General features: G+C 62.0%; 60 protein-coding genes and 1 pseudogene (2 of these 61 cut by a window edge). 33 read left to right on the top strand and 28 right to left on the bottom strand.

Annotated elements, in window-relative coordinates; translation table 11 throughout:
- The 3 genes from IVB05_RS22840 to IVB05_RS22830 form a co-directional block, all read right to left on the bottom strand.
- Positions 1-355, bottom strand: partial view of a hypothetical protein gene (locus tag IVB05_RS22840; RefSeq protein ID WP_247778164.1) — the beginning only. It extends 656 nt beyond the left edge of the window; only the first 355 of its 1,011 coding nucleotides appear in the window; the start codon lies at positions 353-355; the stop codon falls past the left edge of the window.
- A 250-nt stretch (positions 356-605) separates the two neighbouring features.
- On the bottom strand, positions 606-788 hold the full coding sequence (locus IVB05_RS22835; RefSeq protein ID WP_247522192.1) for a hypothetical protein: 183 nt from the start codon (positions 786-788) through the stop codon (positions 606-608).
- 9 nt (positions 789-797) lie between these two features.
- Positions 798-1,031, bottom strand: coding sequence for a hypothetical protein (locus tag IVB05_RS22830; protein ID WP_247778163.1), 234 nt, complete (start codon positions 1,029-1,031; stop codon positions 798-800).
- A 325-nt stretch (positions 1,032-1,356) separates the two neighbouring features.
- Here IVB05_RS22830 and IVB05_RS22825 point away from each other — a divergent pair, with 325 nt between their 5' ends.
- The 4 genes from IVB05_RS22825 (at position 1,357) to IVB05_RS22810 (ending at position 3,322) form a co-directional block, all read left to right on the top strand.
- Positions 1,357-1,698, top strand: a complete 342-nt coding sequence (locus IVB05_RS22825) for a hypothetical protein (protein WP_247778162.1) — start codon at positions 1,357-1,359, stop codon at positions 1,696-1,698.
- A 164-nt stretch (positions 1,699-1,862) separates the two neighbouring features.
- Complete coding sequence (locus tag IVB05_RS22820) at positions 1,863-2,453, top strand: NAD(P)H-dependent oxidoreductase (RefSeq protein WP_247778161.1); 591 nt, start codon at positions 1,863-1,865, stop codon at positions 2,451-2,453.
- 211 nt (positions 2,454-2,664) lie between these two features.
- Complete coding sequence (locus IVB05_RS22815; RefSeq protein WP_247786853.1) at positions 2,665-3,012, top strand: hypothetical protein; 348 nt, start codon at positions 2,665-2,667, stop codon at positions 3,010-3,012.
- 127 nt (positions 3,013-3,139) lie between these two features.
- Positions 3,140-3,322, top strand: a complete 183-nt coding sequence (locus IVB05_RS22810) for a hypothetical protein (RefSeq protein WP_214491290.1) — start codon at positions 3,140-3,142, stop codon at positions 3,320-3,322.
- Between the two features lie 87 nt (positions 3,323-3,409).
- Here the strand turns inward: IVB05_RS22810 and IVB05_RS22805 are convergent, their stop codons facing one another.
- Positions 3,410-4,315 carry a 2-dehydropantoate 2-reductase gene (locus IVB05_RS22805; RefSeq protein WP_247778160.1) on the bottom strand — a complete coding sequence of 302 codons (906 nt, stop codon included), beginning with the start codon at positions 4,313-4,315 and terminating at the stop codon, positions 3,410-3,412.
- Positions 4,316-4,472: 157 nt separating this feature from the next.
- Here IVB05_RS22805 and IVB05_RS22800 point away from each other — a divergent pair, with 157 nt between their 5' ends.
- The 5 genes from IVB05_RS22800 to IVB05_RS22780 all read left to right on the top strand — a co-directional run bounded on the left by IVB05_RS22800 (position 4,473) and on the right by IVB05_RS22780 (position 8,186).
- Positions 4,473-4,748: a hypothetical protein gene (locus tag IVB05_RS22800; protein WP_247778159.1), complete on the top strand. Its 276-nt coding sequence runs from the start codon at positions 4,473-4,475 to the stop codon at positions 4,746-4,748.
- A 134-nt stretch (positions 4,749-4,882) separates the two neighbouring features.
- Positions 4,883-6,289 carry an adenylate/guanylate cyclase domain-containing protein gene (locus tag IVB05_RS22795; protein ID WP_247778158.1) on the top strand — a complete coding sequence of 469 codons (1,407 nt, stop codon included), beginning with the start codon at positions 4,883-4,885 and terminating at the stop codon, positions 6,287-6,289.
- Between the two features lie 185 nt (positions 6,290-6,474).
- Complete coding sequence (locus IVB05_RS22790; protein ID WP_247778157.1) at positions 6,475-7,065, top strand: septal ring lytic transglycosylase RlpA family protein; 591 nt, start codon at positions 6,475-6,477, stop codon at positions 7,063-7,065.
- A 234-nt stretch (positions 7,066-7,299) separates the two neighbouring features.
- Entirely contained in the window at positions 7,300-7,665 is a 366-nt protein-coding gene (locus tag IVB05_RS22785; RefSeq protein ID WP_247786851.1) for an MbcA/ParS/Xre antitoxin family protein, read from the top strand.
- Entirely contained in the window at positions 7,662-8,186 is a 525-nt protein-coding gene (locus IVB05_RS22780) for an RES domain-containing protein (RefSeq protein ID WP_247778156.1), read from the top strand. Before IVB05_RS22785 ends, IVB05_RS22780 begins: the two co-directional genes overlap by 4 nt.
- A 133-nt stretch (positions 8,187-8,319) precedes the next feature.
- On the opposite strand, the gene hisC is transcribed toward IVB05_RS22780, so the two are convergent.
- Together hisC and pdxY are read right to left on the bottom strand one after the other, a co-directional pair.
- Entirely contained in the window at positions 8,320-9,399 is a 1,080-nt protein-coding gene (gene hisC / locus IVB05_RS22775) for a histidinol-phosphate transaminase (RefSeq protein WP_247778155.1), read from the bottom strand.
- Between the two features lie 96 nt (positions 9,400-9,495).
- Positions 9,496-10,344, bottom strand: a complete 849-nt coding sequence (gene pdxY, locus IVB05_RS22770; protein ID WP_247778154.1) for a pyridoxal kinase PdxY — start codon at positions 10,342-10,344, stop codon at positions 9,496-9,498.
- A 110-nt stretch (positions 10,345-10,454) separates the two neighbouring features.
- Between pdxY and IVB05_RS22765 the strand changes: the two genes are divergently transcribed.
- Both IVB05_RS22765 and IVB05_RS22760 read left to right on the top strand, forming a co-directional pair.
- A complete protein-coding gene (locus tag IVB05_RS22765; protein ID WP_247522202.1) occupies positions 10,455-10,724 on the top strand; it encodes a DUF2312 domain-containing protein in 270 nt (89 codons plus the stop codon).
- Positions 10,725-11,136: 412 nt separating this feature from the next.
- Complete coding sequence (locus IVB05_RS22760) at positions 11,137-11,403, top strand: hypothetical protein (RefSeq protein ID WP_247778153.1); 267 nt, start codon at positions 11,137-11,139, stop codon at positions 11,401-11,403.
- Between the two features lie 290 nt (positions 11,404-11,693).
- Here the strand turns inward: IVB05_RS22760 and IVB05_RS22755 are convergent, their stop codons facing one another.
- A complete protein-coding gene (locus IVB05_RS22755; RefSeq protein ID WP_247778152.1) occupies positions 11,694-11,867 on the bottom strand; it encodes a hypothetical protein in 174 nt (57 codons plus the stop codon).
- Between the two features lie 177 nt (positions 11,868-12,044).
- Between IVB05_RS22755 and IVB05_RS22750 the strand changes: the two genes are divergently transcribed.
- On the top strand, positions 12,045-12,323 hold the full coding sequence (locus IVB05_RS22750; RefSeq protein WP_256473448.1) for a DMT family transporter: 279 nt from the start codon (positions 12,045-12,047) through the stop codon (positions 12,321-12,323).
- A 32-nt stretch (positions 12,324-12,355) separates the two neighbouring features.
- Here IVB05_RS22750 and IVB05_RS22745 read toward each other — a convergent pair whose 3' ends face one another.
- Entirely contained in the window at positions 12,356-12,700 is a 345-nt protein-coding gene (locus IVB05_RS22745; protein ID WP_247778150.1) for a tRNA-binding protein, read from the bottom strand.
- A gap of 178 nt (positions 12,701-12,878) precedes the next feature.
- Between IVB05_RS22745 and IVB05_RS22740 the strand changes: the two genes are divergently transcribed.
- From IVB05_RS22740 to IVB05_RS22720, 5 genes are all read left to right on the top strand, one after another.
- Positions 12,879-13,523, top strand: a complete 645-nt coding sequence (locus IVB05_RS22740) for an FMN-binding negative transcriptional regulator (RefSeq protein WP_247778149.1) — start codon at positions 12,879-12,881, stop codon at positions 13,521-13,523.
- A 220-nt stretch (positions 13,524-13,743) separates the two neighbouring features.
- On the top strand, positions 13,744-14,457 hold the full coding sequence (locus tag IVB05_RS22735; RefSeq protein ID WP_247778148.1) for an ROK family protein: 714 nt from the start codon (positions 13,744-13,746) through the stop codon (positions 14,455-14,457).
- 229 nt (positions 14,458-14,686) lie between these two features.
- On the top strand, positions 14,687-15,073 hold the full coding sequence (locus IVB05_RS22730; protein ID WP_247778147.1) for a cupin domain-containing protein: 387 nt from the start codon (positions 14,687-14,689) through the stop codon (positions 15,071-15,073).
- Positions 15,074-15,357: 284 nt separating this feature from the next.
- Complete coding sequence (locus IVB05_RS22725; RefSeq protein ID WP_247778146.1) at positions 15,358-16,356, top strand: tripartite tricarboxylate transporter substrate-binding protein; 999 nt, start codon at positions 15,358-15,360, stop codon at positions 16,354-16,356.
- 24 nt (positions 16,357-16,380) lie between these two features.
- Positions 16,381-17,325, top strand: coding sequence for an oxygenase MpaB family protein (locus IVB05_RS22720; protein ID WP_247786849.1), 945 nt, complete (start codon positions 16,381-16,383; stop codon positions 17,323-17,325).
- Between the two features lie 2 nt (positions 17,326-17,327).
- Here the strand turns inward: IVB05_RS22720 and IVB05_RS22715 are convergent, their stop codons facing one another.
- Both IVB05_RS22715 and IVB05_RS22710 read right to left on the bottom strand, forming a co-directional pair.
- Entirely contained in the window at positions 17,328-17,960 is a 633-nt protein-coding gene (locus IVB05_RS22715; RefSeq protein ID WP_247778145.1) for a BA14K family protein, read from the bottom strand.
- Between the two features lie 885 nt (positions 17,961-18,845).
- Complete coding sequence (locus tag IVB05_RS22710; RefSeq protein WP_247778144.1) at positions 18,846-19,784, bottom strand: TAXI family TRAP transporter solute-binding subunit; 939 nt, start codon at positions 19,782-19,784, stop codon at positions 18,846-18,848.
- A gap of 428 nt (positions 19,785-20,212) precedes the next feature.
- On the opposite strand from IVB05_RS22710, the gene IVB05_RS22705 reads away from it, so the two are divergent.
- The 3 genes from IVB05_RS22705 to IVB05_RS22695 all read left to right on the top strand — a co-directional run bounded on the left by IVB05_RS22705 (position 20,213) and on the right by IVB05_RS22695 (position 22,863).
- A complete protein-coding gene (locus tag IVB05_RS22705) occupies positions 20,213-21,256 on the top strand; it encodes an SH3 domain-containing protein (RefSeq protein WP_247778143.1) in 1,044 nt (347 codons plus the stop codon).
- 281 nt (positions 21,257-21,537) lie between these two features.
- On the top strand, positions 21,538-21,834 hold the full coding sequence (locus tag IVB05_RS22700; RefSeq protein ID WP_247778142.1) for a cytosolic protein: 297 nt from the start codon (positions 21,538-21,540) through the stop codon (positions 21,832-21,834).
- Between the two features lie 462 nt (positions 21,835-22,296).
- Positions 22,297-22,863, top strand: coding sequence for a hypothetical protein (locus tag IVB05_RS22695; RefSeq protein ID WP_247778141.1), 567 nt, complete (start codon positions 22,297-22,299; stop codon positions 22,861-22,863).
- Positions 22,864-23,152: 289 nt separating this feature from the next.
- Here the strand turns inward: IVB05_RS22695 and IVB05_RS22690 are convergent, their stop codons facing one another.
- Together IVB05_RS22690 and IVB05_RS22685 are read right to left on the bottom strand one after the other, a co-directional pair.
- Positions 23,153-23,455, bottom strand: a complete 303-nt coding sequence (locus IVB05_RS22690) for a hypothetical protein (protein WP_247778140.1) — start codon at positions 23,453-23,455, stop codon at positions 23,153-23,155.
- 186 nt (positions 23,456-23,641) lie between these two features.
- The gene (locus IVB05_RS22685; protein WP_247778139.1) at positions 23,642-24,628 is read right to left on the bottom strand and encodes a hypothetical protein; all 987 of its coding nucleotides are present in this window, start codon (positions 24,626-24,628) and stop codon (positions 23,642-23,644) included.
- 139 nt (positions 24,629-24,767) lie between these two features.
- Here IVB05_RS22685 and IVB05_RS22680 point away from each other — a divergent pair.
- Positions 24,768-24,866 (top strand): annotated as a pseudogene (locus tag IVB05_RS22680) (FMN-binding negative transcriptional regulator); the annotation flags it as partial.
- Between the two features lie 106 nt (positions 24,867-24,972).
- Here IVB05_RS22680 and IVB05_RS22675 read toward each other — a convergent pair.
- Positions 24,973-25,677 carry a hypothetical protein gene (locus tag IVB05_RS22675; RefSeq protein ID WP_247778138.1) on the bottom strand — a complete coding sequence of 235 codons (705 nt, stop codon included), beginning with the start codon at positions 25,675-25,677 and terminating at the stop codon, positions 24,973-24,975.
- A gap of 27 nt (positions 25,678-25,704) precedes the next feature.
- Positions 25,705-29,439: a vitamin B12-dependent ribonucleotide reductase gene (locus IVB05_RS22670; protein ID WP_247778137.1), complete on the bottom strand. Its 3,735-nt coding sequence runs from the start codon at positions 29,437-29,439 to the stop codon at positions 25,705-25,707.
- Between the two features lie 738 nt (positions 29,440-30,177).
- On the opposite strand from IVB05_RS22670, the gene IVB05_RS22665 reads away from it, so the two are divergent.
- Positions 30,178-31,077: a DMT family transporter gene (locus IVB05_RS22665; RefSeq protein ID WP_247778136.1), complete on the top strand. Its 900-nt coding sequence runs from the start codon at positions 30,178-30,180 to the stop codon at positions 31,075-31,077.
- 41 nt (positions 31,078-31,118) lie between these two features.
- On the opposite strand, the gene IVB05_RS22660 is transcribed toward IVB05_RS22665, so the two are convergent.
- On the bottom strand, positions 31,119-31,820 hold the full coding sequence (locus IVB05_RS22660; RefSeq protein WP_247778135.1) for a metalloregulator ArsR/SmtB family transcription factor: 702 nt from the start codon (positions 31,818-31,820) through the stop codon (positions 31,119-31,121).
- A 9-nt stretch (positions 31,821-31,829) separates the two neighbouring features.
- Here IVB05_RS22660 and IVB05_RS22655 point away from each other — a divergent pair, with 9 nt between their 5' ends.
- Positions 31,830-33,260 carry an MFS transporter gene (locus IVB05_RS22655; RefSeq protein WP_346771771.1) on the top strand — a complete coding sequence of 477 codons (1,431 nt, stop codon included), beginning with the start codon at positions 31,830-31,832 and terminating at the stop codon, positions 33,258-33,260.
- Between the two features lie 233 nt (positions 33,261-33,493).
- Positions 33,494-34,558, top strand: coding sequence for a 2-dehydropantoate 2-reductase (locus IVB05_RS22650; protein ID WP_247778134.1), 1,065 nt, complete (start codon positions 33,494-33,496; stop codon positions 34,556-34,558).
- 109 nt (positions 34,559-34,667) lie between these two features.
- On the opposite strand, the gene IVB05_RS22645 is transcribed toward IVB05_RS22650, so the two are convergent.
- The 5 genes from IVB05_RS22645 to IVB05_RS22625 all read right to left on the bottom strand — a co-directional run bounded on the left by IVB05_RS22645 (position 34,668) and on the right by IVB05_RS22625 (position 38,751).
- The gene (locus IVB05_RS22645) at positions 34,668-34,961 is read right to left on the bottom strand and encodes a type II toxin-antitoxin system RelE/ParE family toxin (protein WP_247778133.1); all 294 of its coding nucleotides are present in this window, start codon (positions 34,959-34,961) and stop codon (positions 34,668-34,670) included.
- Positions 34,958-35,389 (bottom strand): hypothetical protein, encoded by a 432-nt coding sequence (locus tag IVB05_RS43780; RefSeq protein ID WP_346771770.1) that lies wholly within the window; start codon positions 35,387-35,389, stop codon positions 34,958-34,960. The genes IVB05_RS22645 and IVB05_RS43780 overlap by 4 nt, the downstream gene beginning before the upstream one ends.
- 260 nt (positions 35,390-35,649) lie before the next feature.
- Positions 35,650-35,982, bottom strand: a complete 333-nt coding sequence (locus IVB05_RS22635; RefSeq protein WP_247778132.1) for an HNH endonuclease signature motif containing protein — start codon at positions 35,980-35,982, stop codon at positions 35,650-35,652.
- A 111-nt stretch (positions 35,983-36,093) separates the two neighbouring features.
- Positions 36,094-38,328 (bottom strand): ATP-binding protein, encoded by a 2,235-nt coding sequence (locus IVB05_RS22630; RefSeq protein ID WP_247778131.1) that lies wholly within the window; start codon positions 38,326-38,328, stop codon positions 36,094-36,096.
- Between the two features lie 18 nt (positions 38,329-38,346).
- A complete protein-coding gene (locus tag IVB05_RS22625; RefSeq protein WP_247778130.1) occupies positions 38,347-38,751 on the bottom strand; it encodes a response regulator in 405 nt (134 codons plus the stop codon).
- A gap of 180 nt (positions 38,752-38,931) precedes the next feature.
- On the opposite strand from IVB05_RS22625, the gene IVB05_RS22620 reads away from it, so the two are divergent.
- Positions 38,932-39,822, top strand: coding sequence for a DMT family transporter (locus tag IVB05_RS22620; protein WP_247778129.1), 891 nt, complete (start codon positions 38,932-38,934; stop codon positions 39,820-39,822).
- A 60-nt stretch (positions 39,823-39,882) separates the two neighbouring features.
- Here IVB05_RS22620 and IVB05_RS22615 read toward each other — a convergent pair whose 3' ends face one another.
- Positions 39,883-40,569, bottom strand: a complete 687-nt coding sequence (locus IVB05_RS22615; protein WP_247778128.1) for a BA14K family protein — start codon at positions 40,567-40,569, stop codon at positions 39,883-39,885.
- A gap of 279 nt (positions 40,570-40,848) precedes the next feature.
- Between IVB05_RS22615 and IVB05_RS22610 the strand changes: the two genes are divergently transcribed.
- The 3 genes from IVB05_RS22610 to IVB05_RS22600 all read left to right on the top strand — a co-directional run bounded on the left by IVB05_RS22610 (position 40,849) and on the right by IVB05_RS22600 (position 42,560).
- Positions 40,849-41,259 (top strand): NADH:ubiquinone oxidoreductase subunit NDUFA12, encoded by a 411-nt coding sequence (locus IVB05_RS22610; RefSeq protein ID WP_247778127.1) that lies wholly within the window; start codon positions 40,849-40,851, stop codon positions 41,257-41,259.
- A gap of 86 nt (positions 41,260-41,345) precedes the next feature.
- Positions 41,346-41,786, top strand: a complete 441-nt coding sequence (locus IVB05_RS22605) for a MarR family winged helix-turn-helix transcriptional regulator (RefSeq protein ID WP_247778126.1) — start codon at positions 41,346-41,348, stop codon at positions 41,784-41,786.
- A 69-nt stretch (positions 41,787-41,855) separates the two neighbouring features.
- Positions 41,856-42,560 (top strand): hypothetical protein, encoded by a 705-nt coding sequence (locus tag IVB05_RS22600; RefSeq protein ID WP_247778125.1) that lies wholly within the window; start codon positions 41,856-41,858, stop codon positions 42,558-42,560.
- A gap of 441 nt (positions 42,561-43,001) precedes the next feature.
- On the opposite strand, the gene IVB05_RS22595 is transcribed toward IVB05_RS22600, so the two are convergent.
- The gene (locus IVB05_RS22595) at positions 43,002-43,706 is read right to left on the bottom strand and encodes a DJ-1/PfpI family protein (RefSeq protein WP_247778124.1); all 705 of its coding nucleotides are present in this window, start codon (positions 43,704-43,706) and stop codon (positions 43,002-43,004) included.
- Between the two features lie 129 nt (positions 43,707-43,835).
- On the opposite strand from IVB05_RS22595, the gene IVB05_RS22590 reads away from it, so the two are divergent.
- Positions 43,836-44,774, top strand: a complete 939-nt coding sequence (locus tag IVB05_RS22590) for a GlxA family transcriptional regulator (protein ID WP_247778123.1) — start codon at positions 43,836-43,838, stop codon at positions 44,772-44,774.
- Between the two features lie 17 nt (positions 44,775-44,791).
- On the opposite strand, the gene IVB05_RS22585 is transcribed toward IVB05_RS22590, so the two are convergent.
- The 6 genes from IVB05_RS22585 to IVB05_RS22560 form a co-directional block, all read right to left on the bottom strand.
- Complete coding sequence (locus tag IVB05_RS22585; protein ID WP_247778122.1) at positions 44,792-45,304, bottom strand: hypothetical protein; 513 nt, start codon at positions 45,302-45,304, stop codon at positions 44,792-44,794.
- 129 nt (positions 45,305-45,433) lie between these two features.
- Positions 45,434-46,270, bottom strand: a complete 837-nt coding sequence (locus IVB05_RS22580) for an endonuclease/exonuclease/phosphatase family protein (protein ID WP_247778121.1) — start codon at positions 46,268-46,270, stop codon at positions 45,434-45,436.
- Positions 46,271-46,356: 86 nt separating this feature from the next.
- Positions 46,357-47,238 (bottom strand): hypothetical protein, encoded by an 882-nt coding sequence (locus IVB05_RS22575; RefSeq protein ID WP_247778120.1) that lies wholly within the window; start codon positions 47,236-47,238, stop codon positions 46,357-46,359.
- A gap of 291 nt (positions 47,239-47,529) precedes the next feature.
- Positions 47,530-48,750 (bottom strand): citrate transporter, encoded by a 1,221-nt coding sequence (locus IVB05_RS22570; protein ID WP_247778119.1) that lies wholly within the window; start codon positions 48,748-48,750, stop codon positions 47,530-47,532.
- 60 nt (positions 48,751-48,810) lie between these two features.
- Complete coding sequence (locus IVB05_RS22565; RefSeq protein ID WP_247778118.1) at positions 48,811-49,758, bottom strand: alpha/beta hydrolase; 948 nt, start codon at positions 49,756-49,758, stop codon at positions 48,811-48,813.
- Positions 49,759-49,789: 31 nt separating this feature from the next.
- Positions 49,790-50,569, bottom strand: coding sequence for an SDR family oxidoreductase (locus IVB05_RS22560; protein WP_247778117.1), 780 nt, complete (start codon positions 50,567-50,569; stop codon positions 49,790-49,792).
- A 533-nt stretch (positions 50,570-51,102) separates the two neighbouring features.
- Between IVB05_RS22560 and IVB05_RS22555 the strand changes: the two genes are divergently transcribed.
- The 4 genes from IVB05_RS22555 to IVB05_RS43775 all read left to right on the top strand — a co-directional run.
- Positions 51,103-51,684: an ABC-three component system protein gene (locus IVB05_RS22555; protein WP_247778116.1), complete on the top strand. Its 582-nt coding sequence runs from the start codon at positions 51,103-51,105 to the stop codon at positions 51,682-51,684.
- Entirely contained in the window at positions 51,681-52,202 is a 522-nt protein-coding gene (locus tag IVB05_RS22550) for an ABC-three component system middle component 5 (RefSeq protein ID WP_247778115.1), read from the top strand. The genes IVB05_RS22555 and IVB05_RS22550 overlap by 4 nt, the downstream gene beginning before the upstream one ends.
- Positions 52,189-53,481, top strand: coding sequence for an AAA family ATPase (locus IVB05_RS22545; protein ID WP_247778114.1), 1,293 nt, complete (start codon positions 52,189-52,191; stop codon positions 53,479-53,481). The genes IVB05_RS22550 and IVB05_RS22545 overlap by 14 nt, the downstream gene beginning before the upstream one ends.
- Positions 53,482-53,668: 187 nt before the next feature.
- On the top strand, positions 53,669-53,747 hold the 5' portion of the coding sequence (locus IVB05_RS43775; protein WP_346771769.1) for a hypothetical protein. Its footprint extends 371 nt past the window's final position; the window shows 79 of its 450 coding nt (coding positions 1-79); it begins with the start codon at positions 53,669-53,671; the stop codon falls past the right edge of the window.

Below are 53,747 nucleotides of genomic sequence, written 5' to 3'. Positions count from 1 at the left end.
CGCACAGGCCGAGCAGCGCCATGACCACGCGCTTCACCCATTTGGACATCGGCCGTTCGCCGGGAGGCTTGAGACCATCCACCTTGATCTCGCTTGGCCTGACACTCTCAAGCTGGATATCGCGCGCGTCCGGGGCCCGAAACGTCGGTTCGACCTGCGGAATCGGCGCGCCGGCCGAAATCGGCGGCGTAACTTGAATTTGCGGCTTCGCCGCGATTTGGACTTGCGGCGCCGCCGGAGGGGCGGCCGGATCGTGCGCCAGCGGTGGCGCTTTTTCGGCATGCGCGTGCAGCAGCGATTCGATCGCAAAGACGTCGTGCGGATCGGTGTCTTTCAGCGTTGGCGTGGATTGCATTGGCGGTCCCTTGCTCAGTCCAATGTCACCCGCATCGGGCGGCGAGCCATGCTTGCGGCGTGGAAAACCCTCTGCCCAGAAAGCCTTGTCCAAGCCACCACACGGCCAGCGAGGTTTGACCAAAGCAAGGCGATCTCGTGGAGAGGTTGGGGCCGTGGGTTCCGGTGCTGGAACCGGAGCGCAAGGAATGCGCGAAGGAAGGGATTTTCCGGATCTGGCGCCGACCGCGTCGGCGGCTCGGTCGGCGGTCTTAGACGGCTGCGCCTGCGACGTCAGCGCGATGCCTGGCGCGCCATTTCGGGCCGGGGCCGCGCATGTAGTGGCGCTCGGGACGATAGGGGTCGCGGGCGCGCTCGATCAGGCGGTGGCAGCGCGCCACGATCGCATCGAGGCGGCGGAGCAGCGGCATGAAGGGCGGTCGTGCCGGCAGCATGGCAACCTCTCAGTGCGGTTTGCCGAGGACGAAGGCGAACGGCAGAACGAAGATCTCTTCGTCGAAATCGTCACTGACATGCACGACCCAGTCGCGCCAGTCTTCCGCGTCGCGGCCCATGATCAGCGACCGGACGATGCCGGCCGCGCGCTCGCGCGCCTCGGCGAGGTCGCTGACCGCTTCGCCGGATCGATCGATCCGGACTTCCCGGGAATTCGAGCAGTGGAAATAAACCTGGGCCATGTTGGCCTCCTGCGCTTAGGCGAAGCTACTCTTATTGGTACGAAGCTAGCCCCAGAAGGTTTTGCCCATCCGTGATGCACCTCACAGTCGGTCATTAAGATTTTATTAATGCTGTAGTGGTCAAACTTTAGGCATGGAATCGCAGCGGAACCGGACCTCCCGAGCCGGCAGTTGCAAGAGAAGGCCGGTGGCGTAACGCCCGCCGGCCTTTTCTCTTGCCGGTAAGAGGCAATCGTCTCTGAAAATCACGGCGCTGTGAATCGACCTCTGGAACCAGCATCTCGCTTTGCCCGTTCGTTCTTCATATGCAAATGGAGAATGAGCGATGATGAAACTGACAATGCTTGGCGCGGCCGCGATCCTTGCGACGGCGCTTGCGACGCCTGCGATGTCGCAGGAAGCGACCCAGGAACCCGGCATGATCGGGTTCAACTATCCGAACTCCAACTATCTGCGCGGCGGATATGGCGTTCGTCTGCCGAGCCGGTACGACTACAGCTACTACGGACCTTACTACGGACCTCGCGTGTACTACGGACCTCGCGTCCATTACGGTCCCGGGCCCGTTGGGCTTGCGGCTGGCGTAGCGGTCGGAACGGCGGCTGCGATCGCGGGCGCGCCGTACGTTGATTCCTACGCCTATTATGACGGGCCCGGCTATTGGTAGAGCCGGACGCGCAACTGTAACGAAGCGGCCGCAAGGCCGCTTTTTTGTTGCGGCGATTTCAGTGTGTAGCCCGATGTTCAGCGCGGGCCGGCAGGCTCGGGCCTTGCATGGGAATTGCCCGCATGGTTCGAGTGCATCATCCAATGCCTTAAGGTGCAGGTGTCATGGGCAACCGCATTCTCGTCTTTTACGGCTCTTACCGTTCCGATCGCATGGGCATCCGGCTGGCGCAATTCGTCGTCGAGGGGCTTGCCGCCCGCGGCGACGATGTCGAACTGATCGACGCCAAGGCGATCGGCCTGCCGATGCTGGACCGGATGTACAAGGAATATCCGAAAGGCGGCGCGCCGGCCGCGCTCGAAAAACTGGCCGAGCAGATCCGCACCGCTGACGGCTTTGTGTTCGTGACCGGCGAATATAATTGGGGCATGCAGCCGGGGCTGAAAAACCTCACCGACCATTTTCTCGAAGAATGGTTCTGGCGCCCGGCTGCGATTGCGAGCTATTCGGCCGGCCGCATCTCCGGCGCGCGCGCCGCGCTCGCATGGCACGGCACGCTTTCGGAAATGGGCATGGTGGTGATTTCGAGCTCGATCGCCGTAGGCCCGATCGCGCAGACGCTGACCGAAGACGGCAAGCCGACCGGCGAGGGCGGCAAGGCGCTGTCACACGCGTTCCCGCGCTTTGCGGACGATCTCGTGTGGTGGATGGAGGCGGCAAGGGCGCAGCGGGAAAAGAAGAAACCGCCGTATTGAGGTGATGCCTGCGTAGGATGGATATCGCTGCGCTCCACCCATCCTACGAACTGCGCCATGCCGCGATTAGAGCGCAATGATGGCGGAAGCGCACCCACTTTTCGCCACGCCTCGACAGCAGATTGCGCTTCGCCTGCCATCTTCCGCCTTCTTCCCCGAGTTGCCTGAGGCAGCTCATCCGCTCCGTGTACCGGAAAAATTGATGTCGCCAATGAAAGCGCGCTGCGGTCTGCTTGTTGTTACCGTCATGGCCGCGCTGGGCGGATCGGTGGCTGTCGCGCAGAATCTCGATCAGGGCAAACCGGCGCCAAAACTGTTCGCCGAAAGTTGCGCATCCTGTCACCGCAGCCCGCGCGGCCTCGCCAAGGGCCGCTTTCACCTCACGCTCTATCTGTTTCTGCAAAAACACTATTCCAGCGGCTCGAGCTCGGCCTGGGCGCTGACGTCCTATCTGGAATCCATCGACAGCGGAAAGCGCGTCGCGGCGAGGCCTGCGACCAAGACCGGCGCGTCGCGGTCACGCTTGTTGCGGCCGCCGGCGCCGGTGCCGGCGCGCTAGGCGCGCGCTCTGCGCGATCAGTCACGACTTGCTCACGGCTGCGCTACGAAATCTCCTCAACCCGGCCATCTTTTCGACCTTTGCCGGCCTAGCATCTTGGGCGTGTGTGTGGCGGGGAGTAACGACGATGGTGGTGGCAGAGCTCAAGACCAAGGTGGAGAAGTACGAGACGAAAGCCTCGCGCTGCGAACAGCAGGCGCGGGAAGCAACCGACAAGGCCGAGCAGAGCTTTTACGAAGTGTTGGCCGGCTACTACGGCAGCCTGGCAACGGATTTTCGCAAGATCCTCGAGAAGCGAGTGATCGCGTAGGCGGCGCTCGCTTGTAGCCCGGATGAGCGTTAGCGAAATCCGGGGCGGTGTTGGCGTGGTCCCGGATGTCGCTAACGCTCATCCGGGCTACCGCCGTGACAACTCCTTGCCCCGTTCCGCCAGCTTCACCATCACCTGCAGGGCGTGATTGGTCGGCGTGGCAATGCCGAGTTCGGCGCCCTTGCGCACCACATAGCCGTTGAGAAAGTCGATCTCGCTGGGCTTGCCGCGCGCAAGATCCTGCGCGGTGGACGACATCTGGTTCGGCATGATGGCCGGGATGTTCAGGATATGCGCGAGGAGATCGTCGCCGATCGATACGCCGCAGGCGCGGGCGACCGCTGTCGCCTCCTGCACCGCGCGCGTGACGACATTCCGGGTGCCTTCGACTTCCAGCATCGGGCCGTAGGAAATGCCGGCCACGGCGGAAAGCGCGTTGAAGGCGCAGTTGATGATCAGCTTGCTCCACAGCGTCTTGTCGATGTCGTCGGCGATCGTGATGCCGATGCCGGCGGCCTGAAGCGTTTGCGCCAGCGCCTCGCTCGTGGCGGAGGCGCCGATGGCGAGGTCGCCGCCGCCGTGATGCCTGACATGGCCGGGCCCGGCCATCTCGCTGCCGACATAGACCACCACGGGAATGACGGCGTGGCCGGTGACGGCGGCAAGACGCGGCGCATTGTCGACGCCGTTCTGCAGGCTGAGGACGGATGTTTCCGGCAGCAAGCGTCCGGCGAGCGACCGGCCGGCTTGCTCGGTATCGGCCGACTTCACGCAAACCAGCACCAGGTCGGGCGAGGCGAGGGCGCTTGCGTCGGTCGCGGCTTTGGCGGGCAGATGGCCGTTGAAAGTCTTGGTGTCCAGCAGCAGGCCATGGGCGTTGATGGCGTCGACATGCGGCTGCCTGCCGACGAACGTCACGTCATGTCCGGCCCGCAGCAGCAGTCCTCCATAGTAGCATCCGACCGCTCCAGCACCGACGACCGCGACTTGCATGCTTTTCTCCTGTTCGGCAGGCCCTGCTGCTAACCGGTTGGGCTCTCACCATTAATTGAGTGCGGGGAACTGCATTGTTGCAATGCAATATCGTGATATCGCATTGCAACAAAAAGGGTGTAGTCTGTTGCTTCGAATCCTACCCCGGAGAATTGAAGTGCAGAAGACTTACCTATCCATCGCAGCCGCCGCCGTACTCTCGATTGTGGGCGCCACTGCCGGTTTTGCGGCGGAGCTGCCGGCCTATGAAACGAAGGGGCTGCCGATATCGGCGGCGCAGGTCAGCGTGCTGGGCGCCGCTGAGGTCACGGAGCAGTCGCCGGCGCTGACCTCCGCAGCCACTGCGCATCAGCTGAGCGTCCTGACGCCGCGGACGACACGGACGGCCGAGACGGCCACGCCAGCCCCGACGACCGGTCGCGCCATTCGCTGACGACATCTCCAACGCCGCTTGAGCAAGAAGCCCGCGACATCGTCGCGGGCTTTTTGTCTTGCTGGCTTATCCGGGCCGCGCGCGGGATGGGTTAGCGGGTGTTCGCGCTGCCTTCTTTCAGGTAGCATTGTCGCATGAGCGAAACCGGGACGTCGTTTGCGGCTCTGCGTCAGTCGTCCGACGAAGCCGTTGTGGATATGCTCGAGCGCATGGTGCGGGATGCTCCGGATCATGCCTTGAACAAGATGAACGCGCTTGATCTCGCAGGCACGGCGGGCATCGACGAAGATCGGGTCATCGCAGCCCTCCTGAATGCGGTGGGGCTCGGCATGTTCGAGATGACATGGAACGTGATGTGCCCGAGCTGTGCCGGGGTTCTTTCCGCCAACAAAAGCCTGAAGACCCTGGATCGGGCGCAGTATCATTGCGCGTTCTGCGCCGCGGGCTACGAGACGACGCTCGATAATCTGGTCGAGGTGACTTTTACGGTAAGCCCGCGCGTGCGGAAGATCGCGGCCCATAGTCCCGACCAACTGTCCGCGGCCGAATATTATCGCCAGATCTTCTGGAGTTCGGCGATCGATCTTCCGGACGATCTGGAGAAGCTGCTGGACGAGGTCACGCTCGAAATCGTCGACTTGCCGGCAGGAGAAAGGGCCATCCTTTCCCTGCAGGTGCCGCAGGGCACGCTGATCATGTTCGATCCCGTGACGCATGCGGCCCAATTCCTGGAGGTCAGCGGCGAAGAGACCAGCGAGCGCCAGAACCTGTCCGTGATCTTCAACAAGATCCAGGTTCCCGTCGACAACGTTACCCTGCGCCCCGGGCCACTGCGCCTGGCGTTGGACAACCGCACCGACGGTCGCGTGTTGCCGGCGGTATGGGTGGCGAACCCGACGCTGGATGACCTCCTGAAGCGACGAAAATCGGTTCTCACGGCAACGCGTCTCCTCACCAATCAGACTTTTCGCGATATCTACCGGACCGACACGCTCGCCATCGGTCAGCGCCTCAAGATCCTGAGCCTGACTTTCCTGTTCAGCGATCTCAAGGATTCCACCGAGCTCTACGAGCGCGTCGGTGACCTCACAGCCTTCGATCTCGTCAACGAGCATTTCAGGCTGCTGCAGGAGATCATCGTGTCCGAAAGGGGGGCGGTGGTGAAGACCATCGGCGATGCCATCATGGCGACCTTCGAGACGCCCGACCGCGCCATTGCCGCTGCAATCCGCATGCGCGAGGCGATGAGCGATCTTGGCGCCGAGCGTCAGCACCAGAGCCTGCGGCTGAAGATGGGCATCCACGAAGGCTCATGCCTCGCGGTCACGCTCAATGGCCAGCAGGACTATTTTGGCCAGACGGTCAATATCGCGTCGCGGGTCCAGGGCCTTGCGGCCTCACGCTCGATCGTGGTGACGGAGCAGGTGGTGGAGAACGCCCATGCCCGGGCCCTGCTCGAGAGCAACGGGCTGAAGCCGGCGACGAGACGCGTGGCGTTGAGCGGCATCGCGGACAAGGTGTCGGTCTACGAGATTTCCTGACATAGCTCGCTGGTAGTGGCTACAGGATCCAGCAAATCCTGTGACGCAATCACCACACTCGAACGGAATTGCGCTGTGGAAATCGTGGCTGTTCGCGTCCGGCCACGCTTCCGCCCGGATTCGGTCCCGCCATTGCCGCGTGTTGGTTTTCGGCTTGGGCTGGGGCGCGAGCGGGGGATTGCAACATGTCTTCCATTGGCTGCATCAGTACTTCGTGCGTCGACGTCAGGGCAGGCCATACTCAACTTGAAGCGCCGTTAATCCCGGCCGCGTGTGCCGGGAAGTTCATACGGCTGCTTGCTGTCACGCTCGCAGCCGCATCGCTTGCGGCCTGCGCGCAGTCCTCGGTCGTCACCCAGAAATCCGAACTTCGCGCCAGCCGGCAGGCGTCGGTGGACCACGATCGAACGACATCGTCCATGATGAAGAGGCGCGTGGTGGCGTTGAGAAAGCACACCCCGTTCGCGTCGCGCGGGGATGCAGGCGGCGTCAAAACGGCCTCGCATGGGGTTGCCAGCTTCTACACCGAGGGAACCAAGACCGCGAGCGGCGAAAAGTTCAACACGCTCGACATGACCGCCGCCCATCCAACGTTGCCCTTCGGCACCAAGTTGCGCGTGACAAACGTCGCGAGCGGCCAGTCGGTGACGGTGCGGGTCAATGACCGCGGTCCCTATGTTCAGGGGCGTGTTGTCGACGTCTCCTATTCCGCGGCCGACGCGCTGGGAATGGTGGGGAAGGGTGTCGCCAAGGTCAAACTCGACGTCGTGCAGTAGCTGACGAGGCGCGCGGGGGCTTGGCCGGGCTCGGGTAGCCTGGCCAGCGAAAGGTGGACAAAACCAGGAATCCGTGCCATATAGAATGCCATATATTTATGGCGTCAGGTAGCTGCCATGACTGCATCAAAACACCCAACGCGCGGCGGCAAAACCGTACGCGGGATTGCCGCGCGAGCCAAATCGCTGCACAAGGGCAGCGCCGCTGCAGCTCGCAAGTCAGATAAGCCCGTGATGCTGAGCAAGCCTCTCGTCTCCCAATTCTTCGATCCCAAGGGCTTCGTGATCGTCGATCGAGTCGCGGAACGCTTTGGCATGTCCAAGCAGCAGTTCGCCGAAACCATCGGCGTCAAGCCCGAGACGGTGTATCGCGTGACACGTGTTTCGGCCCCGAAAACGCAGGCCCGCGCCACCGAAATGCTGGAAATCGTCGGCCGCATCGCCGGTTGGGCTGGCGGCGAAAAACAAGCGATGGCGTGGTATCGCGCGGAGCCGATCGCTGCCTTTGGCGGTCGCACCGCCGAATCCCTGGTGAAGGAAGGCAAGGCGGCTGCTGTCCGCGATTATCTTGATCACATCGCCACTGGCGGCTTTGCTTGAGATGGCAGGGCGTTTGCTATCGCGGACATGATCCGAGGTGGGCGTGGTCGCCGACGTCGGGCGATGGTGCGGCGGCGAAGGGCGGACGGTTCAATCCGGTCGGTACACCCGCGCTTTACCTGGCGCTGACGATTGAGGGAATGTTGACCGAGATGGGCCATGGCTTCGGGCATCGCATCGACCCGCTCACCATCTGCTCCTACAACGTCGACGTCGAAGATATCATCGATCTGCGAACCGACGCGGCGCGCGCCACCGAGGATATCGATCTCGCGGCGTTGTCCTGTGCATGGGCTTACGATCGCGCCAACGGTCGGACTCCCGCGTCGTGGGATATTGCCACGCGTCTGATTGCAAAAGGCGCTGCCGGAGTTCTGGTGCCATCCTTCGCGAATGGCGCTCGGCCAGACATGTCGAATCTTGTCCTGTGGCGTTGGGGGGCGTCTCCCCATCTGGTTCAAGTGCACGATCCAGCCGGACGTTTGCCAAAGGACCAGTCGTCCTGGCCTGCTTCAAGTTGATCAGCGAGTAGGCGGATGAGCCAACGGGTCGCGCGAATGCGCGCCCCGCGACGAGCGCAATTGCGCTCGCGCGGTGATGACAGGCTCCGCGATATCCGGGGCGGTGTCAGAGTGGTCCCGGATGTCGCTGCGCTCATCCGGGCTTCTGTAACGGGCCGCCCAGGATATCCGACAGCGCCGACAACAGCCGCTCGATTTGCCCGTCTGTGCCTACACTTATCCGCAGATAGTCGGCGATACGAGGCGCGGAAAAATGGCGGACGATCACCGCCCGTTGGCGCAACGCGGCGGCCAGCGCCGCGCCTTGGTGCGCCGGATGACGCGCGAAGACGAAGTTGGCGGAAGATGGCAGCACCTCGAAGCCGAGCCCGACCAGGCCGCGGTTTAGCCGCTCGCGGCCTTCGATCACGCGCGCGCGGCTCTGTTGAAAATAGGCTTCGTCCTCCAGCGAGGCGATGGCGCCGGCCTGGGCGGGGCGGCCAAGGGGATAGGAGTTGAAGCTGTCCTTCACCCGGGTGAGCGCCTCGATCAGGTCGGCGTCGCCGATCGCATAGCCGACCCGCAAACCCGCCAGGGCCCGGGACTTGGACATGGTTTGAACGACCAGAAGGTTCGGGTAGGAGGCGACCAGTGGGATCGCGGTCTCGGCGCCGAAATCGACATAGGCCTCGTCGATCACAACGGGGGCGTCTGGATGCTGCTCCAGCAGGGTAACGATCTCGGCCCGTGACAACGCGACCCCGGTCGGCGCATTCGGATTGGGAAGGATTAGCGCGCCGGCCGACCGGCGATAGTCGGAACAGCGGATGTGCATGGCCTGATCGAGCGGGACGGTTTCGTAAGCGATGCCGAACAGGCGGCAATAGACCGGGTAGAAACTGTAGGTGATGTCAGGAAAGAGCAACGGCGCATCATGCTTCAGCAGCGCGGCGAAGGCGTGCGCCAGCACCTCGTCCGAGCCGTTGCCGACGAACACTTGTTCTGATCGTACCTGGTGGTAGGCGGCCAGAGCGTCCCGCAGCGCTGACGCCTGTGGGTCCGGATAAAGACGCAGCGTGTCAGTCGCCTCGCCGCGAATGGCTTCCAACGCGCGTGGGGAAGGACCAAACGGACTTTCATTGGTGTTGAGCTTGACCAGTTCCGCCATGCGGGGCTGTTCGCCCGGCACATAGGGTTTCAGGTCGTGCGTCAGGCTGCTCCAGAAACGGCTCATTGTTCTCTCCGGCGAGTGGCAAGTAGGACGGATTAGCGAAGCGTAATCCGCCGATTGGTTGCGGATGAATGGCGGATTACGCTTCGCTAATCCGCCCTACGGGCTGATCGCGATACATTCGAACTTGCGCTGCGGATGAACGAGCAACTCGGCACTCTCGACGATGCGCATTTCCTCGGTGCCAGCGGCTGCAGTGCGTTCCAGCACGGCGAAGATGGCTGACGCGGCGTGGCTGAGCGCATCCGGCGTATCGTCGCCGCGGAGGCGCGCGGCGACCAAAAGCGCGGCAAACAGATCGCCGGTGCCGTTCGGGCTGATTGGCAGTTTTGGCGTGCGCACGCGAAAGGATTTTGCGCGTTCGACGGCCAGGGTCTCGATCTCGCCCGCAGGTGTGTCGGCAAGCTCGGCGCTGGTGACGACGACCGTCCCGCGCGCCATGAACGCGCGCGCCGCCTTGAGCACCTGATCGATCGTAGCAGCCTTCGCCCCGCACAGCCATTCGAACTCGAAATGATTGGGCGTGATGATATCGGCAAGCGAACACAGAAGATCGCGCACCAGCGGCGGAATATCGGCATGGACGAACAGGCCGCGGTCGCGATCCCCGAGCACAGGATCGCAGCAATAAAGCAGCGCGGGATTTTTGGCCTTGGCGCGCGCGACGAAGTCCGCGACCACGGTGGCGTTGTCAGCCGAGCCGAGATAGCCCGACAAAATCAACTGCGCCGCATCGACCGCGCCGCGCTCCTCGATGCCGCGCAGGAGATCGGCGACGAGTTCTGCATCGAGCACCCGGCCGCGGACGGTCGGGTAGCCCGGCCGGTTGCTGAGCAGCGTGGTCGGCACCGCCACCACGTCGATTCCATGCATCTGCATGGGAAAGACCGCGGCGCTGTTGCCGACATGGCCGTAGGCGACCTGCGACTGGATAGAAATCACGTTCATGTGGTCAAGTCTGGGGATTATCGAGTTATGGGGACGGGAACTCTCCGAGGTTAACACATTGGTTATTTGTTTGCGGGCATTTTCACGACCTCATTAAACAGGGAGGCACCATGTCTGACGTCACCATTCCCGGCGGCCGGATTCGTTCTTTCGTCGAGCGGATCGAGAACATCGACACCGAATTGGCTGAACTGAACGAGCAGAAGAAGGAAGTGTTTTCGGAGGCCAAGGGCGAGGGGTTCGATGTGAAGATCCTCCGGGAGATCATCAAGCTGCGGAAGCAGGACCAGGACGAGCGTGACGAGCGCGAAAGCCTGCTCGATCTCTACATGCGCGCTATGGAAACCGCGCCGCCGGAGAAGACCGCGAAGGCGGCCTGAGCGAGGCAAAGAGTCGGGTGGGTTAGCGTAAGCGTAACCCACCACCTTGCCGCGAGAGAGCGTCGGTTTACCCTACGCTGATCCGCCCTACGCAGCGAACGCGGATTGTAGCCCGGATGAGCGCAGCGATATCCGGGGGCGGTGTTAGAGTTGTCCCGAATGTCGCTGCGCTCATCCGGGCTACTTGCTCAACATAAGCAAACGCATCACTCTGCAGCGCGTAAGCGCGCCGATCTCGATCCGCGGGCCGCGGATCATACAAAAATTCCAGCGAACCTTCGCGGCTGGTCGTGCGACCAACGCATGGTTTCCGCGTTCTGTATCACCTGATTATTCATTGCAGCAGTGAACCATTGCAACGCGCCAAACGACCACCAAGCCTGTATTTCAAAGCTATTCCAGGAGAATTGACGTGAAGAAGATTTCCCTCGCCGCTGCCGCCGCTGTGCTCGCGATGACGGCTGCCACCGCCAGTGTCGCTGCCGAGTTGCCGACCTACGAAAAGGCGGGCTTTCCGGTCTCGCCCGTACAGCTTCAGGTCATGGGCGCTGAGAGCGTCCAGGAAGCGGCGCCGGTCACCACGTCGGCCACGGCCGTTCAGCTGACCGTTCTGACGTCGCGGAACAGGATCACGACCGCACAAGGCTCGAGCGAAACCGTCGGTTACGCCATTCGCTAAGGGCGCGGCGCAGCTTCGTCGCAAGTTTCTCCGCGATATCCCCGCGCGGAGCAAGAAGCAAACGCGTCGTTAAGAATTGGCCCGCGCTGATTTGTGTGATTCCGATTCGTTCCTTGCGAACAAATTGGAGTCGGATGGAGAACAAAACTGTGGTGCTGCGTGTTTCTCTGCCGACGCCGTCGCTATCTGTTCGATCCGTACCCGCGTCATAGCGAGCGTGGCCCGGATGAGCGCAGCGATACCCGGGACGATATCGCTGCGCTCATCCGCGCTACATGCTGCAGGCAGGCTCACCGAAACAGCGCGAAATAGATCACGTAGAGCCAGCCCAGGATGCCGTGGATGATCGCCCAGAGGATCGAGTGGTTGTTGGTGTAGGAGATCGCGATGGCGAGTGCCGAGCCAAAACCCACGCCGTATTTTGCGCCCTCGACGCGAACCCCGTAGTATCGATTTCCGTTCATGGCGATCCTTCCCGAGTAGCGAGTAGCGTGGGTTAGCGCAGCGTAACCCACCGATCCAGGGCGAGGGAATGGCGGATTACGCTCCGCTAATCCGCCCTACGAGCCCTGCGTGGGCGTGGGTTGAACCGCTGTGCGGCCCAAGTTAAGCGTCCGCGATGAACGAGCCGACCGGCGGCCCTGTTTCCATCAAAAAATCGGATCCGAAACTGGCCCTGCTTGGGGTCGCGTGCGGCGCTGGCGCGGGGCATCCTGGCCGGCCCCGCCGCGCTCTATCTTTTTGCGTTCTCGATCCAGACCATCGGCGTCGCCCGCGCCGCGGTCTTCCCGGCGACTGTGCCGGCGCTGACGATACTCATCGGCTGGCTCCTGCTCGGCGAGCCCCCGACCGCGCTGCAGGCGGCGGGACTGGTGACGGTGCTGTTCGGATTCTATCTGGCGCAAAGGCAGCGAGCGTAGCCCGGGTCGCGCGAATGCGCGCCCGATAGGCGTCAAAAAATCGGCTCGCCGATCGCCACCTCGCTGCGCGGGTCGAGCACGATCACATTACCGTTCGCGTCCTTGGCGCCGAGGATCAAGAGTTCGGACGTGAAGCCCGCGATGTTCTTCGCACCGAGATTGCAGACGCACACAACCAGCGAGCCGAGCAGCGCTGCCGGATCGTAGTTCGTGATCTGCGCGCTCGACCACATGATCCTGTCAGCGCCGACGTCGACGCCGACCTTGTAGGATGGGTTGCGCGCGCGGGGAAACGGCTGGACGTCCACGACCTTGCCGATCCGGATGTCGAGGCGGGCGAAATCGTCGTAGGTGGCCGGGGGCTTTAGCGGGGGCATGGCGTCGGACTCAATTGGCAGACTGGATTTCGGGGAACGGTCGAATGAGGTGTCATGAAGCCTCATATCGCAGTTGCCTTGCGGTTGGAACGTACCCTGGAGCAGGTTGGTGATATCAGGCCGAATAGGTTAGCCTTTACGGAACCCCTCCATCCTCCAGCCGTTCGAGCGCCTGGCCATGCACATTCTTCGACCCCAGTTTCGCATCGAGGAGGAGCGCGCGCTCGCTTTTGCTGCCGAGCGTGGTTTTGGCGTGATCGTGGCCGCGGATGAGCGCGGCCCGCGCGCCTCCCACGTGCCGCTCGTGATCCTGCGGCGCGACGATCGGGTGATCGTCCAGATTCATCTGACAGCGAAAAATCCGCTTGTGCCGCTCGCCGACGGCAGCAGGCGCTTCCTCCTGATCGTCTCCGGCGACGACGCCTATGTCTCCAACGACTGGTATGCCTCGCGCGACAACGTCTCGACCTGGCTCTATCAGGCCGTGCATCTCTCCGGCATCGCGTACTTACGTGAGCGCGACGACAACCGCGCCCACGGCGACACCCTGCTCGCGGTCTCCGAGGCGCGCCTGCCGAAACAGCCCTGGGAACTCACCCAGATGGAGCCCACCAAGCGCGAGACGATGCTGGCCTCGATCCGCGTCATCGATCTCGTCGTCGATGAGATCGAGGGCCAGTCAAAGCTCAACCAGCACAAGTGCGATGAGGATCACGTGGCGGTCGCCAACCAGTTGGCCCGCGCGGAGGAGACGGGGAGCAGAAGGTTGGCCGGGAAGATGCGGGCGCTGCGGCCGGGGCTTGGGTATGATGTTGAGCAGTAGCGCGGATGAGCCAACGGGTCGAGCACGGCATCCGTGCTGCGCAAGTACGAAGCAAACGCGTTGTTAAGAATTGGCTCGCGCCGATTTGCACGATTCCGATTCGTTCTTTGCGAACAAAATGGAGTCGGATGGAGAACAAAGCTGTGGTGCTGTTTGTTTCGCTACCTCGGCAGAGTATCGGCTATAGTTGCGCTCGTCCGATAGCGCAGGGCGCGAATTCATGGTGAGGAAAACGGGCAAGCGTGCATCGCGACACACGATCCTGGCGATCGACGTCGGCGGTTCGCGCGTGAAGTTCATGACTGACAAGGAGCGAACCAAACGCGCGTTTGCGTCCGGTCCTGATCTTTCTGCGAAAGCGATGGTGACGAAGGTCAAGACGCTGACGAAAGACTGGTCCTATGACGTCATCTCGATCGGATATCCGGGGCCTGTGATCAACAACCGGCCCTTGTCGGAGCCTCACAATCTCGGCAGGGGATGGGCCGGTTTCAATTTCGAAAAGGCCTTCGGCTGCCCGACGAGGGTCGTCAACGATGCGCTGATGCAGGCAATCGGCAGCTACCAGGGCGGCCGGATGCTGTTCCTGGGCCTGGGAACGGGTCTTGGCTCCGCGATGATCGTGGATGGCATTCTGGAACCGATGGAGCTAGCTCACCTGCCGTACCGCAACGGAAAGACGTTCGAGCAATGCGTCGGCGCCGCAGCCCTCAAGCGCGTTGGAAAGAAGAAGTGGCAACGCGCTGTCGATGACGTCCTGGCGCGTCTGCTCGCCGCACTGGAGCCGGATTACGTCATGCTGGGTGGCGGAAACGCCGACAAGATCGACAATCTGCCGCGCAAGGTTCGGCTAGGCGACAACGCCGACGCGTTCGAGGGCGGATTTCGGCTGTGGAAGAAGGGGGCGGTCAGACCGTCCGGCGCACGGCGATAGAGAATGCGTCCTGGCGGCGTCAGCGCATGGGCCGTGAGCGGGCGATATGACAGGCTCGGCAGTTTCCCGATACTAATTCCACCCGGCCCGGAACGTCGAGGCACTCATCCGGGCCGCTCGCTCTGGGCCGGTCGATGTGCCGAGATGTGCAGTTCGCCCACCGGAAGAACATGCTAGGATCGGTCCCCTTGGCGAACTGGAATGAGCCACCTTTTCCGGAGCAAGAGCCATGAATCAGCCCGTGCCCGTCAACCCGCCCGAACTTCGCTCGCACATCGTAGCGGCGTCGAAGATGCCCTGGCAGCCGACGCAGTTCGAAGGCATCGAGATGAAGATCCTCTATCAAGATGACGAGGGGCGCTCCACTATCCTGTTCAAGATGGCGCCCGGCGCAGTCGTGCCGCTGCACGAGCACACCGCGCTCGAACAGACCTTCATGCTCGAAGGCTCGCCGGAAGACGCCGAGGGGCGCTGCGGCGCCGGCGACTTCGTGTGGCGACCGGGCGGCAACATCCACGTCGCCCACGCTCCTGACGGGGCGACGTTCCTGGCGATATTCAACAGGCCGAACCGATTTTTCGATGGGACGAAGTTTTTTACGGCGGAGGAGAGGTGAAGGCCGCATCGAAACCGTCGGCCGCGCCACTCAGTGAGGACAGCCGCTTGATCGGCGCGTGAGTTGGCGCCGTCGAGCGAACATTTTCCATCCAGCAGAAAGCCCGCGATGTCCTCGCGGGCTTTTGTCGCGAAAAGCAGGCTTTGCAGTTTCGCTCGCACCTCATAAGCTGAGGTCAGCCGAACGCGCCCCACCTCCGGTCATCAATCGAAGGCCGGAGGTAAGGAGAAAAGAACAGCAGCAAAGCTGCGACGTGGCGCATGGCGTGCAAGGGGAGGACACCGATGCTGCTGTCTATCGACCGCCGTCGCGCGCTTGCGACCATCAGCTCTTTCGTCGCCGCGCCGTTTCTGGCGCCACGTGTAGGCCGGGCGGCAGAGGCCTGGCCGATCCGCCAGGTGCGCTACGTCAACGGCTTTCCGGCCGGCGGCGCCACCGACACGCTGTCGCGCGTGCTCTGCCAGAAGATGAGCGAACTATCCGGGCAAACCTTCGTGGTCGAGAACAAGGCCGGCGCCGGCGGCGTGCTGGGCGCGGATGCGATCGCAAAGGCGGCGGCGGACGGCTACACGGTCGGGCTCGGCGGCATCGCCAGCAACGTGCTTGCGATCGGCAGCTACGCCAGGCTGCCGTATCATCCGCGCGAGGATTTCACCTTCATCTCCGGCATGTGGCAATTGCCGAACATCCTGACCGCGAAAAAGGACCTGTTCTCCGCGGATATCAAGGAATTGCTCGCGGCGTTCAGGAAGGACCCGGGCAAATACACCTACGCGTCCGCCGGCTTCGGCACCACGCTGCATCTCTCCGGCGAGATGATGAACAGCATGGCGGGCGTGCAGGTCCGCCACGTGCCCTATCGCGGCGCCGCGCCGGCGCTGAACGACCTGCTCGGCGGCAATGTCGATCTGCTGTTCGACAATCTGCCGGGCTCGCTGCCGAGCGTGCGTTCCGGCGCGATCCGGCCGGTCGCGGTCACCGCGAAAAAGCGGCTGGCGGAGCTTCCCGATGTGCCCGCGTTCGCCGAACTGTTGCCCGGCTACGAGATGACCTCATGGACCGCACTGATCGGTCCCGCCAACATGCCCGCCGACCTCGTCGCGCAAATCAACGCGCTCACCGTGAAGGCGTTGAAGGATCCCTGGGTGAAGCAGCGCTACGCCGACCTCGGCGCCACTACCTGGCCGACCACGCCGCAGGAGATATCAGCCTATCGCGACAGCGAGGAAGCGCGGCTGCTACCGATCATGAAGGCGGCCGGAATCAAGCCGGAGGGCGGGTGAGGGAGGCGGGCCCGCTTGAGGGACATGCCGTTGTTGTTGTCCGACGATGATTTCGAAAACAGTCTCGACGCCGTTCGCGCGGCGGCGGCCGGACCCGTCAACGGAATCTTTGGCCCCGAGTCCCTGACGTGGCGGGTCGACCGCGAAGCGGCGATCTTCCTTGGCGCCGGGCGGGCGCTGTTGCTGCAGTTGGCGCACCCCTGGGTCGCCGCCGCCATCTCGGAGCATTCACGGACCTTTGCCGATCCGGTTGGCCGGTTTCACCGGACATTCAACATCACGTTCACGATGGTGTTCGGCACGCTCGATCAGGCGCTGGCCGCAAGCCGCCGCCTGCATCGGCGTCACGCTGCGATAACCGGGACATTGCCACAGGCGGCAGGCCGCTTCGAAGCCGGTTCGGCGTACCACGCCAATGAGGTCTCGGCGCTGCGCTGGGTTCACGCCACACTGGTGGAAACCGCCTTGCAGACGCATGACCTCGTCCTGCCTGCACTCAGCAACAGCGAGCGCGAGCAATACTGGGCCGAGGCGAAGCTGTACGCGGCGTTGTTCGGCGTACGACCGACCGATTTGCTGGCGGACTGGACGTCGTTCACCGCCTACACGGAGGCGATGTCGCGCTCGGATATTCTCGCGGTCAGCCCCGCCGCCCGCGACATCGCGCAGCAGATCTTTTCAGGCTCCGCCACCGGACTGCGCGTGCCCAGATGGTATCGCGCGCTGACGGCCCATCTGCTGCCGGAGCGGCTGGCCCGGGAATTCGGATTTGAGTTCGGCGAACGCGAAGCGCACAGCATGAACCGGGCGCTGACGTGGATCCGGCGCATCTATCCGAGGCTTCCCATGCGCCTGCGCGCGGTGGGCCCTTACCAGGAGGCGCTGGCGCGCTTGCAAGGCGACAAGCAGCCGGACCTTGCCGTGCGCTGGCTCAACCGGCTCTGGATCGGCCGGCCGATGATGGAATGATTCTATCGGCAAGAATGCGTCTGGCCGTCGTAGCCTCGGTAAGTCCCGGACGACGGATTGTAGGTGCGGAATTGGGTGCAGACCATGACCATGGTCCGTTCGCGCGGCTTGTGGGCTGCCTTGGCTGCCTTGGCCGGTTGCACCGATTTACTGTGCTCTGCCCCTTTGCTTTGGACAGCGCTTGCTGATTGCCTGGCGACAATGTTCTGCTTCAAGGCGGGCTTCTTGTGCGCAATCGCTGGTTTTTCCTCGGCAGGAGCGGGCTTCTGCTCGACAACCGCAGGCTTCGCGTCCGCGACGGCCGGCTTCTGCTCGACGATGGCAGGCTTGTCGTTCGCGGCAGCCGACTTCTCCTCGACAGAAGCGGGCTTGTCCTGCGCGATTGCTGGTTTCTCCTCCGCGGGAGCCGGCTTCTGCTCGGCGGTGGCGGGCTTGTCGTCCGCGGCAGGCGGTTTCTCTTCGGCAGCGGCCGCAGGCTTTTCCTGCGCGGGCTCCGAAGGCTGCGCTGCGGTCGGGCTCGGATTGTCCGTGGCCGATGTCTGCGCGAGCGCTTGAGCGCTTATCACCATAAACAAGACACAACACAGCACGCCGGCGCGCTCGGCGACGGCGGTCGATAGAACTGACAAACGCATGGATTGATACTCGGCTAATGTCCCCGTGAAAGTTCCACACGCATTTGCGGCAAGTCTGTGAACAGTACGGCTCTTTCGCGAGCGACGACGCGCTTAACACCGAGAGTGTGTGCCGGCTGCCACACCACGCGTCTTGAGGCCTGGCGCCAAAACAGCGAAAAGTGTCGTTCCACAATCAAAGCGAGCGTAGCCCGGATGGAGCGAAGCGTAATCCGGGGGCGGTGACCACCTGTGCGAAAGTCCCCGGATTGCGCTGCGCTCCATCCGGGCTACGGGCTGACACACCTCCGCGATCTCGCGGCGCTGATCGCCCGAGGTTTGCATCTTCGTTGCCCTCCTCTTGAATAGAGGGCGCAGGGAAGACCGGGTGCTTGCTGCACCCGCGGTCTCGTGTGCGATTTGCGCTAAGAAAATGCACACGAGCATACAGGTACAGGCGGAGCATCCCGGCCTTCCCTGCGCAGTGGCTTTACGGCTTACTTCGTGCTCTTCCCGGAGAACGGCTCTTTTGCCTCCGTCGTCGGCGGGATACTTCCCGCCAATTTAGCGCCAGCACCGCGGCGCCCGAACCACACGACTTCGCCGTACGCATCAGGCGCGTACGTCTATCGCGCCTTTCGCGTCCACCGCATCCCACCGCGCGTTCGTGACGTGCGCACGCCCCTCTCATCGGGTGAGACGCGCGGAGTCAAACCATTGATTTGCCCGACAACGAAAGCGGAATATTTTTGCAAAGGGGACTCGACAGGTTTCAGGTGATTTGCCCGTCGTGTTGTTTTGCCGCATGTGATGCGGCCAGATTTGACTTGCGCGCAAAGCAAATCAGCGGGCAGGGCGGATGCGGGTTACTCGCTGCGAGGAGCAGCGCGCGCTGCATTCGCTGATCTAGCGCACGATTTTGATATCCGGGCCCTTTGGCTTGGGCTGCTGCGCGCGCTCCTGCATTGCCGCCACACATTCATATTGCGGCCACTTCGGCAACTTCTCGTCGAGATTCACTTCGCGCCATTTCGGGTGTCCGTTGACATCCAGCCAGGCCTTGTTCTCGCGGATAATTTTGGCCACCTTGGCCACATTCTGGCACTGCTCGCCAGCGTAGCTGAACGTTATCAGAACGGCTTTGACCGCTACCGTTCTCACCTCGGATTCCTGCCATTTGTAGGTGCCGGCCGGGATGACTGCCGTGAGATAGCTGTCGAGGGCTTTGTCGTCCAACCCGATGAGCTGGAATTTATCGTCGACTGTTGTGTTCTCCGAAAAGAGCGTTGCCGGCGCGCCAGCCACATAGAACATTGCATCGATTTCGCCCTTGCGCAGCGAATCCAGCGCTTCCTTGCCGCCGAGAAATACCTCTTTCGACGGCGTGATTCCCGTCTGGAAGAAAATCGTCTTTGCAGTCAGGTATGTGCCGCTTCTTTGAGGACCTATCGCAACACGTTTGCCTTGCAGGTCCTGCAGCGTTTTCAGGGAAAGATCACCGAGAACGTGGACCTCCTCCTTGTAAAGCGGATAAACGGCGGCAAGCTTGGTGGCGATAACTTTCAGTTCCTGGTCGTCAGAAATGTCGCGGATATATTCGAGCACGTCCGACTGCACGATACCGAGTTGGACACCGCGCTTCTTGCGAACGTCGAACACGTTCTGGATAGAGCCGGCCGATTCAAGCACCTGCAAGTAGATGCCGCTCGGTTCGGCGATCTTCCTGACGTCCTCGCCAATCTTGATGTAGGTGCCGGTCGCACCACCCGTGACGATTCCCATCCGCGGCGTCGTCGAGAGCGACATGGCAAGCATAACGGCCATGGCCGAAACAAGAATGTTCATCACTCATTACCTTGCGTTATTGCTCAAATCCGTCGGCCGGATGCGGGGCCTGCAGAGCGACGGCTGCGTTAAGGGAATTACTGCGATTTCAGAGGTTCTACTTGTGGTAGTCTGGTGAGATAATTACGGCGAGTCTGCGGCGCAAAAGCCGGAAAAATCTGACTTCCGGCGATCCAGGCCGTGAACCCACAAATCTACCGGGTGGACGGCTTGTCATGAGAGCGCGGCGGATTACGCTGCGCCAATCCGTCCTGCGAATTCATCCGGGCTACTCGCTACGCGCCGACCCATTGGCGCATACCGGAATGACAAACGGGAGCGGCGCGTCTCGCGCTTGCGAGACGCCTGCATCCTTCTGATAACGCGACCACTCCTTTAGGGAACTCCTGTTTCGCTGCGGCGTTCCAACTCAAGAGGAGGAACGCGCCATGAAACTGAGAGGATTGTTTATCGCAGCAGCCTTGCTGCTGATGCCGACCGCCGCATTGGCGGCGCCGGGCATCGTCACCACCACGGTCAGCCTCAAGGCAGGGCCCGGTGAAGGCTTTCCGACGGTCGACCGCATTCCCGGCGGCGCCCGTGTCAACATCCATGGATGCTTCAGAGGCAAGGCCTGGTGCGATGTGAGCTGGTCGGATGATCGTGGCTGGGTGTCGTCGCGATATCTCCAATATCTCTACCGCAACCGCTACGTCTATCTGCCCGACTATGTCGATGAGATCGACGTTCCCATCGTGCCGTTCGTGCTGACCTCGTACTGGTCCAGCTACTATGCGGGACGTCCCTGGTATCACCGCCGCGCCCACTGGGGCGGCTACTGGCAATCGCATGAGCGTTTCGCGACGCGGTTGACGATCGACCGCTCGGCGGCCCGGATCGGCCGCGCGGCGGCAGCGCGCGACGCTGCACTCCCCGAGGGGAGGGCGCGTGTCGGCGTCGAGGAGAGGTCGCGTGCCCGTGTCGAGGAACGGACCCGCGCCGGTGCGACGGAGCGGACCCGCGCCGGTGTGACGGAACGCGTGACGCGGGAGAAAGACATCGCTACACGTAGCGCGCGCGAAGGGCGCGAACGCGCGGCGGTGCAGCCCCGCATGACACGCGAGAACGTGCGGACGACGCGTGAGAGCGCAAGAGAGAATACAAGAGCGACCGTGCGCGAGAGAGCGGCCGTGCGCGAGCAGCCGACGGCCCGCGCCCGCACGCAGACGCCGCCGGTCGTGGCCCGCGGTCATGACGAACCGCGTGCGGCTGCGCCACGGATCGAGCGTGCTACGCCCCGCATGACGCAGCCCGATGCGGCGCGCGGCGGCGGTGGCCCGCCCACGAGCGCACGCGCGCAGCAGACGCCGGCCCCGGCCGCCCCGCGCGCAGCAGCGCCCGCGACGCCGCAGGGCGGCGCGCCGCAGGCCGCACCGCGCGGTGGCGGCGGACCGGGCGGTGGTGGCGGAGGCCCCGGTCAGGACAGGCGCTAATGAACGAAAAAGCCCGGCCTTGAGCCGGGCTTTTTTTGCTCGACCAGTTGCTGGCGGCCTGACGGGCTGCGCGTTTCTCAACGGTCGCGGGCGAACTATGCCCAAATCGCAGCGAATAGGTTGGTTAGCCAACGGGGCGCGCGAGTGCGCGCCCGATGATAAACTCCGCGTCACCCACCGACTTGTCGCGAGAGAGCGGCGGATTATGCTCTCGCTAATCCGCCCTATGCGCTAAACTGGATATGACGGGTGAGTTCAGTCCAATCGCGAAGGAGTATCCGATGAAATCGCTTTTGCTGCTCACGGCGAGCGGTCCGCTGCTCATTCTCACATCGCACGAGTCCTTACGCGATCAGAAGCTTCTTGAGGTGCTCAAGCACAAAGGGATCGGCAAGTTCGTAGCGTTTGAGGTTCCATTGTCGCTCGCCAAGGAGCGCTATGGCGGGCATTTTCACGCGGTCGAAAGCAATCTGCACGAGACTGATGATTTGAGGGTCCTCGACTTCAACGGCCAGCGGGTCTTTCAGCTCTTCCGTTTCGATGAACTCGGTTCTCCGATCCTACAAGAACAGCCATGATCTGGTTTTTGCCATGTTCTGGCGGCAGCCCGAGGCCTATTACCTCATCTACGCTTGCGTACGGACCTAAGGTCAAGCCGCATGGCGGGATAGGTCAGGCCAGTTGACGATACACGCCGCGCTTTCCAGACATGATGGCTGACGTCGGGCGCACTTGATGCTACCATGCCGCTCGCTCGGATCGTGCGGGTTATGCCTTCTTGCAGGTGTGTAAACCGTTCATCGGCCCTGTCTTAAGTCCGGTTCTACGAGAAACGTCATGAACCGGCGATCGGAGCCACAATCTCCCACATACTTCGTCCGTCTGCGGCGAAGCGTCGTTAGAGCATGATCGCGTCGGCGTTCAGCGCCTGCGCGAAGTTCGACATCAGCAAGGACGTCTTATGTGCCAGCACGTCGTCTCTAACTCCGCGGCAGTTCGCGGCATAGGCGTGAGCCGCCGCTTGATCCAGGGAGGAACCAATGAAGCTCATCAACCCAAGCAAATACGCGATACCCGCCGCAGCGATGACACTTGCGAAAGCAACGCTCCTCGCCGGGGCACTGCTAGCCATTGCTACCGCGGTTGCCCTGGGAGAGCCGATTGAAAAGAAGGGGACTACGCCCTACGTGACGCACTTCATTTTTAAGCCGTTGAAGAGCATTGACATCTCAGGACTCGGCACGGCCACCACGCTGGAGGCGGTCGGGACTACCCAAAACATGAAGGGAGAGAAGATGCTGGACAAGATGTCGGCCCATTGCGTCGCGTTGAACGTGGCGTCCGGCGACAAGAAATACATTGACGGCGCCTGCGTGCTGGCCGACAGCGACGGTGACAAGATTTTCTCGACCTTCGATACGCGCGACCTCGATAAGTCGCAGCCGAAAATGGATTGTGGCACCCACATCATCACCGGCGGTACCGGGAAGTATAAGGGGATCACCGGGAGTGAGCCATTTGCCTGCATAACCATGCCTGCGCCAGCCGGCCCGGGCGGCTATTTCGCGATGGACATCCCGCACAACACGACGTGGGAAATCAAATAAGAACCTCGATGTCCCTCAGAACCGGGGGGCGGCAACAATTAACGAGAGCCCGGCCCAACACAGCCGGGCTTTTCTTCTGCTGAATTTCATCTTCAGGGATCGTAGCCCGGATGAGCGTAGCGAAATCCGGGGCGGTGTTAAAGTGGTCCCGGATGTCGCTTCGCTCATCCGGGCTACTCGCTACTCGTTGCGAATTCTACGACTTCTCTGCGTCATGGCTTGCCTACCACTTCGTCTGCGCTCGCTCTCCTCTAAGAGGGCCGCAGGGCACAATGCGGAATACGCCGCGCTATTCCACTTTACGAGCTAGTCGCTGCAATCCATGAAAAATGAAAAACAATGCAAGAGCCAAAAGGGCAACGCTTGGCCAGAAGTAGAGGGCGTGCGCTTCATAGTAGCGGCCAGGCAGATATGGGAACTCGCCTTGCAGTAGGAAGGTGCCGATCATGACCATTGGAAAGGTGTAGATTGCAATCCAAATATTGGCGAGCCCATCAGGGTTCGATCTGGAAAAGGCCAGCCAGATACCCATTGCTCCCGCGATATAGAGGGCGGGCACGACAAATTTCAGCGCCTTGAACAGTCTAGACAAGGATGTTCTCATGTTGTCGCCCAACTTAAACTCATTCGCCTATAATCAAAAGGCCGCTCTTTCGAGCGGCCTTCCCATCGCTTCGATGGATGCGTTAGCAAGCGTAGCCCGGATGAGCGCAGCGATATCCGGGGCGATGTTAGAGTAGTCCCGGATGTCGCTTCGCTCATCCGGGCTACTTGCTTGCTAGTCACTTACTTGATGCCATTCGCCCTTTGTGTTCTTCATGTCTCGATGACTTGTGCCGTTATCCCAATTCAGGCACGTCCTCACATCTTTGAATTCGTTAAGCTCGCAAGTCTCCCGTCGAATGGTCTTTCCGTTTAAGTCTTCGACGATTTTTAGAAAGCCCTCCTTCCCATTACGGAACGTAAATGTGACTGCGCTCGTACAAGTTTTACGTTCGGGTTCGCAAAATCGCGCAAAGTTGGGCTTGCCGTTGTTTTGACTAGCTGAAAGGCTCGTAGCCTTTTCAACCACTTCGTTCCACGTTGGCACGGTCCTCGAAGCTTGGGCTCCCCCGGGCACAAGTTGAATGGGCTCATCCAAGGTCTGACGAGATGCGGGCGGTTCAGCCGCAATCTGCGGAATCTGGGCAGGCTTACCTACCATCGTCACACCCATCGACTGAAGGTCTTGAGGACTGAGCCAGACCATTTCGCTGGGCGGAGTCACAACCATCCGCCCGATGATCGCCGGCGGGACCCCCAAATCCTTTGCAACGCGTGCCATTGAAACCGTGGCAGCGCCCGATTGAACCGTTTCAGAGCCTGTTTTGTCAGAGGCTCCGTGCACACCAATTCGCGCGGTATAATTTGCAAACTTCGTGTGACCGGCTGCAAAGATCAGAAAGCATGCGGACGCGCAAGTTGCGTTATTTCCGACATTGGTCGAGATTTTTGCAAAGCGCACTGCATCCGCAAGCTTGACTCCTTCCAGCAGATTCCCACCGTCAGAATTCAGGCGGATATTTGCAACGAGCTTGCCTACATCGTTTGCCGATTTGATCGCCGCTTTCAAAGTGTCGGTGTCGCCCTCGACTACCTCGCCGGACAATATAACGAGGACCCTTCCGTCCTTCGCCGCAGTGCTTCTAAAATCGGCGGCCAAGGTCGGATGAACAAGGCCGCAACTCAGCGACAGCCACAAAAAAGCGCATAAAGTTGCCTTCATGACGCACCCCCCATCGGAGTGACTCTTCCGCAACTCCTGCGCGTATGCAAGAAGATTTCCCCAATTGGACCGCGGTGGCCAAGAACATCGCCAAATCCGGCGGTGTCATAGTAGTCTTGGATGAGCGATGCGATCTTGGGCACAAATGGAGCCCACCAAGCGTGGGACGACGCTCGCCGCCATCCGAGTCATTGACCTCGTCGTCGACCAGATCGAGGGCCAGTCAAAGCTCAACCAGCGAGCGTAGCCCGGATGAGCGCAGCGAAATCCGAGGTGGTGTAGAGTGGTCCCGGATGTCGCTGCGCTCATCCGGGCTACTTGCTCAACCCATCCCAGAAGCTTGCCTACGATGCCTTCGAGGGCATAGCTGCTTGCAGAAGTGGCATTGCAGCTTTCTCAGCTCTCAGTGCGATTGTTTCTCGCGCCATATGAACTATCACGATTTTTGCTGACCCAAGCAATAAGTCTGCATCCTGCTCATCTAGGACTACGCGGACATGCATCAACGGATTTCGCTCATTGTCTTTGAGTTGGCGAAGGTAAAATAACGTTTTGTCAGCGGGCCTCGGTTCATCCTTAACGCCCTCCAATCCTTCAATCAAAGCGTGCCAAGTCTTGCCTTCTTTGTCTTCCTTGCCCGTAAACTCGCAGTAGTAAGGACGTAAAACAGCCTCAACGGCGCGGCATGAATGATAGCCTGCCGCAGTCCACAGACCGAACGCAAAGCATCGACCAGCATTGCGATACTCAGACAGGGCAGTTTGTCCGATTATCTCATGTAGCTCAGGTAGGAACGAGCGCTCAAATGAGTCTACGAGGTCTCTGGTGCTATATGAGCCTCTTTTCGGCACCCAGTAAGTTGCCGCAGCCTGCACCTCAGCACGAAAGACGGCTTCAAAATCCTGATAGCTGCGCTCAATCTGCCAAACAAACCAAGGTTCCAACTGCTTTGTTTGAGCATCATCGGGATACTGAAATTGCCCAGTCTGCTTGTCGCGGAAATGAAGGCGCCCGATTGGACGGCCTTTTCGTAGGGGCGTCCGAGCCACGCCTAGAGATTCTTGTTCAGCTAACGCTTACGAACACCCCGTCGTACTGCCACACGTATCGCACTTCATGCAGGTCCCATTCCGCACCAGCGTGAAGTTGCCGCACTCCGAGCACATCTCGCCTTCGTAGCCTTTGGCTTTGGCTTCAGCGCGGCGTTCGGCTTTGGAGGGGGCGATGGCCTGGGCGGCGGCGCCTGATTTGCTCCACTGCAGCTTTTCTGTCGGCGACAGGTCGTGCTGGGATTCCTGCTTTAGCGCGACCGCGCCTTCATGGGCGTCGGAGGCGCGGGCGCTGGGGCCATGTCCGGCGATGGCGGTGACGTTGTGGGAGCCGCGGGCATCCGCGTCGACGCCGCGCATGACGACCAGATTATCCGTGCGCGAGCGGGTCAGGCCCTTGGACAGATATTTGGTGGCCTGGTGGCTGTCGGACGGCTCCTTGCCTTCCTCGACGCCCTTGCCGAGCGCGTCGAAATTCGACTCGGTCGGATCGACATGGGCGAGATCGAAGCGCGACATGTAGCTGACCGCGAGTTCGCGGAACACATAGTCGAGGATCGAGGTCGCGTACTTGATCGAGTCGTTGCCCTGCACGGGGCCCGCCGGCTCGAAGCGGGTGAAGGTGAAGGCGTCGACATACTCTTCCAGCGGCACGCCGTATTGCAGGCCGAGCGAAACCGCGATGGCAAAGTTGTTGATGAAGGAGCGGAGCGCGGCGCCTTCCTTGTGCATGTCGATGAAGATCTCGCCGATACGGCCGTCGTCATACTCGCCGGTGCGCAAGTACACCTTATGCCCGCCGACGACCGCCTTCTGGGTGTAACCCTTGCGTCGGTCAGGCATCTTCTCGCGCTCGCGCATCACGACGATGCGCTCCACGAGCTTCTCGACGATCTTCTCGGAAACTTGCGCGGCACGCGCCGCCATCGGCTTCTCGTAATACGCCTCGGTCGCATCTTCCTCGTCGTCATCATCGCTGATGAGCTGCGAGTTCAAGGGCTGGCTCAGCTTCGAGCCGTCGCGGTAGAGCGCGTTGGCCTTCAGCGCGAGCTTCCAGGACAGCAGATACGCCGACTTGCAATCCTCGACGGTGGCGTCGTTCGGCATGTTGATGGTCTTCGAGATCGCGCCCGAGATGAACGGCTGCGACGCCGCCATCATGCGGATGTGGCTTTCGACCGACAGGTAACGCTTGCCGATCTTGCCGCAGGGGTTGGCGCAGTCGAACACCGCATAATGTTCTGCCTTGAGGTGGGGAGCTCCCTCGACCGTCATCGCGCCGCAGATGTGCACGTTGGCGGCCTCGATCTCGCGCTTGGTGAATCCAACAGCCGAGAGCAGGTCGAAGCCGGGGGCTGCGATCGCTTCCGGTGCGATGTTGAGCGTCTCGCGCAGAAAGTCCTCGCCAAAGGTCCACTTGTTGAAGGCGAACTTGATGTCGAAGGCGGTCGGCAGCGCCTTTTCAACCTTGGCCAGGGCTTCGTCGGTGAAGCCCTTTGCCCTCAGGGTGGAAACATTGATGCCGGGTGCATTGGAGAGCGAGCCGTGGCCGACAGCGTAAGCCTCGATCTCCGCGATATCAGCCTCGCTGTAGCCGAGCGTCCGCAGCGCCACCGGCACCGCCTGGTTGATGATCTTCCAGTAGCCGCCGCCGGCGAGTTTTTTGAACTTCACCAGCGCGAAATCAGGCTCGATGCCGGTCGTGTCGCAATCCATCACGAGGCCGATGGTGCCGGTCGGCGCCACCACGGTGGTCTGCGCGTTGCGGTAGCCGTTGAGCTCGCCGAGCTCGAGCGCCTTGTCCCAGGCCGCCTTGGCGTGGGTGATGACGTCGGCCTGCGGGCAGGAGGCGTGATCGAGCGGCACGGGATTGACCGCCAGCGCCTCATAGCCGCGGCTCTCGCCATGCGCCGCACGGCGATGGTTGCGGATCACACGCAGCATGTGCTGGGTGTTCTTCTTGTAGCCGGGGAAGGGGCCCAATTCCTTGGCCATCTCGGCCGAGGTCGCATAGGCGACGCCGGTCATGATCGCGGTCAGCGCGCCGCACAGCGAGCGGCCTTCCTTCGAGTCGTAAGGCAGCCCCATGGTCATCAAGAGACCGCCGATGTTGGCAAAGCCGAGGCCCAGCGTGCGGAACTCGTAGGAGAGTTCGGCGATCGCCTTCGAGGGGAACTGCGCCATCATGACGGAGATTTCGAGCACGATGGTCCAGAGCCGGCACAGATGCTCGTAGGATTCGACGTCGAACCGCTTTGTGGTGGTCGAATAGAACGTGATCAGGTTGGCGGACGCCAGGTTGCACGCCGTGTCGTCCAGGAACATGTATTCCGAGCACGGATTCGACGCGCGGATGTCGCCGGACGCCTTGCAGGTGTGCCAGTCGTTCATGGTGGTGTTGAAGTGCAGGCCGGGATCGGCCGAGGCCCAGGCGGCGTGGCCGATCTTCTCCCAGAGCTCGCGGGCCTTGAGCGTCTTGGTGATCTTCTTGTTGGTGCGGCCGATCAGGTTCCAGTCGCCGTCGGTCTCGACCGCGCGGAGGAAGTCGTCCTTCAGCGAGACCGAGTTGTTGGAGTTCTGGCCGGATACCGTGAGATAGGCTTCCGAATCCCAATCGGTGTCGTAGGTCGGGAAGTCGATGTCCTTGTAGCCTTGTTTGGCGAACTGGATGACGCGCTTAATGACGTTGTCGGACACCAGCGCACGGCGCGCCAGCTTGATCTCGCGGCGCAGCGCCGGGTTCTTCTCAGGATCAAAACAGTCGTCGCCCGAGCCTTCGCAGTTCACGCAGGCCTTCAGCACGGCTTTCAGGTGCTTCTGGTTGATCTTGGAGCCGGTGACGAGAGCGGCAACCTTCTGCTCCTCCTTCACCTTCCAGTCGATATAGGTCTCGATATCTGGATGGTCGGCGTCGACCACGACCATCTTGGCCGCGCGGCGCGTGGTGCCGCCACTCTTGATAGCGCCCGCGGCGCGGTCGCCGATCTTGAGGAAGCTCATCAGGCCGGACGAGCGGCCGCCGCCGGAAAGCTTTTCGCCTTCGCCGCGCAGACGGGAGAAATTGGAGCCGGTGCCGGAGCCGTATTTGAACAGGCGCGCTTCACGCACCCAGAGGTCCATGATGCCGCCCTCGTTGACGAGGTCGTCACCCACGCCCTGGATGAAGCAGGCGTGCGGCTGCGGATGCTCGTAAGCCGACTTCGACTTGGTCAGCTTCCCCGTGAACGGATCGACATAATAATGGCCCTGGCCGGGGCCATCGACGCCGTAGGCCCAGTGAAGCCCGGTGTTGAACCACTGCGGCGAGTTCGGCGCGACCATCTGCTTGGCCAGCATGAAACACAGCTCGTCGAAGAACGCCTGTGCGTCTTCTTCTGACGAGAAATAGTTGCCCTTCCAGCCCCAATAGGTCCAGCAGCCGGCGAGCCGATCGAACACCTGCTTGGCGCTGAGTTCGCTGACGAAACGCTCGGATTCGGGGAGAAGCGCCAGCGCCTCGGTGTCGGGCACCGAGCGCCACAGCCAGGACGGCACGGTCTCTTCCTCGACCTTCTTCAGGCGCGCGGCGACGCCCGCTTTACGAAAATACTTCTGGGCCAGCACGTCGGAGGCGACCTGCGACCAGAACTGGGGCACTTCGACATTTTCCAGCCGGAACACGATCGAACCGTCGGGGTTGCGGATCTCCGATGTCGTCAGCCTGAAATCAATCCCTGCATAGGGTGACTGGCCGGAAGTGGTGTTGCGCCGTTCGATTCGCATTGGTCGTGCCCCGTCTTCTTGACCGGTCCGCTTTTTTGCGGTTGCCGGATGTTATCAATGAGCGAACCATCGGCACCAAGGTTGAGGACAACCTTGGGCCTGAGATCCGCAAGCTCTACCGGTAGACCCGGCCCTGTTTCTGTCTTCGCCACCCCGAGGTCCCGCCGATCGACGGGGCCAATCCCTCAACTCAACGCCGCAACTTGTCTCCTGGGCCAGTTTCAGCCCGTTTTTCGTCCCCCCGGATCACCCCGTTTCAAAGGCAGACAAGCCCTCGATCCGTGCCTCGACCGGCCGACGGAGTGCTCGTTAAGGAACCCATTTGGGAGCGATCGGCGGGACCCAAAACTCACTCGCGCCGTCCAGGAGAAGGCTAGGCCAAACCCGTCGCGCCCGTCAAGGACTAGTACGAGTTCCTGAATCAAATACTAAATATGGTGGAAAGTGAGGGATAACAGGGGGTGATGCCGCCCTGTGATGCCGCCAAGTATCAGTGAGTCCTCAGGGATTCCCAAGGGAAAAAAAATGTTCGGGCGTGTGGAAAGTTGGCTTCGCCCCGCTGTTCACAGGGCAGGTATTTTTTCAGCCGCCGGGATTGCGTTCCCGAGACTCACGTAGGGCTACGGACCGCGCTTCCGTATGGCTACGGGGAGGGAGGTCTGGCATGTCCGCGCACCCGTGGCCGGAGGGGCAGATACGCGCCATGGTGCGGGCTGATTCCATCCCTTGCCGGGCTCCATGACAGAATCAAAACCCACCAGTGCGGGTGCGCGGATCGCGCCCGCCGGCCTGATGTTCCTCGCCATCACCTCGGTGGGCTGGGGCTTTAATTGGCCGGTCACAAAATACCTGCTGAGCGAGCTGCCGCCGCTGACGCTGCGCGGCACCACCGGCGTGATCGGCGCTGCGCTGTTGGCCGTGCTGGCGCTGGCGCGCGCCCAGAGCCTGAAGGTCGAGCGGCATCTGTGGCCGCGGCTGATGCTGGCAGCGCTGCTCAACGTCACGGGCTGGATGGTGCTGATGGGGCTGGCGCTGTTGTGGCTGCCGGCGAGCGAGGCGGCGCTGATCGCCTACACCATGCCGGTATGGGCTTCGCTTCTGGCCTGGCCGGTGCTCGGCGAGCGGCCGACTGTCCTGCGCACGGTCGCGCTGGTGATGGCGTTCGCGGGCCTTGCCGCCATCATGGGCGGCAACGGCATTACTGCCACGACCGAAAAACTGCCGGGCATGGTGATGGCGCTGTGCGGCGCGCTCGGTTTTGCGCTCGGCACCGTGCTGGCGAAGAAGCTGCCGGTGCCGCTGCCGCCGATCCCGGCCGCGGCCTGGCAGATCGGGCTGGGATGTTTTCCGATCGTCATCATCGGCCTCGCCATCGAGACCACGCATATAGAGAAGGTGACGCAACTCGGCTGGTGGCTGCTGGTCTATTCGACCGTGATCCAGTTCTGCATCGCCTATGTGAGCTGGTTCGCGGCGCTCGCCCGCCTGCCGGCCTCGGTGGCGGCGATCGGCACCATGGCGGTGCCGGTGATCGGCGTCGTGGCATCGGCGATCGCGCTCGGCGAGCCGCTCGGCGTGACGCAGATCGTGGCGCTGGTGTTTACGCTCGCCGGTGTGGTGCTGGCGACGCGGTCTTAGCCGCCAGCTTGGGGAAGGCGAGGGCCATCGCCCCCAAGTTGTCACTGCTGACGCTTGCCAATCCGGTAAGCGCAGCGACGGGCACCGGCGAGAATATGATCGATGCGCTCGACGGTGACGTCGGTCCCCAGCACGGCGCGGAAGATCGCCAGTTCTGAACGACAGAGACCCTGGCAGGCTGCCGCCGCCGCGCAAACCGGGCAGTGGTTCTCGACGAACAGAAAGCTTTCTCGCGTGTCTTTGACGACGCTCGCCATGTAGCCCTCGCGGCTTCGAATTTCTGCGAGGACGGTCAGCTTTTGATGAAGCGAGCGTCGCTCTCCGACGAGCTTGCGGTAATCTGCAATGCTCGCATGTTCGCGGTGCTCGATCAGCCGTTCCAATCCGCGCTCTCCAAAGACGTCGCGCATGGACCGCAACAGATCAAGTGTTAGATCGGAATGACGGTCGGGAAATCGTTCGTGACCTCGCGGCGCCAGCCGCCAGTATTTCCTTGGCCGTCCCCGTCCTTCGTGCCGATCCTCGCTTTCCACCAGACCTGCCGTTTCGAGCTTGACGAGATGCTGACGCGCGCCGGCCGCGGTCATGTCGAGGCGTGCCCCGACGTCGGCCGCGGTCTGCGATCCGAGGGTCTTCAGGTGAAACAGGATGCGATCCTGACTGCGATCTTCGTCTTGATTCATGCGCCCTTGATTTAGAAAGAAATTACTATCTAAAATAACCTGGACGTCGATTGCTGGCAATCCCGGCGTATGAGTCCCGGAATGGAAGCAACAGGCATGCAGCAGAACCCGGGGCGCGAGGGATGGCGATCGCTCCTCAGATGGGAGTGGATACCTACGCTCGGGATCCTGCTGGGCGGTGTGCTGCTTCAATCGATGAACGTTCTGATGCTGACGACCGTGCTGCCGTCCATCGCCGGTGAACTGGGCGGCGTCGCCATGTTGAGTTGGCCGACAACCGCATTTCTTGCGTCATCCATTGTCGCGGCGAGCTGTGCCGGCATGCTCGCGGCTGCGGTCGGTCCCCGGGCGGCCTACTGCGCCGGTGTAACGATATTCGGTCTCGGAGCGTTGCTTTGTTCGCTCGCGCCAACAATGGGCTGGATCGTCATCGGCCGGCTGGTACAGGGATTCGGCGGTGGGTTGGAGGCGGCCGCAGCCTATGTCGCGGTGCGAGCGACTTTTCCGGAAGCCGTCTGGTCACGGACGATTGCATTGATGTCGACCAGTTGGAGCATGTCTGTCTTGCTGGGGCCGCTGGTCGGCGGAATGTTCGCCCGCTTCGGCAATTGGCGCGGTGCGTTCGTCGCGACCGCGATCGTCGCAGGCATACTGGCTGTCAGCGCCTATGTCATCCTGCCGCCGGGCACGTCGGAACGCCGGACACCCGCTGCACGCCTGCCGGCCGGACGCGTCGCATTGATCTGGCTCGCGATCGCCGGGATGTCTTCAGCCTCGATCGTCGATGCATCGTTTGCCAAAACCGGCCTGATCGTCCTTGCGATTGGCGCGCTGGTGGCGATGCTGCGGCTTGATCGTGTCGCGGCGGCGCCGCTGCTGCCGAGCGATGCGTTTTCATTGCACACGCCAACCGGCGTAGGGTTGTGGCTGGCGCTGCTGCTTTGCATCACATTCAGCCCGTTGCAGATATACGTGCCCATCTTCCTGCAGCACTTGCGCGGACTGGATCCACTGGCGGCCGGTTTCATGGTTGCAAGCGGCTCACTGGGATGGACGATCGCGTCCCTTGTCACGGCCGGCGCATCCGGGTCATGGCCAGACCGATTCATGCTGGCCGGACCGGTGGTGATGGGCATCGGCCTAATGGCTATCGCGTCGCTGCTCCCAAGCTCTGCGGCGACGCTGGCCTTGATCCCGGCCATCGTCGCGCTGGGAATGGGCATCGGCCAATGCTGGCCCTTTGTCGCCCACCGGATCATGAGCGGCGCCAAAGCGGGTGATGAGGTCGTCGCGGCCTCCTCGGTCCCCACCGTCCAGCAGACCGGGTTTGCCCTGGGCGCGGCGCTCGCGGGCCTGGTTGCAAATGCCAGTGGCTTCTCCGCCGGGGCTGCGGATGAAAACATGATGCAAGTGGCGTTCTGGGTGCCAGCAAGCTTCGTCGTGCCAGCGGCCATCGCCTGCCTGGCGGGCTTGCGCCTGCGCCACCTGCGGAAGCCCTGAGGTTTCGCCTGGCGAGCCGCGCGGAGTGACGCAGGTGATGGCGCTGGTGTTCACCCTGGCCGGCGTGGTGCCGGCAACGCGGTCCTAGGAATACTTCCCTTTTAATTCCGTCCTAGCGGACCGCTATGTGATTGTAACACCTATCAATTCGTTGTATGCCACGGGCGAAATTTCGGTCCCCGCAGGGTCGGCGGTCAAGAAGAATCCGGCATCATTTGTGAAAGAGACAGAGTATGGCGCGCAACATTTTGATCCTTGGAGCCTCCTATGGCTCCTTGCTGGCGACGAAGCTTTTGATGGCGGGTCACAACGTGACCCTGGTTTGCCGGAGGAAGACGGCAGACCTCATCAACCGCGACGGCACTGAGGTTCGCATCAAGCTGCGTGACGAGGCGGTGCACCGCGCGATCTTCTCGCGCGATCTGCCCGGCAAGCTGGACGCCACCACGCCCGCCGAGGTCGACCTTTCCCGCTACGATCTGGTCGGCCTTGCGATGCAGGAGCCGCAATACACCAACCATACGATCCGGGTTCTGATGATCAAGATCGCTACGGCGGGGCTTCCTTGCCTTTCGATCATGAACATGCCGCCCTTGCCCTATCTCAAGCGCATCCCGGCGCTGGCGGACATGGATCTGGAGGAGGCCTATACCAATGCGTCGGTATGGGAGCGGTTCAAGCCGGGACTGGTGTCGCTCTGCTCGCCCGATCCGCAGGCCTTCCGTCCGCCGGAAGAGGCCGCGAACGTCCTTCATGTCGGCCTGCCGACAAACTTCAAGGCCGCGGCCTTTGAAGACGAGCAGCACAACAAGATGCTTCGCGAGCTCGAAGCCGATATCGACGCGGTGACACTGGATGGCAAGGACGTTCCGGTGAAGCTCAAGGTGTTCGACTCGCTGTTCGTTCCGCTGGCGAAATGGTCGATGCTGCTGACCGGGAATTACCGCTGCATCACGCCGCACGAGCCGCAGTCGATCCGCGACGCCGTGCACGGCGATCTAAAACTCTCGCAGGCGATCTATGACCATGTCGACGGCATCGCCCGCCGTTTGGGCGCCGATCCGTCGGATCAGGTGCCTTTCGAGAAATACGCCAAAGCGGCGGAAAGCCTGCTCAAGCCGTCATCGGCGGCCCGTGCGGTTGCCGCCGGCGCGCCCTTCATCGAGCGGGTCGACCTCCTGGTGAAGCTGATTTCGCATGAGCTTGGCGCGCCCAATGCCGAGATCGACCGCACGGTCCAGACCGTCGATCAGAAGCTGAACGAGAAGATCGTGGCGGGCGGATCCGGCTCGGAGTGAGGAGCGCGTAAGCGCAACTCGGGAAGGGCGCCACGGCGGATGGGCACTACCCATTCACCGCGGAGCCAGACGCTACGTCCAGTTCTGGGCCAAGCATGCTGGCCCGAACTCACTCCGATCGTATCCTGTCGGAAGGATCGCGCGCACCGTGACGCACCGCGTGAATGATGATCTCAGTGTCGGTCGTCTCGTAGAAGATGAGATATGGATAAGGTGCCGTTGCGACGCGCCGAATGGTAGAGTCGTCGGTTACGGCGCCAGCCAGCGGATACTGCAGGACCAGATCGATGACCGCGCGAATTCGGGTATGGATGCGCGCAGCTCCCTGCGGGGAACGATCAGCGATGTAGTCCAGAATCGATGTAAGATCGGCGAGCGCGGGAAGCGTATAACGCAGCTTCATAGGCCGTGCTTGGCCCATACGGCCCGCACCTGTTCGTCGGTTGCAAATTCGCCGCGCTCGGCAGCGGCCTTGGAACGGGCAATCGCCTCGCGCTCATCGGGCGAAAGGACAACGGGCGCAGCTAGATCGGAGCCCGCAAGCCGCATGATAGCGCGCGCGATGTCATCCTGGTCGTCTGCGGGTAGGCGACGCACGGCGTCCATGGCTTCGTCAAGGAGCTTTGTCATGGCCACAATATAAGGTTGGGAGGCGTCAAAGTCGAGCAGTTGGCTGGGCGGCGGCCTTGCAACCGCAAGCTTGCGTCCGTTACGCGCGGCAATATGGGCTTCGCGCGCGACTTTGGGTGCATCTTCAGGCGGCCGTTCCGCTCCCTTTGCATCTCGCTCATCTGCGGCCGACGATCCATCCATCGGCGCCGAACTGGTCATGGACGCGTTCATAATGACCGCGCAGGATATCTCGAGAGATGCCCTTCGCCGGCGAGGTGAAGCGGCTCGGATGCAGGCGACCGGTCGATCGACGCGCCCATATGGCAGATGATGCAGGGGCGCATGGGTCTTTTCCTCGCCTACTTCCGGCTTCTCAATGCGACCAGCGCGATGAATGCTGGCGACGACTGACGGCGCCTCAGGCAGTAGAGATAATAGCGATCAGCGCCACTGCCGCCCTTCGGGCGCGGATCATGCCCCTAGATGGCAAGTTGCTTCACCAGTTCGGGAATAAGCTGCTTGAGCTGCCCGTGACTGATGAGCGGCGAAGCGGCGATCTCGGCAAGTCGCCGTTCGACGTGGGCCCATTGCTTCGTCTCGCGCGGGTCGGTGTCGCCCTTGGCGAGATTGCAGGGGTAGCAGGACAGTACGCGGTTGCTCCTGCTATTCGGACCTCCCTTTGCGAGCGGGATGAAATGGTCGATGCTGGCCTTGACCTTGCCGCCCGTCTTTATCCGGGGGAGTCCAACGTCGCAGTAGGCACATCGCCCGCCCCAATCGAAATAGCAGCGCTTGTAGATCACGTCGGCCATTAGCCTGAACTCCCCCGAATCCCTTCACCGAACGTCTTCCTCCTCCATACACCAGATCGGCATTGAAACGACGCCGCAGCAAGTGAGGAGAAGCTAGCGCCTTCCGCCAGTTCACCCCGTCAGCGCGCGGCGGATCATGTTAGCCAATTGGGACTTCCGGTAGGGCTTGGTCAGCAGCAGCACGCCGGGGTCGAGGCGGCCCTGATGCACGATGGCGTTGTCGGTATAGCCTGATGTGTAGAGCACCTTGATGCCGGGCCGGAGCTTTGACACCTTCTCCGCCAGTTCGCGGCCGGACATGCCGCCGGGCATGATGACGTCGGTGAACAGCAGATCGAACGCCTGGCCGTCTTCGATCAGGTTCAGCGCCGCCGGTCCATTGGCGGCGCCCACCGTGCGGTAGCCGAGGCTCTGCAATTGCGCAGTGACGAAATTGCGCACCAGCGCGTCGTCTTCCACGACCATGATGGTTTCGTTGCCATGCGGCAGCGGCGCCACCGCGGCTGGCGCGGCCTCGACCTGGCCGCGGGCGGGCGGCAGATAGAGCTTGATCGTGGTGCCGTGGCCGACCTCGCTGTAGATCCGGATGTGTCCGCCCGATTGCTTGACAAAGCCGTAGACCATGCTGAGCCCGAGGCCCGAGCCCTTGCCGACCTCCTTGGTGGTGAAGAACGGCTCGAACACCTTGTCCAGCACGTCCTGCGACATGCCGGTGCCATTGTCGCTGACCGCGAGCATCACATAGGGGCCGGCCTTCGCGTCCGGATTGGCCTGCGCATAGGCTTCGTCGAGCACGACGTTGCGCGTCTCCAGCAGCAGCTTGCCGCCGTCCGGCATCGCGTCACGGGCATTGATCGCCATGTTGAGCAGGGAGTTGGCAAGCTGCGAGGCGTCGATATGGGCCGTCGCCGTTTCCTGCTCGAGGATCGAGTTGACTTCAACCTGCTCGCCAAGTGTCGGCCGAAGCAACTTTGCGATGTCGAGCACGGTGGCGTTGATGTCGACATTGCGCGGCTGCAGCGGCTGGCGGCGGGCGAAGGCGAGCAGATGCTGGATCAGCTCGCTGCAGCGTTCCGCCGCCTGGTCGATCAATTCCGCCGTCTTCTGCAACTTCGGCTCATGCGCGAGGCCCGCGACCAGCGTTTCGGTGGTGCCGGTGATCACCGTCAGCATGTTGTTGAAGTCGTGCGCGACGCCGCCGGTGAGTTTGCCGATGGCGTCGAGTTTCTGCGACTGCTGCAACTTGTGTTCGGTTTCGCGCGAGGCGGTGGCGTCGTGATAGACCAGCGCAGCGCCGCTGATGGCGCCCGAGCCATCGCGCAGCGGCCGGCCGCTGATCATGAGATGAACGGGCGGATTGCCGCTGACCGGGCGCACCACGATTTCGGTGGCGTCGAACGCTTCGCCGCGCAGCGCGCGCGAGGCGGGCATGTCATGGACGAGCAGCGGCGTGACGCCGTCGGCATGAAACACCGTGCTGAGCGAGCGCAGCAGTTCCACCGTCATTCCCGGCCGGAAGCGCAGCATCTTCTCGGCGGCCGGATTGGAGAGCAAAATCTCTCCCTTGGTGTCGATGACCAGCACCGCCTCTGCCATGCTGTGAAAGGTGCTCCGCAGGACGGCGGCCGAAAGCCTGAGTTCGTCATGCGCGGCAACCAGATGCTCGGTGCGCTCGGCGACCGCGGCCTCCAGCGCCTCGTTGGTGGCCTGGGTGGCGCTGAGCGAATCCTGCAGTTCCCGGCGCGAACGGCGGGCCGCCAGCGTCAGTACGGTGGCGAGGACCAGAATCAGTGCGACCCCGGCAAGATCGATCGCCAGCAGGAATGCTCCGTTGGTTTCGGATTCGGCGCGTCTGGCGAAGAGCTGCCGGCGCTCTTCCGCCACCGCTTTTTCGAGGTTGCCGGCGATCGCGGCCGTGGCCGCCCGATCCTCCTGGCCGACGAGTGCTGCGACGGCGACGTTGTCTCCCGCGGTGCGGAGCCTGATCAACTCGCCATTGACGGCTATCTGGCGCTCCACCAGCGCCTTGGTCTCTTCGATCAACTGCTTTTCGGTGGGATTGGCCTTGACGGCTTCGATCAGTGCCGCGAGCGCCAGCAGGATCGCGTCGCTGGCCTCGCGGTATTCCCTGGCGAATTGCTGATCGCTGGTAAGTGCGAAGGCGCGCGCCGCGCTTTCTGCCCGGCGCAGCTGCGGGCGCATGTCGGAGAGTTTCCCGAGTATTCCAAGCGCACGGTCGACGGAAGCGCTATCGGACCGCGACTTGAGGTCCAAACCAATCGAGGCAGCGCCGATAATGAGGAGGATAGCGAGGCCAATTCCAAGGATGATACGCTGCGAGGGCATTGCCAGTTGCTTACTTCATTATTTCGAGTGGCGCGCGGAAGCTTTCGGTGTGGTGGTGCACTGATTGACCGAGGTCAACAGCGCGTCCGGCGTGAAGGGTTTGCGCAGGCAGCATGCCGCGCCGAGCTCGATAGTCATCCGCAGGAAATCCGGCGCGCGTTCGGTGTTGGCGAAGGCGTAGCCCGACATCGCGATGATCGATATGCCCGGCTTGCGCTCGTGAAACATTCGGATCGATTCGAAGCCGCGCATATGCGGCATGAACACGTCGATCAGCATGACGTCGAAATCGCAAGCTTCGAGTGCGCGCATTCCCGCTTCACCACCGTCGGCAACGGTGACCTCGAAACCCTTGCGCGTCAGACAAACCTCGATGGCAACGCAGACCATCGGGTCGTCATCGACCACGAGAACGCGCGGCACGATGCTTCCTTCTTCTTTGGGCGGCGGCCAGGTGACCAGCACATCCCATGTGACGATTAAGTCGAAACGCCGACAGGTCGTCTGTATGATAGAGTGCACATAAAAGTTGTTGAGGGCAATTACGTTTCGCTGTGTCAGAACGAGAACAAATGTACGTCCGGTTCCGGATCTAAGCCCGCCATGCCCCCGATCGATCGCGCGGGGCGGCTGTCGCCGCTCGGGCTCATCCTGCTCGCCGTTACGTCGGTGGGGTGGGGCCTCAATTTCCCGATCATGAAACATTTGCTGACGGAATGGCCGCCATTGTCGTCGCGCGGCCTGTGCGGCATCGCCGGCGCCGCGGCACTGGCGCTGTTTGCGCTCGCGCGGCGGCAGAAATTGAGCGTGCCGCGGCCGATGTGGCTGCGGTTGCTGCTGGTCTCGATGCTGACAATCGGCGGCTGGGTTGCGTTCATGGGGCTGGCGCTGTTGTGGCTCAATGCCAGCGAGGCCGCGGTGCTCGGCATATCGATCCCGGTCTGGGTGGCGTTTCTGGCAAGGCCGATCCTGGGTGAACGGCTGTCGGCACTGCGCGCCGTCGCGCTGACGGTCGCGCTCGCCGGCATCGCCGTGCTGATCGGCGGCAACGGCCTCGAGGCCAGCGTCGAGAAGCTGCCGGGGATCGCGTGCGCGCTGGCTGGCGCGGTGTGCGTCGGCCTCGGCACCGTGCTGACCAAGCATTTCCCGCTGGCGATGCCGCCGCTGTCGCTGGCCGCCTGGCAGATCGGGCTCGGCTGCCTGCCGATCGCGATCGTCGGGCTCGCGGTCGAGCAGCCGCAACTGGCCGCGCTGTCATACGTCGGCTGGGTGTCGCTGCTCTATATGACGCTGATCCAGTTCTGCCTTTGCTACGTGTGCTGGTTTGCCGCACTGGAGCGGCTGCCGGCGGCGACGGCCTCGATTGGAACCTTGCTCGTTCCCGTCATCGGGGTGCTTGCGGCGGCAGCGATGCTGCATGAGCCGCTCGGGCTCCGCGAACTCGCCGCGCTGGTGTTCACGCTCGGTGGCGTCGCGGTGGCGCTACGCGCGTAATTTCGCAAACAAAAGGGCGGCGCAGGGGAATGCGCCGCTCTTCGAACTCACGATATTGTCCTACTGCGCCGGGCAGGGATGCCGTAGTCCGTCATTGCCGAGATAGGTTCCCGACGCCGGATCGTAGGATCGGTATCGCTGCATGCAGTACGCCACGGCATCATCGTCGGCCGGGGGCGCCGCAGCGACCACGCTGTCGTCATAATACCCATACGAGTCGTCGTAGTAGGAGGGGCTGCCGTAATAGCCATAGGTCGACCCGATGCCAACACCGACCGCAACACCCGGCCAGAAGCCGCCGTGACGGTGGCGATGATAATGGCGATAGCCGCCGCCTTGCCAGCCGCCACCCGCGACGGTACCTCCGCCGACGCCGGGCCGAACAATGGCAGGTCCGCGACTGTCCGCGCCGGCAACGACGCCAGGTCTGAAGCCGCGATCGCCGCTGGGTGCAACGGCCGGCCCGCCGGCTCTGAAGCCGCCACCGCCGCTAGGTGCAACGGCCATGCTGCCACCTCGGAAGCCGCCACCACCGCCGGGTGCAACGGAGCCGCCGCCACCGCCTCTCATGCCACCGCCACCGCCGATAGCTGCGCCGCCGCCGCCACCACCGCCGGCCCTGGCACCGCCGCCGCCGCCCGCGCCGCCGCCTCTATCCTGCGCCTGGGCGGCGCTGATGCCCGGCGCGACCATCGGCAACACAAGCGCGATCGCCGCCGCTGTACTCAAAACTTTCAGACTGATCATTGTCGACTCCATTTGCGGGATATAGGCCCTAACCCGTTCAGCGGGCGGACGTTCCCGAGCCCGCGTATTGATTGCGCGCAAGCTGAGCCTGTCAGGTCGGAACTGTATGCGGAATGAACGGATTGCGCCGATTCCGCGACCATGCGCGGGCGCGATGGGCCGTGCAAAGTACCGGTCCGGCAGGGCAGCAATAAGGGCTGCAATATCAGCCTTTGTCTGGACAATCCGGCGCTCCGGTGGCATCAGAGCGGCACGACATCTCGAACCGGCCGAGCCCTCATGAAGCTGTTTCTGCTGAAATTTTTCACCTGGTGGAGCGGTCAGACGTTCGGCACGCAATTGTGGACGTGGCGATTCGGCGAACTGGTCGGCCAGGACGAGCAGGGCAACCGCTACTATCGCACCAAGGGCCGCAAGATCGATCCGACGCTCGGCTTCGAGCGGCGCTGGGTGATCTATAACGGCTATGCCGAGGCGAGCCGGGTGCCGCCGTCATGGCATGGCTGGCTGCATCACACGGTCGATGTCGCCCCGACCGAGGAGAGCTACACGCCGCGGGAATGGGAAAAGCCGCATGTTCCCAACATGACCGGCACGCCCGCGGCCTATCGTCCCTCCGGCTCGACGCTCGCCAGCGGCCGCCGCCCCAAGGCGACCGGCGACTACCAGGCCTGGACGCCGGGAAGCTGAACTCCCGATAAGTTTACCCGCTTCTCGCCGCCACGGTTTTGCTGCGCATTATAGGTGTATATACACGGTGTATATACACTTATTGGATGAAACAGCATTCCGATCGCGATACCGACTACATGGCTTGCGCCGGCTGCTTCTGCCTGGCGTCCCGGCAGGCCGCGCGAAAGATCACGCGGCTTTACGATAGCTACATGCAGGGTTCCGGCGTCCGCGCCACGCAGTTCACGATCCTGTCGCAACTATTGCTCCGCGGCGAAATGCCGATAGGCAAGCTGGCGGGCTTTCTCGGGATGGAGCGCACCACGCTCAGTCGCAACCTGACCCTGCTGGAAGGGAAGGGCTGGATTTCGATCAACGCCGGCGAAGATCCGCGCGCGCGCATGATCGCCATTACCGCGCAGGGGCGCGGCGTCGTTCGCCGCGGGTTTCCCTATTGGTCGAAGGCGCAGGCGCATATCGGAAAGATACTGGGCGCCGACGGTGAGGCCGCGTTGAAGCTTTTGAGTTCGCGCAATCTGGAGTGAGATGATCCGGACGTTTGGCCGACGCTTCGTTCATCTCGATAGGTGTAACTACACGTAAGGAGATGTGTCATGCTGGACTTCATCGGAACCATCGTTCTTGTTGCCGCAATCATCGTCAGCATCAATGCGCTCACCGGCGCGATGCCGGTCAGCCCATCACAACGTCTCGCCCTTTCGATCGGCGCCGGTCTGTGGACGGGCCTGGCTGCCGCGCTCGCTGGCGCGAACCTGTTCCTCGGTTCGAAGTCGGTAGGGCCAGCAATGATCGGTATGGTCATCGTGTCGCCGCTGGTTGCGGCTGCCGTTGCGGCTTCGATCTCGCCATCGGTGCGCGCTGCGCTGCTCGGGATGCCGATGCCCTTCCTGATCGGTCTCAATGTCTGGCGCCTGGGGGGAGGCTTCTTCCTGCTCCTCGCGGCCGAAGGCCGGCTTGCCGGGCCATTTCCATATTCGGCGGGCTGGGGCGATATCATCACCGGCGCGCTCGCGTTGCCGGTGGCCTGGCTCGCGTTGCGCGGACAAGGCAAGGCGCTGGTCTGGGGCTGGAATGCGTTCGGGATGCTCGATCTCGTGGTCGCGCTTGCACTCGGAATCACCTCGGCGAATGGTTCGCCGCTGCAGATCATTCACGCTGGCGTTGGCTCGGCGGGCGTGCAGACGCTGCCTTGGTCGCTGATCCCGACCGTACTGGTGCCGATGTTCCTGATCGTACACGCGGTCATTTTCGTCCAACTGGCTTGGGCCGGCAGGGGTGCGGAGGCGTCGCAACGATGATCATGAGGGTCCCGGCCTGTGGACAACGGTAACAGCGGGGACATTCTTTGGCGCCGCCTTGCGCAAACCGCGCGGTCGCCGTTCAATGGGGACATCCTACGGAGATGGGAAACCATCGCGTCGGTGTCGGGCTCCAGTTCGCGACTGCCCCGATTTGCAGCGGCTACCGATCAGAATACGGCCGGGAGATAGGCCCTTGGTGCAGACGTTCTGAAATCGCCCCGCTAATGTGTGGCTGCCGTAGGAAAGGAAAGGCCGTCTGGGAAACCAGGCGGCCTTTTTCTTTGTGCGGGCAATATCGTGTGTTGTTTTGACATCGTCCGCCTTGTGCGCAATTGCGCACTGGGGCGGACGATCTAGTATCCTGCGGCTTCTCGGCTCCAGCTTACATCGGCGATTACTGGATGCCCGCCCTCGCGGGCATGACAGCAGAGCGAGCGTCTACCCCAACCGCGCGGCAGCGCGGTCGATCATCTCGCCGCGGCGGATTTGCGCCGGCGCAATCCTGTCTTTCATGAAGGCGAGGACTTCCGGCGGCGCGGTGTCCGGCGAGCCGGAATTGAACGGTGGCGCGGGATTGTATTCGAGGCGGAGCTGAATCGCCTCTGCGGTCCTCTGGTCGTGCAGCAGCGAGACCAGCGTCAGCGCGAAATCGATGCCTGCAGTGACGCCGCCGCCGGTGACGCGGTTGCGGTCGACGCAGACGCGCGTCTTGGTCGGGATAGCGCCGAAAGCGCTGAGGAAATCCATCGCCGTCCAATGCGTCGCCGCGCGATAGCCTTTGAGCAGGCCGGCGGCGCCGAGCACCAGCGAACCCGTGCAGACCGAGGTGATGTATTTTGCGCCCGGCGCCTGCTGGCGCAGGAAGGCCAGCATCTCCTCGTCGTTGATCATGTCGTCGGTACCGAACCCGCCGGGCACGCAGATGACGTCGAGCTGCGGGCAGTCCGCAAAGGTCGTGGTCGGCGTCAGCACCAGCACGGAATCGCTCGTGACCGGCTCGATCCGCTTCCAGATCAAGTGCACCTTGGCGCCGGGCAGGCTGGAGAACACCTGCAACGGACCGGTGAAATCAAGCTGGGTGACTTTTGGGAACAGCACGAGACCGATCTGAAGCGGCGTGGAAGTTTGAGACGGCGCGGACATCGTGACCTCCGGAAAATTTGGCTTGACGGGAGGCATCCTGACATGGTCGCCTCGTGTCCGAAACGGCATATTTCCCTCATTTTAGGACATGGGCCAAAATCAGGACCCAGCCAAAAAGCGAGCTGCAAGATGATCGGCGTTCTCGTGTTTCCGGATTTCCAGTTGCTCGACGCCGCCGGCCCGATTTCGGTGTTCGAGATCGGGGCGCGCTACGCCGAAAACGCACCCTCGATCAGGGTTGTGGCGGTGACGCCGGGGCCGGTGCGCTCATCCTCGGGCGTCGAGATGCTCGCACGCGGGCTAAAGCCGTCGGGCGCGATCAGCACGCTGATCGTCGCGGGCGGTGAGGGCGTTCGGCAGGCAGCGAGCTGCGAGAAGACACTCGACTTCGTGCGCGCCATGGCGAGGCGTGGCGTCCGCATCGCCAGCGTCTGCTCCGGCGCCTATATCCTCGCGGAGGCCGGCCTGCTCGACGGCCGCCGCGCCACCACGCATTGGCAGCGCACGCGGCATTTTCTCAAAGCCTATCCGCAGGTGAAGCTGGAGCCCGATCGCATCTTCGTCCGCGATGGCGACATCTGGACGTCGGCCGGGATATCGGCGGGCATCGATCTGTCGCTGGCGATGATCGCGGAGGATTACGGCGACGAGATCGCGCAGAAAACCGCCAAGCAATTGGTGCTCTATCACCGCCGCAGCGGCGGCCAGTCGCAATTCTCTTCGTTGCTGGAATTGAAGGCCCCGAACGGCCGGTTCGGACCGCTATTGGCCTGGGCCCGCGAGAATCTCGATGCGCCGCTCACAGTCGAAGATCTCGCCGAACAGGCCGGCATGAGTGCGCGGCATTTCACCCGCGCCTTCATGGCAGAGACCGGCACCACGCCGTCAAAGGCGGTGGAGCGGCTGCGCATCGAGGTGGCGCGGCAGCGCGTGCAGTCCTCCAGCGAGGCGATCGAGCGTGTCGCGCAAACCACCGGCTTCCGCGATCCGGAGCGGATGCGCCGCGCTTTCATCCGCGCCTTCGGCCAGCCCCCGCAATCGCTGCGCCGCGCGGCTCGGGCCGGGTAGGGGGCATTGGAAAGGCATCACCTGCGGAAATCCACCCGGCCTTGCGTGAAGTAACCGTCTATTCTCTGATCGCTCACCACCAGCCCGACCCAGGGGACCGTGATCTCCGGGTTGTTCAGGTTGATATACTTGCCCACCAGCCGGCGCGGACCTTCGCGCCTTGCGTCGATGAGGCCCCTGCGCTTGCCGGAATCCCAGTCGAATAACAGGTACACGCGGTCTCCGACGATTCTTGCTTCGCCCCGGCCCTGTTTCCATTTATCGGGGGCATCGCCCGGTATGGTCGGGTCCGCAGCACCCTTCCAGCGGCTCGACCACTCGCCTTCGATCGTGTCGCGCTGGTAACTGGTACCTTGAGCGCCCCATGGTTTTGCATTCTCGTCGGCGTCGGATTCTTCCGGTGCCGTGTTGCGAGCAAACTGCATCACGTCATCGTCGTTGGGGTTTGGAACGTCCATGACGCCGAACGGATTTCGGATTGCCGGATCGTTTTCGGATACGGCGGTTCGCTTTGCGCTTTCGGATTTCATTGGTGTCTCCACTGCCACGGCCGTGCTTCACTCCGGACGGCACAGCCTGCTTCGTGAACGTTGGGATCGCAGGATGGAGGCGTGGCGGCCACCCGATTCCGGGGAAACAGCCTTGGGCAGGGCCATTCCTCAGGGAGCGGCGCTGATTTCCAGATCGGCCACAACGCCAAAATGATCACTGAGCCAGATGCCGTCGACCGGCTGGTCGAACGCGAGAGATGCGGCTCGAACCTCGCAGACAGCCTTCGGATGGGCGTCCCAGGAGGCCACGAACACATAGTCGACCCTGCGGCGATGATGCGGCTGGCGAACGATCATGTCGATCTCCGACTTTGCATTCGGATTGTCGACGCTCCAGGTATGGCCATGACCCTCGCCTGCGACCTCCCAGGCGTCGTGATATCTCACGCTCCGCCCGCCCAGTGACTGCAATCCCCTGATGTAACGAATGCTGGCCGCGTCAGGCGTCGCGTTGAAATCGCCGGCGATGATGGTGGGAAGCGCCCGCCGGTGCCGCGCATCGAGATCCGTCAGCGCAACGACCTGGCGTTCCCGGGCCGATTCCGCGGCAAGCCGCCACGACGTCGTCGCCGCAATGAACAAAACGTCGGCTTCGCCGGGCAGCGGCACCGCTACCGCCAGCGAGCACCAGGGGACGTCGTTCGCATCCGACATGCGCAGGTCCAGAACTTCCTCGACCTGATGCGGCCATCGCGTCGCGACGGCGCTGCCACCGAAGCGATCGGCATGCGGCGGAACACTGCGCAAGACGTCAGCCTGATGTGTCCCATACAGGTCGGTGTCATGAATCAATTCGTCGAGCTGCGATCGGTCCGGCGATTTGACGACTTCCTGGAAGGACACGAGATCGGGCGCGAGACGGCGTAGTTCCCGGTTGATCAAGCCGGTTCGCTTCGGATCGCCTTGCCGATTCCAGACGTTGAGCGTGACAACGCGTAGCCGCATCGCCGAAATCCGGATTCATGAATGAACCCGGACAACGTTCGTCAGGAGCGTTGGTTCAGCACTTGCCCGTGGTCATCTGCGCCGGCTTACGCAACGTCGGCTTGTGCGCTCTGCGTCCCCTCCGCGAGCAAGGCATCGAGATCGACGAGCTGCGGATCGTCAGCGTCGGGTTCGCCTAATCCTGCGCTGCCGTGAAGATGCATCAGGGTCTGCACACGGCGGGCGTTGAGATGGTCCACATGCTGATGCTGCAGCGCGACCGTCAGCAGCGCTTTGGGCAGCCCGACCAGGGTAAAGGCAGAAACCTTGCGCACCTCGCCGTCCTCACGCCAGAGCAAGGGATGGAGGGTGTAAATCAACTGCCGTTCGATCTCCGACGATAGCGGCTGCTCCGATTCGGACAGCGTGAGGCTGGCGAGGTTGGCGTTGCCTGCACGTGTGCGCACGGCGGCGGATCGCAGCTCCCAGCATATCAAGTCTGCCGCGGAGAGAACCTCGCGACGCACGGCATCCACGTTGCTCGAGAACCTGGTCGCTTCCGGTATCGACAGCGCACCCTTGGTGACGGCCTCGACCAGCGAGGTGGCGCCGGCATCAAATCCGGGCGCTGCCCGTTCGATCGCCGCAGCCATCGCTTCGATCTGGTCAGCCATGGTGTCGCGGTCGCGCTGCGCCTTGGCATCAGTCAAAGCGCGCTCGGCTGAGGCGACTTGCTCGTCGAACTCCACCAATTCGGCGCGCCATGTCTTGGCGCGGTCTTCGACGGCGCGCATGGCGGCTTCTGCGCGATCGAGCCGGGCGGCGGCAGCCCCGGCCACCGCCAGCCGTTCGGCTGCGGTACGTTTTTCTGCAAGTTCCGCTTCGGCGACGCTCAACCGCTCGGCCAGCTTCTGCCGCGCTGCCAGCTTTTCCTTCAGCGCGTTCTCGAAGCGCTCGATCGGGCCGAGCTCGCGCTTGAAAAATGCCATAGCTCTCTCCTCGCGATCGTGTGCCGAATCATCCGACCGATCGTTGTGTGCCAAAGCTAGTACGAAAGTTAGATAACATTGCGGCCTGAGTCGGTACAGCGCACCCGAGCCGACCAATGGGGATGATGGCCGACGCGAGGCCGGCCACCACCTTCGGGCGCGCGCACTGAGGCGCGCCATCGCTCAGTTGTGCCGCTTCAGGAAGTTGCGCGCTCTGAATATCTTGCGCGGCGTAGATGCGCGCGTTCGAGCGGCGTGACGCCGCCGTTCGCCTGTCAGAATTTAAAGCGGCTAATGCGGCGCGTCGGGGTGCCAGCCGAGTACCGCCAGCATCACGAAAAATCCGACGACATACGCCAGAGCTATGGGCCAGCCCTGGCTGACCCAGCGTCCGACCGACTTGGCTTCCGGATACATGTTCGACAGCGCGACGCCCGCCGACGAGCCGAACCAGATCATCGATCCGCCGAAGCCGACGGCGTAGGCCAGATAGCCCCAATCGTAGCCGCCTTGTTTCAGCGCGAGCGCGGTGAGGGGGATGTTATCGAACACGGCGGAGACGAAGCCTAAGCCCAGCGCGGTCGGCCATGAAGCGGCGGGTAGTTTCTCGACCGGCATCAACGAGGCCGCGGTGACCAATGCCAGAAGGAAGATCGTGCCCTTGAAGGTTTCGGGCATCACCTTCCAATCCGGTGCGCGCAATCCAGCCGTCAGCAGAATGACCGCCCAGACGGCGATGCCGAGAACGGGGATGGTATCGAGCAGAGCCGGGAACTTGAGGTTTGCGGTGATGTTGGCCGCCAGCGCGGCGATCAGAATGGCGGCGACGATGAAAACCCGCGTCGGGTCAATCTTCAGACCTTTCGACGCATCCTTCTGGATCGGCGAGTAGCGCTGTTGCTGAATGGAGGCGGGCACGGCAAAGATCAGCATGGCGACGATGGCCGCGATATAGGCCTCCACCACCGCGAGGGGACTGACGCCGGCAATCCACATCATGGTGGTGGTGGTGTCGCCGACGACGCTGCCTGCTCCGCCGGCGTTCGAGGCCGCGACGATCGCGGCGAGATAGCCGATATGAACCTTGCCTTGAAATACGTGGCGCGCAACCGTGCCGCCGATCAAGGCGGCCGCGATATTGTCGAGGAAGCTCGACAGCACGAACACAAGGACGAGCAGGACAACGCCGCCCTTCCAGTCGTCTGGCAACAGCGCCGGCATCTCATCCGGAATCCGGCTTTCCTCGAAATGCCGGGACAGCAGCGCAAACCCCATCAAGAGCAGGAACAGATTGCCGAGCGTGACCCACTCATGCGCCATATGGTGGCCGAGGCCGCTGAGGCCGGTGCCGTATTTGAAACCGGTGAAGATCAGCTTGTAGATGATAATCGCGGCAAGGCCGGTCAGCGCGACCTGAAGCGTCTTGTGATGAAACAGCGCGACGCCGAGCAGCGTCAGCGCAAACAGGATGAAGTCGACGGGTATCCCGAATACAAGGATGGGTTCGATCACCACGGCCTCGGATAAGCGCGAGAGAAATTCACGGGTTCAGGTCGCAATCTGCAATGTGCGTTATTTCAGCGCTTTCAGCCATGCGGCGATTTCGCTGACCGCGACATTGGCCTGCTGCAAAAGCTTGCCCATGGTGAAGAAGCCGTGGAACTGGCCGGGGAAGTGCCGATAGGTCATGGGCACGCCGGCTTCCTTGAGCCTCGCGGCATATTCGGCCCCCTCGTCGCGCAACGGATCGGCGCCCGCCGTCAGCACATAGGCCGGCGGCAGGCCGGCGAGCGTTTTCGCGCGCGCGGGCGAGGCCTTCCAATGGTCGATGTCATCAGCGCCGTTGAGATAGTGGTTGCAGAACCATTTGATCACGGAGTGCGTCAGCAGGATGCTGGTCTCGGGTTCGCTGTGCGAGGGATGCTTCATCGCAAAATCGGTGGCGGGATAAATCAGCACCTGGCCGGCGAGTTTTGGGCCGTCGCCGTCACGCGCGGCCAGCGCCACGACGGCGGCAAGATTGCCGCCGGCGCTGTCGCCACCGACCAGCAAGTGCGTCGCGTCAATGCCGAGCTGTTTGGCGTTATCCGCAACCCATTTCGTCGCGGTGATGGCGTCATCGGCGGCGGCGGGGAATTTGTGCTCGGGCGCCAGCCGGTAGTCGACGGAGATAACGATCAACTCGCCCTCATGGGCAAGCTTCTGGCAGGCCACTTCATGGGTATCGAGATCGCCGATTACCCAGCCGCCGCCGTGAAAGAACACCAGGCACGGCGCAAGGCCGTTGTTCTTCCGCAGCGTCTTCGGGGTGTAGATGCGCGCCGGGATCGCGCCGTGCGGCGCGGGGATCGACAGCGGCTTGTTCGATTCGAGCGCGGGCGGCTCGGGGTTCATGACGACGCGGGCGTTCAGATAATATTCGCGCGCTTCCGGCGCGGTCAGCGTCTCATAGGCGGGACGGCCAGCTTCCTGGAAAGCCTTGTAGACTGCGGCGGCATCGGGATCGAGCGTGACAGGCATTTTGCGAAGACCTCGTGCGTTGATTGAAAGATCAGGCGGCGGTGCGGCCGCCGTCGACGGTATAGGCGGAGCCGGAAACGTAGCTCGCCTCGTCGGAGGCGAGGAACGCCACGATGGAGGCGACTTCGGACGCCTGTCCGAGCCGCCGCGCCGGAATCCGGTCGACGATCTTCTCGTTCGGCGGCGGCTCGTTGCCGGGATTGCGGCCCTGCAGGATCGTGCTCAGCATCCGGCTGTCGATCAGGCCGGGGCAAACGCAATTGACCCGCACGCCGGTGCCGGTGCATTCCCAGGCGGCGCTTTTTGTCAGCCCGATCACCGCGTGCTTGCTGGCGCTGTAGACCGCGATCATCGGCGATCCCATCAGGCCGGCGATCGAGGCGGTGTTGATGATGCTGCCCTTGTTTTGTTTGAGCATCACCGGCAGCACATGCTTCATGCCGAGAAAGACGCCGACGACATTGACGTCGAGCACGCGGCGAAAACTCTCCAGCGAATATTCCGGGATCGGCTTGATGTCGCCCTCGATGCCGGCGTTGTTGTAGAATGCATCGATGGTGCCGAACCTGTCGACGGTGGCGCGGACATATTCCGCGACTTCGTCCTCGCTTGTGACGTCAGCTGTCACCGCAAGCGCTTCGGCGGAGGCGGGCAGGTCCTTGATGGCGGCCGCCAGATCCTGCTCCCTGCGGTCGACGGCGACGATACGGGCGCCGCGTTCGGCCAGGAGGCCGATGGTGGCGGTTCCGATGACGCCGGCCGCGCCGGTCACGACGGCAACCCGGCCATCGAGGCGAATTCGATCGGGCATATCTGGGATTTCCTCTCGCTCCTCCGGTTATCCCGGATTTTGGTGGTTTTCGCGCCAGGAGTGGGCACCTCGCGCGAACGGGAGCGACTATTTCATCTGAAACGGGGCATGACTAGGTCGGGGCAACAATCGAGCAACTTTCGCGTACGAAAGCCCTGCAATGTCCCACTACGACTAGACCGGCCTCTTGAGACAGGAGAAATCTACATCGACGGTATGATGCAACCGTTATCGCTCCCCGAGGATTCCTGCTAACTCCAGTGCACAACCGTAAACGGTTGCGACGCCCAATAAAGGCAGGCAATGGTTGTTTCACGAACGAGGCTGGGGATTCGCAAATGAGTTTTGATCTATGGAATTTCTTGGGCGGCTTGCTGACCGGTGCAGTGGGCGGAGCGCTGTTGACGTTTCAGCTTACAAAAAATGTTCGTGCGGACCGGCATGGAACAGCGACTGATCAATCGCGTGCAAGTGCTGGAGGAGACATTGTCGGGCGAGACAAGCACTAGCTTCGCGCTAGCACGACGACACGCATGAACATCGCCACCGGCCAAGGTACGATCTCCAGCCAGCAGGGCGCTCACGCTCACGGCGATATAGTTGGTCGCGACAAGGTAATCGTCGAAACCAAAAAGGGCATGATCGAGAGGCTGCTCCTGCGTCTTAAGGAGCAGTACGACTGCAATGAGCAGACCCAAACGATCATCGATGAGCTTGCTCGCTATCACATCCGGCGCGCCCCAGATGGCGTTGCAGGTCTGCAGGCAAAGCTGGAAGCCAGCGGGCGATCGCAATATTACGACGATGCTATCGAAAAAAAGGAGATGTTCGCCAAGCTGTTGCAGCGTTGGTCTCTATACTCATCAGCCCAGCTGATCTTCGTGCACATCCTAGCGAAGGCCGAGACTGAGTTCACGCATGTCATCTACGGCCAGATTCCCCAGAAGACTCCAGAGGAAATCAATGCACTTGTCATCGAGAGAATCGCAAATCCAATCGTTGAAGAGTGCGGCAGTGATCTCATATCGGTAAACCACAACCTTGTCCTGGGTATGATCTATTGGCTCGCCGAACAATGCTTCATCAAGTGGCACCACAGCGCGGTCCAGCCATGACCCAGCTCACCTACAACGAGGCATTCGACCCCTATCATACTGCATTCAGATTCATTCGACTGAACGCTGCGTGCCAGCTTCACAAGAAAATGCCGTTCGACACGCTACGCATCCTCGACTTCTATCTACTGTTTCCCTTTCGCCTTCAGGCGATCAGACTTCATTCTGAAGACACGGGTTGGCGGAAGATCAGTCGCTCTTATGGAGATAGTGCGCCCTACGGCGCAATGCCTGATGACAATTCGATTTTCGCTAGAATGGAGCTGTTTCAGCGCGCCGCTGCAGTCAGCCTCGTCCAAAGCGGCCATCTATCCGCTGAGGCCTGGGAAACAGACGAGGTAGCATTTACCACGCTTCAGCTGCCGACTTTATTAGCTGCGCGCTGCACTACTCTGAATGTGCGCATGGCCGACATTATGAACATACTTTGCCAGATCAAGGCCAAATATGCCCTCGGTGGCCGTGATGGGTTGAAGAATCGCACGGGACTTCTGGAGTATAGATATGACTCGGTTTGATCCTTGTCTTATCGTCAAGAGGCTGGTCGTAAAGCGCGGTGCTGCGATTGCTTATGACGAGGTATTGCATGCCGGCGTCAATATCATCCGAGGTGATAACTCCTCGGGCAAATCCACCATTTTGAATTTTATTTTTTATGGCCTTGGCGGAGACCTTAGCCGAAGTGATTGGAGCGAGCATGCGTTGCTTTGCGATCATGTTTGGTTAGAGGCCGAGTTCAATGGAAATCCGGCGGTACTTCGCCGCAAGATCGATGCCTCTTCTCAGTCCGCGATGGAGATATTCGGCGGTCGCTATTCGCAGGCTGTGGGAGCACCGATCGAAGCGTGGAACCGATACCCCTACGCTCGTCAGAAGAACCAAGAGAGCTTTTCCCAAGCAATTTTCCGCCTCCTCGACATGCCGGATGTTGCAGTCGAAGGAACATCGAACCTTACCATTCATCAGGTCTTGCGGCTCTTGTACGCCGATCAACTTTCGCCAACCGATAGCCTGTTTCGATTTGAAGGGTATGATCCAGAAAATTTGCGCGAGGCAGTCGGAAATCTTCTGTGTGGAGCCTTCGATACCGAAATTTACGAGCTTCAACAGCTGAAGAAAACCAAAGAACGGGACTTCACCGAGGCGTCAGCCGAGCTTCGCAGTATATTTCGCGTGGTTGGAGGCGGTGACGAAAGTATGGACCTCAACTGGATCGAGCAGCGTAGCAAGGCCTTGGTTGAGGAACGGGGTATCGTAACTTCTCAACTATCCGTCGCTGAAGAGGCGTTCTATGACAACCGATCGTCAGACCGGATCACGCTTCAGGCGCAGAAGGACCTCTACCGGGAGGTCCAAAAGCTTCAAGGAAACATTCGGGACAAGCAGTCTGAGGTGGATGCAATAGAATTCGAAATCTCGGACTCCGCCGCTTTCATCAACACGCTGCAAGCGCGCCTCGAAGCCTTGAGAGATGCGGACCTTGCTGCTGAAGTTGTTCGTACGATTCATTTTGGTACCTGTCCTGCGTGCTACGCCGAGATCCTAGAGCAGGGGGGCGAAGCCGCTGCGTGTCACCTTTGCAAGACGCCGCTCGATTCGGAGCGTGCGCGTGGCCGGGTCGTGGGACTCATCAACGAGCTATCGATTCAAATTAAACAATCCGCTAAGCTCGCTGCAGAGCACCTGGCGACTAAAATCAAAGGAGCTTACAGAACTGAGCGCCATACCTACATCCAAGGCCCGCGAAGAGATACGGGAACTCCAGCGCAAGCTTGGTTACATAGACAAGTCCATTGAAGACATCGAAAGACAGGTCAGACTGGCTAACAAGATTGGTGATCTATCCGAAAAGAAGGCAAAGCTGGATGAAGAAATTCAGGCGCTTGGGGCTCGCATCAGCGCACTGCAGCTCAGCCAGACCGATCGCCTGAGGACTGCAAAGGCAAGTATTGAGAAAAACATAGTAAAGATACTCCGCGGAGACTTGAAGCGCCAAGATTCTTTCGGCGACCCCAAACGCGTCGAGTTTTCTTTCGCCAAGAACTCCATCACGGTAGACGATC

The organism is Bradyrhizobium sp. 170 (assembly GCF_023101085.1).
In the GTDB taxonomy this organism is placed as follows: Bacteria; Pseudomonadota; Alphaproteobacteria; order Rhizobiales; family Xanthobacteraceae; genus Bradyrhizobium.
This window is presented reverse-complemented; position numbering and strand designations above follow the sequence as displayed.

What these genes read in the sequence shown, in the direction of transcription:
- IVB05_RS22670 (WP_247778137.1), bottom strand. Translation starts at nt 29,439, where the DNA reads ATGCGAATCGAACGGCGCAACACCACTTCCGGCCAGTCACCCTATGCA.
- IVB05_RS22785 (WP_247786851.1), top strand. Translation starts at nt 7,300, where the DNA reads ATGCTGAGCAAGCCTCTCGTCTCCCAATTCTTCGATCCCAAGGGCTTC.
- IVB05_RS22655 (WP_346771771.1), top strand. Translation starts at nt 31,830, where the DNA reads ATGAGTCCCGGAATGGAAGCAACAGGCATGCAGCAGAACCCGGGGCGC.
- IVB05_RS22755 (WP_247778152.1), bottom strand. Translation starts at nt 11,867, where the DNA reads ATGAACGGAAATCGATACTACGGGGTTCGCGTCGAGGGCGCAAAATAC.
- IVB05_RS22700 (WP_247778142.1), top strand. Translation starts at nt 21,538, where the DNA reads ATGAAATCGCTTTTGCTGCTCACGGCGAGCGGTCCGCTGCTCATTCTC.
- IVB05_RS22600 (WP_247778125.1), top strand. Translation starts at nt 41,856, where the DNA reads ATGCTGGACTTCATCGGAACCATCGTTCTTGTTGCCGCAATCATCGTC.
- IVB05_RS22735 (WP_247778148.1), top strand. Translation starts at nt 13,744, where the DNA reads ATGGTGAGGAAAACGGGCAAGCGTGCATCGCGACACACGATCCTGGCG.
- IVB05_RS22565 (WP_247778118.1), bottom strand. Translation starts at nt 49,758, where the DNA reads ATGCCTGTCACGCTCGATCCCGATGCCGCCGCAGTCTACAAGGCTTTC.
- IVB05_RS22615 (WP_247778128.1), bottom strand. Translation starts at nt 40,569, where the DNA reads ATGATCAGTCTGAAAGTTTTGAGTACAGCGGCGGCGATCGCGCTTGTG.
- IVB05_RS22630 (WP_247778131.1), bottom strand. Translation starts at nt 38,328, where the DNA reads ATGCCCTCGCAGCGTATCATCCTTGGAATTGGCCTCGCTATCCTCCTC.
- IVB05_RS22585 (WP_247778122.1), bottom strand. Translation starts at nt 45,304, where the DNA reads ATGAAATCCGAAAGCGCAAAGCGAACCGCCGTATCCGAAAACGATCCG.
- IVB05_RS22745 (WP_247778150.1), bottom strand. Translation starts at nt 12,700, where the DNA reads ATGCCCCCGCTAAAGCCCCCGGCCACCTACGACGATTTCGCCCGCCTC.
- IVB05_RS22695 (WP_247778141.1), top strand. Translation starts at nt 22,297, where the DNA reads ATGAAGCTCATCAACCCAAGCAAATACGCGATACCCGCCGCAGCGATG.
- IVB05_RS22720 (WP_247786849.1), top strand. Translation starts at nt 16,381, where the DNA reads ATGCCGTTGTTGTTGTCCGACGATGATTTCGAAAACAGTCTCGACGCC.
- IVB05_RS22560 (WP_247778117.1), bottom strand. Translation starts at nt 50,569, where the DNA reads ATGCCCGATCGAATTCGCCTCGATGGCCGGGTTGCCGTCGTGACCGGC.
- IVB05_RS22705 (WP_247778143.1), top strand. Translation starts at nt 20,213, where the DNA reads ATGAAACTGAGAGGATTGTTTATCGCAGCAGCCTTGCTGCTGATGCCG.
- IVB05_RS22595 (WP_247778124.1), bottom strand. Translation starts at nt 43,706, where the DNA reads ATGTCCGCGCCGTCTCAAACTTCCACGCCGCTTCAGATCGGTCTCGTG.
- IVB05_RS22590 (WP_247778123.1), top strand. Translation starts at nt 43,836, where the DNA reads ATGATCGGCGTTCTCGTGTTTCCGGATTTCCAGTTGCTCGACGCCGCC.
- IVB05_RS22665 (WP_247778136.1), top strand. Translation starts at nt 30,178, where the DNA reads ATGACAGAATCAAAACCCACCAGTGCGGGTGCGCGGATCGCGCCCGCC.
- IVB05_RS22545 (WP_247778114.1), top strand. Translation starts at nt 52,189, where the DNA reads ATGACTCGGTTTGATCCTTGTCTTATCGTCAAGAGGCTGGTCGTAAAG.
- IVB05_RS22635 (WP_247778132.1), bottom strand. Translation starts at nt 35,982, where the DNA reads ATGGCCGACGTGATCTACAAGCGCTGCTATTTCGATTGGGGCGGGCGA.
- IVB05_RS43780 (WP_346771770.1), bottom strand. Translation starts at nt 35,389, where the DNA reads ATGACCAGTTCGGCGCCGATGGATGGATCGTCGGCCGCAGATGAGCGA.
- IVB05_RS22740 (WP_247778149.1), top strand. Translation starts at nt 12,879, where the DNA reads ATGCACATTCTTCGACCCCAGTTTCGCATCGAGGAGGAGCGCGCGCTC.
- IVB05_RS22650 (WP_247778134.1), top strand. Translation starts at nt 33,494, where the DNA reads ATGGCGCGCAACATTTTGATCCTTGGAGCCTCCTATGGCTCCTTGCTG.
- IVB05_RS22710 (WP_247778144.1), bottom strand. Translation starts at nt 19,784, where the DNA reads ATGAACATTCTTGTTTCGGCCATGGCCGTTATGCTTGCCATGTCGCTC.
- hisC (WP_247778155.1), bottom strand. Translation starts at nt 9,399, where the DNA reads ATGAGCCGTTTCTGGAGCAGCCTGACGCACGACCTGAAACCCTATGTG.
- IVB05_RS22645 (WP_247778133.1), bottom strand. Translation starts at nt 34,961, where the DNA reads ATGAAGCTGCGTTATACGCTTCCCGCGCTCGCCGATCTTACATCGATT.
- IVB05_RS22580 (WP_247778121.1), bottom strand. Translation starts at nt 46,270, where the DNA reads ATGCGGCTACGCGTTGTCACGCTCAACGTCTGGAATCGGCAAGGCGAT.
- IVB05_RS22620 (WP_247778129.1), top strand. Translation starts at nt 38,932, where the DNA reads ATGCCCCCGATCGATCGCGCGGGGCGGCTGTCGCCGCTCGGGCTCATC.
- IVB05_RS22605 (WP_247778126.1), top strand. Translation starts at nt 41,346, where the DNA reads ATGAAACAGCATTCCGATCGCGATACCGACTACATGGCTTGCGCCGGC.
- IVB05_RS22810 (WP_214491290.1), top strand. Translation starts at nt 3,140, where the DNA reads ATGGTGGTGGCAGAGCTCAAGACCAAGGTGGAGAAGTACGAGACGAAA.
- IVB05_RS22825 (WP_247778162.1), top strand. Translation starts at nt 1,357, where the DNA reads ATGATGAAACTGACAATGCTTGGCGCGGCCGCGATCCTTGCGACGGCG.
- IVB05_RS22795 (WP_247778158.1), top strand. Translation starts at nt 4,883, where the DNA reads ATGAGCGAAACCGGGACGTCGTTTGCGGCTCTGCGTCAGTCGTCCGAC.
- IVB05_RS22815 (WP_247786853.1), top strand. Translation starts at nt 2,665, where the DNA reads ATGAAAGCGCGCTGCGGTCTGCTTGTTGTTACCGTCATGGCCGCGCTG.
- IVB05_RS22790 (WP_247778157.1), top strand. Translation starts at nt 6,475, where the DNA reads ATGTCTTCCATTGGCTGCATCAGTACTTCGTGCGTCGACGTCAGGGCA.
- IVB05_RS22835 (WP_247522192.1), bottom strand. Translation starts at nt 788, where the DNA reads ATGCTGCCGGCACGACCGCCCTTCATGCCGCTGCTCCGCCGCCTCGAT.
- IVB05_RS22555 (WP_247778116.1), top strand. Translation starts at nt 51,103, where the DNA reads ATGAACATCGCCACCGGCCAAGGTACGATCTCCAGCCAGCAGGGCGCT.
- IVB05_RS22830 (WP_247778163.1), bottom strand. Translation starts at nt 1,031, where the DNA reads ATGGCCCAGGTTTATTTCCACTGCTCGAATTCCCGGGAAGTCCGGATC.
- IVB05_RS22550 (WP_247778115.1), top strand. Translation starts at nt 51,681, where the DNA reads ATGACCCAGCTCACCTACAACGAGGCATTCGACCCCTATCATACTGCA.
- IVB05_RS22725 (WP_247778146.1), top strand. Translation starts at nt 15,358, where the DNA reads ATGCTGCTGTCTATCGACCGCCGTCGCGCGCTTGCGACCATCAGCTCT.
- IVB05_RS22730 (WP_247778147.1), top strand. Translation starts at nt 14,687, where the DNA reads ATGAATCAGCCCGTGCCCGTCAACCCGCCCGAACTTCGCTCGCACATC.
- IVB05_RS22765 (WP_247522202.1), top strand. Translation starts at nt 10,455, where the DNA reads ATGTCTGACGTCACCATTCCCGGCGGCCGGATTCGTTCTTTCGTCGAG.
- IVB05_RS22715 (WP_247778145.1), bottom strand. Translation starts at nt 17,960, where the DNA reads ATGCGTTTGTCAGTTCTATCGACCGCCGTCGCCGAGCGCGCCGGCGTG.
- IVB05_RS22820 (WP_247778161.1), top strand. Translation starts at nt 1,863, where the DNA reads ATGGGCAACCGCATTCTCGTCTTTTACGGCTCTTACCGTTCCGATCGC.
- IVB05_RS22610 (WP_247778127.1), top strand. Translation starts at nt 40,849, where the DNA reads ATGAAGCTGTTTCTGCTGAAATTTTTCACCTGGTGGAGCGGTCAGACG.
- pdxY (WP_247778154.1), bottom strand. Translation starts at nt 10,344, where the DNA reads ATGAACGTGATTTCTATCCAGTCGCAGGTCGCCTACGGCCATGTCGGC.
- IVB05_RS22805 (WP_247778160.1), bottom strand. Translation starts at nt 4,315, where the DNA reads ATGCAAGTCGCGGTCGTCGGTGCTGGAGCGGTCGGATGCTACTATGGA.
- IVB05_RS22685 (WP_247778139.1), bottom strand. Translation starts at nt 24,628, where the DNA reads ATGAAGGCAACTTTATGCGCTTTTTTGTGGCTGTCGCTGAGTTGCGGC.
- IVB05_RS22575 (WP_247778120.1), bottom strand. Translation starts at nt 47,238, where the DNA reads ATGGCATTTTTCAAGCGCGAGCTCGGCCCGATCGAGCGCTTCGAGAAC.